Annotated in this window: 49 protein-coding genes (2 of these 49 cut by a window edge); 24 read left to right on the plus strand and 25 right to left on the minus strand. The window is 54.0% G+C overall.

Translation table 11 applies throughout. The annotated features are described in order from the left end of the window. Both ACTUJZ_RS00275 and ACTUJZ_RS00280 read left to right on the plus strand, forming a co-directional pair. Positions 1-7,350, plus strand: the 3' portion of a protein-coding gene (locus ACTUJZ_RS00275) for an Ig-like domain-containing protein (protein ID WP_463634267.1). The gene continues 2,364 nt to the left of window position 1, outside the view; the window shows 7,350 of its 9,714 coding nt (coding positions 2,365-9,714); the start codon falls outside the window, past its left edge; its stop codon occupies positions 7,348-7,350. A 26-nt stretch (positions 7,351-7,376) separates the two neighbouring features. Next, positions 7,377-8,093 (plus strand): outer membrane beta-barrel protein, encoded by a 717-nt coding sequence (locus ACTUJZ_RS00280; RefSeq protein WP_463634268.1) that lies wholly within the window; start codon positions 7,377-7,379, stop codon positions 8,091-8,093. Positions 8,094-8,489: 396 nt separating this feature from the next. Here the strand turns inward: ACTUJZ_RS00280 and ACTUJZ_RS00285 are convergent, their stop codons facing one another. Then, the gene (locus ACTUJZ_RS00285; protein WP_463634269.1) at positions 8,490-9,554 is read right to left on the minus strand and encodes a transporter substrate-binding domain-containing protein; all 1,065 of its coding nucleotides are present in this window, start codon (positions 9,552-9,554) and stop codon (positions 8,490-8,492) included. A 246-nt stretch (positions 9,555-9,800) separates the two neighbouring features. Here ACTUJZ_RS00285 and ACTUJZ_RS00290 point away from each other — a divergent pair, with 246 nt between their 5' ends. The 4 genes from ACTUJZ_RS00290 (at position 9,801) to ACTUJZ_RS00305 (ending at position 14,644) form a co-directional block, all read left to right on the plus strand. Next, on the plus strand, positions 9,801-10,715 hold the full coding sequence (locus tag ACTUJZ_RS00290; protein ID WP_463634270.1) for a M14 family metallopeptidase: 915 nt from the start codon (positions 9,801-9,803) through the stop codon (positions 10,713-10,715). A gap of 158 nt (positions 10,716-10,873) precedes the next feature. Further along, a complete protein-coding gene (gene dusC, locus ACTUJZ_RS00295; protein ID WP_463634271.1) occupies positions 10,874-11,824 on the plus strand; it encodes a tRNA dihydrouridine(16) synthase DusC in 951 nt (316 codons plus the stop codon). A 118-nt stretch (positions 11,825-11,942) separates the two neighbouring features. Then, positions 11,943-13,364: an amidohydrolase gene (locus tag ACTUJZ_RS00300; RefSeq protein ID WP_463634272.1), complete on the plus strand. Its 1,422-nt coding sequence runs from the start codon at positions 11,943-11,945 to the stop codon at positions 13,362-13,364. Further along, positions 13,361-14,644: an amidohydrolase family protein gene (locus tag ACTUJZ_RS00305; protein ID WP_463634273.1), complete on the plus strand. Its 1,284-nt coding sequence runs from the start codon at positions 13,361-13,363 to the stop codon at positions 14,642-14,644. Before ACTUJZ_RS00300 ends, ACTUJZ_RS00305 begins: the two co-directional genes overlap by 4 nt. A 36-nt stretch (positions 14,645-14,680) precedes the next feature. Here ACTUJZ_RS00305 and ACTUJZ_RS00310 read toward each other — a convergent pair whose 3' ends face one another. After that, a complete protein-coding gene (locus tag ACTUJZ_RS00310) occupies positions 14,681-15,319 on the minus strand; it encodes an arylesterase (RefSeq protein WP_463635214.1) in 639 nt (212 codons plus the stop codon). A 45-nt stretch (positions 15,320-15,364) separates the two neighbouring features. Here ACTUJZ_RS00310 and ACTUJZ_RS00315 point away from each other — a divergent pair, with 45 nt between their 5' ends. Further along, complete coding sequence (locus ACTUJZ_RS00315) at positions 15,365-16,072, plus strand: ABC transporter ATP-binding protein (protein ID WP_463634274.1); 708 nt, start codon at positions 15,365-15,367, stop codon at positions 16,070-16,072. After that, the gene (locus ACTUJZ_RS00320) at positions 16,065-18,596 is read left to right on the plus strand and encodes an ABC transporter permease (RefSeq protein WP_463634275.1); all 2,532 of its coding nucleotides are present in this window, start codon (positions 16,065-16,067) and stop codon (positions 18,594-18,596) included. The genes ACTUJZ_RS00315 and ACTUJZ_RS00320 overlap by 8 nt, the downstream gene beginning before the upstream one ends. Before the next feature lie 43 nt (positions 18,597-18,639). On the opposite strand, the gene ACTUJZ_RS00325 is transcribed toward ACTUJZ_RS00320, so the two are convergent. Together ACTUJZ_RS00325 and folX are read right to left on the minus strand one after the other, a co-directional pair. Then, the gene (locus tag ACTUJZ_RS00325; protein ID WP_463634276.1) at positions 18,640-19,533 is read right to left on the minus strand and encodes a TIGR01777 family oxidoreductase; all 894 of its coding nucleotides are present in this window, start codon (positions 19,531-19,533) and stop codon (positions 18,640-18,642) included. Positions 19,534-19,549: 16 nt separating this feature from the next. Further along, positions 19,550-19,915, minus strand: a complete 366-nt coding sequence (gene folX, locus ACTUJZ_RS00330; protein WP_463634277.1) for a dihydroneopterin triphosphate 2'-epimerase — start codon at positions 19,913-19,915, stop codon at positions 19,550-19,552. Between the two features lie 76 nt (positions 19,916-19,991). Between folX and ACTUJZ_RS00335 the strand changes: the two genes are divergently transcribed. After that, positions 19,992-21,044, plus strand: a complete 1,053-nt coding sequence (locus tag ACTUJZ_RS00335; RefSeq protein WP_463634278.1) for an AI-2E family transporter — start codon at positions 19,992-19,994, stop codon at positions 21,042-21,044. Between the two features lie 9 nt (positions 21,045-21,053). Here ACTUJZ_RS00335 and ACTUJZ_RS00340 read toward each other — a convergent pair whose 3' ends face one another. From ACTUJZ_RS00340 to ACTUJZ_RS00350, 3 genes are read right to left on the minus strand one after another with little or no spacing between them, the layout of a single operon-like run. Then, complete coding sequence (locus ACTUJZ_RS00340; RefSeq protein WP_463634279.1) at positions 21,054-22,379, minus strand: ATP-binding protein; 1,326 nt, start codon at positions 22,377-22,379, stop codon at positions 21,054-21,056. After that, positions 22,361-23,050 carry a response regulator transcription factor gene (locus tag ACTUJZ_RS00345; RefSeq protein ID WP_463634280.1) on the minus strand — a complete coding sequence of 230 codons (690 nt, stop codon included), beginning with the start codon at positions 23,048-23,050 and terminating at the stop codon, positions 22,361-22,363. The genes ACTUJZ_RS00340 and ACTUJZ_RS00345 overlap by 19 nt, the downstream gene beginning before the upstream one ends. Next, positions 23,050-23,229: a PepSY domain-containing protein gene (locus ACTUJZ_RS00350; protein WP_463635215.1), complete on the minus strand. Its 180-nt coding sequence runs from the start codon at positions 23,227-23,229 to the stop codon at positions 23,050-23,052. The genes ACTUJZ_RS00345 and ACTUJZ_RS00350 overlap by 1 nt, the downstream gene beginning before the upstream one ends. Before the next feature lie 419 nt (positions 23,230-23,648). On the opposite strand from ACTUJZ_RS00350, the gene ACTUJZ_RS00355 reads away from it, so the two are divergent. Beyond that, positions 23,649-24,113, plus strand: coding sequence for a pyridoxamine 5'-phosphate oxidase family protein (locus ACTUJZ_RS00355; protein WP_463634281.1), 465 nt, complete (start codon positions 23,649-23,651; stop codon positions 24,111-24,113). 59 nt (positions 24,114-24,172) lie between these two features. Here the strand turns inward: ACTUJZ_RS00355 and ACTUJZ_RS00360 are convergent, their stop codons facing one another. The 7 genes from ACTUJZ_RS00360 to ACTUJZ_RS00390 are packed head-to-tail and all read right to left on the minus strand — an operon-like array spanning position 24,173 to position 31,098. Continuing rightward, complete coding sequence (locus ACTUJZ_RS00360; protein WP_463634282.1) at positions 24,173-24,472, minus strand: YciI family protein; 300 nt, start codon at positions 24,470-24,472, stop codon at positions 24,173-24,175. Positions 24,473-24,476: 4 nt separating this feature from the next. Next, complete coding sequence (gene trpA, locus ACTUJZ_RS00365) at positions 24,477-25,286, minus strand: tryptophan synthase subunit alpha (protein WP_463634283.1); 810 nt, start codon at positions 25,284-25,286, stop codon at positions 24,477-24,479. Then, a complete protein-coding gene (gene trpB, locus ACTUJZ_RS00370; RefSeq protein WP_463634284.1) occupies positions 25,279-26,466 on the minus strand; it encodes a tryptophan synthase subunit beta in 1,188 nt (395 codons plus the stop codon). The genes trpA and trpB overlap by 8 nt, the downstream gene beginning before the upstream one ends. A 14-nt stretch (positions 26,467-26,480) precedes the next feature. Further along, positions 26,481-27,878 (minus strand): bifunctional indole-3-glycerol-phosphate synthase TrpC/phosphoribosylanthranilate isomerase TrpF, encoded by a 1,398-nt coding sequence (gene trpCF, locus ACTUJZ_RS00375; protein WP_463634285.1) that lies wholly within the window; start codon positions 27,876-27,878, stop codon positions 26,481-26,483. Then, the gene (gene trpD / locus ACTUJZ_RS00380) at positions 27,871-28,902 is read right to left on the minus strand and encodes an anthranilate phosphoribosyltransferase (protein WP_463634286.1); all 1,032 of its coding nucleotides are present in this window, start codon (positions 28,900-28,902) and stop codon (positions 27,871-27,873) included. Before trpD ends, trpCF begins: the two co-directional genes overlap by 8 nt. Further along, positions 28,895-29,509, minus strand: coding sequence for an aminodeoxychorismate/anthranilate synthase component II (locus ACTUJZ_RS00385; protein WP_463634287.1), 615 nt, complete (start codon positions 29,507-29,509; stop codon positions 28,895-28,897). The genes trpD and ACTUJZ_RS00385 overlap by 8 nt, the downstream gene beginning before the upstream one ends. Continuing rightward, positions 29,506-31,098 (minus strand): anthranilate synthase component 1, encoded by a 1,593-nt coding sequence (locus ACTUJZ_RS00390; protein ID WP_463634288.1) that lies wholly within the window; start codon positions 31,096-31,098, stop codon positions 29,506-29,508. Before ACTUJZ_RS00390 ends, ACTUJZ_RS00385 begins: the two co-directional genes overlap by 4 nt. Positions 31,099-31,369: 271 nt before the next feature. Here ACTUJZ_RS00390 and ACTUJZ_RS00395 point away from each other — a divergent pair, with 271 nt between their 5' ends. The 7 genes from ACTUJZ_RS00395 to ACTUJZ_RS00425 all read left to right on the plus strand — a co-directional run bounded on the left by ACTUJZ_RS00395 (position 31,370) and on the right by ACTUJZ_RS00425 (position 37,568). Continuing rightward, the gene (locus ACTUJZ_RS00395) at positions 31,370-32,239 is read left to right on the plus strand and encodes a PHP domain-containing protein (protein ID WP_463634289.1); all 870 of its coding nucleotides are present in this window, start codon (positions 31,370-31,372) and stop codon (positions 32,237-32,239) included. Then, positions 32,236-32,856 carry an L-threonylcarbamoyladenylate synthase gene (locus ACTUJZ_RS00400; RefSeq protein ID WP_463634290.1) on the plus strand — a complete coding sequence of 207 codons (621 nt, stop codon included), beginning with the start codon at positions 32,236-32,238 and terminating at the stop codon, positions 32,854-32,856. The genes ACTUJZ_RS00395 and ACTUJZ_RS00400 overlap by 4 nt, the downstream gene beginning before the upstream one ends. A 30-nt stretch (positions 32,857-32,886) precedes the next feature. After that, positions 32,887-33,708: a segregation and condensation protein A gene (locus ACTUJZ_RS00405; protein WP_463634291.1), complete on the plus strand. Its 822-nt coding sequence runs from the start codon at positions 32,887-32,889 to the stop codon at positions 33,706-33,708. After that, complete coding sequence (gene scpB / locus ACTUJZ_RS00410; RefSeq protein WP_463634292.1) at positions 33,695-34,327, plus strand: SMC-Scp complex subunit ScpB; 633 nt, start codon at positions 33,695-33,697, stop codon at positions 34,325-34,327. The genes ACTUJZ_RS00405 and scpB overlap by 14 nt, the downstream gene beginning before the upstream one ends. Then, positions 34,320-35,180 (plus strand): 23S rRNA pseudouridine(2605) synthase RluB, encoded by an 861-nt coding sequence (gene rluB, locus ACTUJZ_RS00415; RefSeq protein ID WP_463634293.1) that lies wholly within the window; start codon positions 34,320-34,322, stop codon positions 35,178-35,180. The genes scpB and rluB overlap by 8 nt, the downstream gene beginning before the upstream one ends. A 182-nt stretch (positions 35,181-35,362) precedes the next feature. After that, positions 35,363-36,166, plus strand: coding sequence for a 2,5-didehydrogluconate reductase DkgB (gene dkgB / locus ACTUJZ_RS00420; RefSeq protein WP_463634294.1), 804 nt, complete (start codon positions 35,363-35,365; stop codon positions 36,164-36,166). Between the two features lie 109 nt (positions 36,167-36,275). Beyond that, on the plus strand, positions 36,276-37,568 hold the full coding sequence (locus ACTUJZ_RS00425) for a DUF445 domain-containing protein (RefSeq protein WP_463634295.1): 1,293 nt from the start codon (positions 36,276-36,278) through the stop codon (positions 37,566-37,568). Here the strand turns inward: ACTUJZ_RS00425 and ACTUJZ_RS00430 are convergent. After that, positions 37,565-38,164, minus strand: coding sequence for an acyl carrier protein phosphodiesterase (locus tag ACTUJZ_RS00430; RefSeq protein ID WP_463634296.1), 600 nt, complete (start codon positions 38,162-38,164; stop codon positions 37,565-37,567). The two genes, ACTUJZ_RS00425 and ACTUJZ_RS00430, sit on opposite strands and share 4 nt — an antisense overlap. Before the next feature lie 40 nt (positions 38,165-38,204). Beyond that, positions 38,205-38,918, minus strand: a complete 714-nt coding sequence (locus ACTUJZ_RS00435) for an NINE protein (protein WP_463634297.1) — start codon at positions 38,916-38,918, stop codon at positions 38,205-38,207. Between the two features lie 298 nt (positions 38,919-39,216). Between ACTUJZ_RS00435 and ACTUJZ_RS00440 the strand changes: the two genes are divergently transcribed. Both ACTUJZ_RS00440 and ACTUJZ_RS00445 read left to right on the plus strand, forming a co-directional pair. Then, complete coding sequence (locus ACTUJZ_RS00440) at positions 39,217-40,272, plus strand: porin (RefSeq protein ID WP_463634298.1); 1,056 nt, start codon at positions 39,217-39,219, stop codon at positions 40,270-40,272. A gap of 556 nt (positions 40,273-40,828) precedes the next feature. Next, the gene (locus ACTUJZ_RS00445) at positions 40,829-41,020 is read left to right on the plus strand and encodes a hypothetical protein (RefSeq protein ID WP_463634299.1); all 192 of its coding nucleotides are present in this window, start codon (positions 40,829-40,831) and stop codon (positions 41,018-41,020) included. Positions 41,021-41,199: 179 nt separating this feature from the next. On the opposite strand, the gene ACTUJZ_RS00450 is transcribed toward ACTUJZ_RS00445, so the two are convergent. Continuing rightward, complete coding sequence (locus tag ACTUJZ_RS00450; RefSeq protein ID WP_463634300.1) at positions 41,200-41,829, minus strand: trimeric intracellular cation channel family protein; 630 nt, start codon at positions 41,827-41,829, stop codon at positions 41,200-41,202. Positions 41,830-41,990: 161 nt separating this feature from the next. Between ACTUJZ_RS00450 and recN the strand changes: the two genes are divergently transcribed. From recN to ACTUJZ_RS00465, 3 genes are all read left to right on the plus strand, one after another. Next, positions 41,991-43,676: a DNA repair protein RecN gene (gene recN / locus ACTUJZ_RS00455; protein ID WP_463634301.1), complete on the plus strand. Its 1,686-nt coding sequence runs from the start codon at positions 41,991-41,993 to the stop codon at positions 43,674-43,676. A gap of 123 nt (positions 43,677-43,799) precedes the next feature. Continuing rightward, the gene (locus tag ACTUJZ_RS00460) at positions 43,800-44,156 is read left to right on the plus strand and encodes an outer membrane protein assembly factor BamE (RefSeq protein WP_463634302.1); all 357 of its coding nucleotides are present in this window, start codon (positions 43,800-43,802) and stop codon (positions 44,154-44,156) included. A gap of 347 nt (positions 44,157-44,503) precedes the next feature. After that, positions 44,504-45,829, plus strand: coding sequence for a DEAD/DEAH box helicase (locus ACTUJZ_RS00465; RefSeq protein WP_463634303.1), 1,326 nt, complete (start codon positions 44,504-44,506; stop codon positions 45,827-45,829). Between the two features lie 47 nt (positions 45,830-45,876). Here ACTUJZ_RS00465 and ACTUJZ_RS00470 read toward each other — a convergent pair whose 3' ends face one another. From ACTUJZ_RS00470 to ACTUJZ_RS00500, 7 genes are all read right to left on the minus strand, one after another. Beyond that, on the minus strand, positions 45,877-46,488 hold the full coding sequence (locus ACTUJZ_RS00470) for a DUF642 domain-containing protein (protein ID WP_463634304.1): 612 nt from the start codon (positions 46,486-46,488) through the stop codon (positions 45,877-45,879). 853 nt (positions 46,489-47,341) lie between these two features. Then, entirely contained in the window at positions 47,342-48,211 is an 870-nt protein-coding gene (locus tag ACTUJZ_RS00475; RefSeq protein WP_463634305.1) for an alpha/beta hydrolase, read from the minus strand. Between the two features lie 63 nt (positions 48,212-48,274). Continuing rightward, positions 48,275-49,150, minus strand: coding sequence for an NAD(+) kinase (nadK, locus tag ACTUJZ_RS00480; RefSeq protein ID WP_463634306.1), 876 nt, complete (start codon positions 49,148-49,150; stop codon positions 48,275-48,277). Between the two features lie 69 nt (positions 49,151-49,219). Then, a complete protein-coding gene (locus ACTUJZ_RS00485; protein WP_463634307.1) occupies positions 49,220-49,987 on the minus strand; it encodes a 3-hydroxybutyrate dehydrogenase in 768 nt (255 codons plus the stop codon). Next, the gene (locus ACTUJZ_RS00490) at positions 49,984-50,985 is read right to left on the minus strand and encodes an extracellular catalytic domain type 2 short-chain-length polyhydroxyalkanoate depolymerase (RefSeq protein WP_463634308.1); all 1,002 of its coding nucleotides are present in this window, start codon (positions 50,983-50,985) and stop codon (positions 49,984-49,986) included. The genes ACTUJZ_RS00485 and ACTUJZ_RS00490 overlap by 4 nt, the downstream gene beginning before the upstream one ends. Next, positions 50,982-52,148 (minus strand): E22 family MetX-like putative esterase, encoded by a 1,167-nt coding sequence (locus tag ACTUJZ_RS00495; protein WP_463635216.1) that lies wholly within the window; start codon positions 52,146-52,148, stop codon positions 50,982-50,984. The genes ACTUJZ_RS00490 and ACTUJZ_RS00495 overlap by 4 nt, the downstream gene beginning before the upstream one ends. A 39-nt stretch (positions 52,149-52,187) precedes the next feature. Beyond that, a complete protein-coding gene (locus ACTUJZ_RS00500) occupies positions 52,188-53,483 on the minus strand; it encodes a GntP family permease (RefSeq protein WP_463634309.1) in 1,296 nt (431 codons plus the stop codon). A gap of 208 nt (positions 53,484-53,691) precedes the next feature. Between ACTUJZ_RS00500 and ACTUJZ_RS00505 the strand changes: the two genes are divergently transcribed. Beyond that, on the plus strand, positions 53,692-56,019 hold the full coding sequence (locus ACTUJZ_RS00505; RefSeq protein WP_463634310.1) for a TonB-dependent receptor: 2,328 nt from the start codon (positions 53,692-53,694) through the stop codon (positions 56,017-56,019). A 102-nt stretch (positions 56,020-56,121) separates the two neighbouring features. Further along, the gene (locus ACTUJZ_RS00510; protein WP_463634311.1) at positions 56,122-56,763 is read left to right on the plus strand and encodes a response regulator; all 642 of its coding nucleotides are present in this window, start codon (positions 56,122-56,124) and stop codon (positions 56,761-56,763) included. Here the strand turns inward: ACTUJZ_RS00510 and ACTUJZ_RS00515 are convergent. Further along, a protein-coding gene (locus tag ACTUJZ_RS00515; protein WP_463634312.1) for a hybrid sensor histidine kinase/response regulator crosses the window boundary here: on the minus strand, positions 56,757-57,671 show its final stretch. 2,412 nt of this gene lie beyond the right edge of the window; 915 of the gene's 3,327 nt are visible here — the last part of the coding sequence; its start codon lies off the right edge, out of view; it ends in the stop codon at positions 56,757-56,759. The genes ACTUJZ_RS00510 and ACTUJZ_RS00515 overlap by 7 nt on opposite strands.

A 57,671-nucleotide genomic window follows, 5' to 3' on the forward strand; every position in this document is an offset into this window, starting at 1 on the left:
CCCACCGGCACCACGGATAATTTTACCTACACCCTGGATCTTCCCGCAGGCCTAAGCTATTCCGGTGAGCCAATTATCATCACCCAGCCGGACAGCCAGTTTTCCTACACCGGGTCGCCAGACACCAGCCCGGTGGCAGGCACAAATCCGGTAGAACTGAATTTGGGGTCAATCACCAACTCTGCGTCGGTTAGCCAACAGTTAACCATTGAGGTACCAGTGAGTGTGGATAACAGCCTGGCGAACCAGGAAGGCGAAGTGCGTACCGCCACTGCCACCCTGAACTACCAGGGCGCCACGCAACCACTGCCTGGCGATACCAGTCAGGTCACCCTGCGAGAGCCTGATCTTGAGCTGACTCAGCAGTTTATTGGCGGCGCTGCCGACAAAGATGCCGGCGATACGGTGCGTTATCAAACCACGCTGACCAACCAGGCCCTGCATGCCACTGCCTATCAGGTGGATGTGCGCGATGTGATGCCAACCGAACTGTTGGGCGCGCCAGACGGTAGCGGGACAGGTTTAACCTTCAGCAATATCAGCGTAGTCATTGATAGCGGCGATGTTTGGTTAAACGGCTCCTATACTGTGGTAAGCAGCACCGATGCCATTATCAGCCAGACCAATCAGGCTAACGATACCATCAGCCTGCCAGCTCTCTCGCTGGGGCCCAATGCCAGCGTGACGTTAGCCTACGATGTGGTACTGGCCAACAGTGCCCAGGCCGGCCAGACCTTGACCAGTACCGCGCAGGTGGACTACACCAGTCTGGTGGATGGTGGCGGCCGCACCAGTGCTGATGGCGGCAATGATGATAATGATGCCACGCTGAATAATTATCTGGAATCAGTAAGCTCGACCATGACCGTGAACAGTGCACTGGCGCTGCAGACCCGGCTCAACGCCCGTCATACGGATACCAACTTCACGCTGGGTGATACTGTGACCCTGGATAATCAGGTGGATTTGGTCGAAGGCGACATTACCAATGTGGTGTTTACGCTGGATTTACCCGATGGTACGCGACTGGGTAACAGTACAGTGTCGGTGGAAGAAAATGTCAGTTACACCGGTACTGCCACTGCTGCAGTTAGTGGGAACCGGGTTACTGTTGACTTGGGCAATGTGAGTAACACCGCTGATGCCAGCAACCTGAATGACTTTTTAACCATTGCGCTGGATGTGATCATCGAAGATTCTGTGCAGGTCAATGCTGGTGATAGCCTGACATTTACAGGCAATCTGAGCAGCGATGCTGCCGCAGTCGGGCCGGTTTCCCAGGCTATTGCGATTATTGAGCCGGCCCTCACCACTCAGCTTCAGGCCAGTAAAAATGTGGTGTCCTTAGGTGATACCGTGACCTATACCTTTACCGCCACGCCAGGTGCAAACAGCGCCACCGCCCACGACAGCCAGGTGGCCTTACAGCTACCCGATGGTCTTAAGTTGGTGACCGGCAGCTTTGCCGGGCAGGGCAGTAGCGACACATCGGTGCCCGGCCAGCTGGCGGTGGATTTAGGTGCAATTACGGTGGCCGATGGCGCCAAAACCTTCACCTTCAAAGCTCAGGTTGCCAACGACGCGGTGGTGAATAGTGCGCTGAATATCACCACTGTGGCCGGGACTTATACCAGTGCTGCAGGCAGCAACCCGGATGAGCGCAGCTATAGTTTTACGGTTTCCGAGTCTGTGAGTGTGGGCAACGCGGCCTTTTTAGCCGCCGCGCAATCTGTTGCCTTAAGCTATGATGCCAACGGCAATGGTGTGGCTGACGCTGGTGATGAGTTAACAGTGACAGCGCTGATGACCAATAATGGTGCCGATGTCAGCAATGTCGTCTTCAGCCACCCCGTGCCTACCTACACCACTCTGGTCGTGGGCAGCGTGATAGCAGCCGGTGCCACCATTGATACCAGCAACGGCGTATCAGTGAGCCAGGCCAACCTGGCCGGGGCTGACAGCCTTTCTGTAGAGTTTGTATTGCGTGTTGATGACGCAGTGCAGCCAGGAGCCTTGATTACACTGCAGGGACAGGTGGACTCTGACGATACTGTGGGCGAGCCCACCGATGCTGATAATAACGACCAAAATGGTGACCAGCCCAACCTGGTGCGGGTAGGCAGCCCGGCAGAAGCCACGGCTGCTGTAGCTACAGCCTTTTCATTTTCCCTAACCGGTGATGCTGATAGTAATCAGGCGGTAAGTGCCGGCGATACGTTGGAGTTGAATCTTCAGGTGACCAACAGTGGCAGCGAAGCCATCACCAATTTGGCCCTGCAGCAAACACTGCCTGCCGGCCTGACCTTTGTCAGCGGCACAGTTGCCGGTGGCAGCGTGTCTGCCAGCGGGCAAACGGTTGATGCCGTATTGGCGTCATTGCCAGCCAATGCAATTGCCACGGTAACGCTGACCGTGCAAGTCGATGCTCCGCTGGTCAACACCAACAGCAATCCTGACAGTGAACTGTTTAGCCTGAATGGTAGCCTGAATGCCGATCAGCTACCCAGCCAGGCACTGGATGCCAACGGTATCGCAGTAGACGGTGCTCAGCCGCTCCAGTTTACCGCTATCGGGCCTAATGGCACCGCCGCGCCAGCTGTTCAGATCAGCGAAAGCTGGTGGTTGTCCAAAGATATCGACGGTGATGGTCTGGTTGATAATGCCGATGAAATCAGCTACCGGGTGCGTGCTTACAACACCGGTAGTCAGGCGGCGCAGGATGTGCGCATTGTTCATCCGCTGCCGGATGATAGCCAGTATGTGACCGGCTCAGCCTCAGTCAGCCAGGGTGTGATTGTGGCTGAGGCCCCGGTCACTGCCAACCTGGGTAATCTGGCCGCGGGCGGCTCGGCGACCCTGACCTATGTGGTTAAAGCCAACGGCAGCCAACCTGACTTTGTGCTGCAGTCGCAGGGCACCGTCAGTGGTGCGAATTTCACCGATGTACTGTCTGATGCCAACAGTGATAGCAGCGATGGTGTGCAAGCGGGGTTGGTCAGCGTGACCGATGCTGCTGCGCCAGCGTTTGCTATGCAGGCACAGTTGGTAAGCACCAGCAACCCGGCCACTGATGGGGCAACCTTTATTCAGGGTGAAACCCTGACCCTGGACTACACGCTGACCATTCCGGCGGGGGCGTACGAGCAGGGCGAACTGTATCTTGAATTGCCTGGTACCATGCAGGTACAGGCGCAAGCCGGCGCAGCTCGTGCTTTTGATAATGCGTTAAGTTTTGCCGCCAACCCCGGCCAGCTCAACCAGGCCGCGGCGCAAACGCCGGTGGCCGTGACCCTGGTGCAAACCGCGCAGGCTGCTCAACTGTCTTTGGGTGGCGTGATCAATGCCGACAATGATGCCAATGCCGAAGAGTTGGTGGTCACCATCACAGTGGATACGGCCTCTTTGGTGCCGCAGGCCAGTCTGACACCGTTAGACATCGTGCCGGCCTTTAGTTATGTCGATAGTCGTGGCGTACCGGTCTATTTGCAGGGCGCACCCCTACAGGTTGAACTGCAAAACCAATTGCCGGCAGCCGTCGCTGACAGCTTCACGCTGAATGAAGACAGTGCCGCTACCACGTTGGCTGTATTGGCTAATGACAGCGATGCCGACAATGGCCAGTTCCTGCTGATTGATAGCATAGATAGCACAAGCACCCGGGGCGCTGTCACCCTTAATGAAACCGCGACTGCGCTGGTGTACACCCCGGCGACAGATGATAATGGCCAGGACAGTGTGAGTTACACCGTCACCGATCAGGCCGGCGGATTTGCCACTGCCACCGCACAGCTAACCATTAATGCCTTACCGGACGCACCGGTGGCTATCGCTGATAGCCTGACCGTCGCCGAGGACAACAGTGGCCAGCTGCAGGTCACCGCTAATGACATTGATGTGGACGGCGAGACCATTACCCTGGTGTCCGCCAGCGCCGATGTGGGCAGTGTTACTGTGGTAGACAGCCAAACAGTGCGCTATACCCCGGCAGCAGATTTTTATGGTGACGCTGTGGTGACTTACCAAATCACCGATCCTACCGCGCTTACCAGCCAGGGCAGCCTGACTGTGACAGTCACACCGGTCAACGATACCCCGGTCATCGCCGGTCAGGTGGACGCTCAAAATGCGGCCATTATGGTCATGGCCGGCATGGACATGGACGAGGACAGCCAGTTGACTGTGCCGCTGGCTAGCATTGCCAGCGATATTGATGGCGATGTGCTGAGCTTGTCTGGCCTGGCCTCGGATCAGGGCACAGTGTCGGTCGATACCGCCGGTGGATTGCTGTTTGTACCATCAGCCGATTTTAACGGCCCGGCCCAAATCAGCTTTGTGGTCAGCGACACCGCGGGTGGTAGCGCTACAGGCCGTTTACCGGTGACTGTCTTGCCTATCAATGATGCATCGGTGCTAAGCGCCAGCCCACAAACCACCTTTATCGATGCGCCGTTGACCATCGGGGTGCTGGCTGCTGCGCGCGATGTAGACGAAGACGACCTGACTATCAGCTCCATGCGGGCGGTGAATGGTTCGGTAAGCCTGGGTGGTGCAGGGGACGTGATCTTTACCCCCGTACCTGGCTTTGAAGGCGAGGCTGAAGTGGAAGTGTGTATTACCGACGGCATTGCACCTGTGTGCGCCACCTGGCCGGTGGCGGTAATTAGCCCCAACGCGCCACCGGTGCTTGAAGACATGGTGATTGAGATTGGCGAAGACCAAAGCATTGCCCTGGCCTTAGAGGGAATCGATCCGGATGGCGATAATCTGACCTATGAGTTGCTCAGCGCACCAGCCGGTAAACTGGCCGGTACCCTGCCGCGGGTCACCTATACGCCCACAGATGATTTTAATGGCGAAGACAGCTTTACCTATGTGGCCAGCGACGGCATCGAACAATCCAACATTGCCACTGTCACAGTGCGCATCGGAGAGCAAAACGACAAACCACTGGCGCTGGATGATACCGCCACCGCCGGACAGGCGGGTGCCATTCTTATCCCGGTGCTGGATAATGACCGTGATCCGGAAGGCGATGCGCTGACCGTGATTGGCGTGAAAACCCGCCTGGGCCAGGTAAGCATTGAAAACAATGCGGTGCGGTACCAGCCGGCCTCTGGCTTTAGCGGCTTTGCCCTGATGCATTACACCATTCGCGACATCGTCGGCCAGACCGCTTCGGCCAACGTGCTGGTTACGGTAGACGGAGAGGTGGACCCCTTAGCACCGGTGATCACGGTGCCAGCGGATATCTTAGAAGATGCCAATGCCTTGTTTACCAAAATTGACCTGGGCGTGGCCTCGGCGGTGGACCGCTTAGGCAACCCGCTGCCGGTATCACTGGTAGATGGCGTGACTTTCTATAAACCAGGCACCAATATTGCCTATTGGAGTGCCACCGATGCGGCCGGTCGTCAGTCGATTGCCAGCCAGTTGGTCCGGGTGCGCCCGCTGGTGTCGCTGGACAAGGATCAGTTTGTGCTGGAAGGCCAAAGTGCCAGTGTGGGTGTCCACCTAAACGGTGCCTCACCCGACTATCCCCTGGTGATCCCGTTTGAGGTCAGCGGTACGGCCGACGCCCAGGATCATGATCTCATAGCTGGACAGATTGTGCTGCAGGCTGGCACCACGGCCCGCATTCGCTTTGATACATTCAGTGATGCACTGACCGAAGGTGATGAAACTATCGAGGTAAGCCTTTCTGCAGCGTTGAACCGCGGTAACAAGGCCACCCACACCATGACCATTGCCGAGCAAAATGTGGATCCGCGTTTGACCCTCAATGCAGTGCAGAGCACGGATCAGCGGGTGGTGATTGCCCGTAATGGTGGTGATGTGGTGGTCAGCTCCGAAATTGCCCACCCCGATGCCACCAATGTGTATCAGTTTAGCTGGCAGGTGCGGAATGACGCCTTAACCGACACTGATAGCGAGCCAGCCACCTTTACCTTTGACCCGTCTGCATTGCGCCCGGGCATATATATGCTAACCGCGCAAATCACCGACGCTGACGATACTGCCTATGGCGACACCAACTCGCTGTTTTTACAGGTGGTGGACTCACTTGCAACCCTGACTGGCCAGGACAGTGACGGAGACGGCATCCCGGATGATGTGGAAGGGTACAAAGACACCGATCGTGACGGCATTCCTGATTGGCAGGATCCCATAAACGAATGCAATGTATTGCCCGAAGAGCGTGAATTTGTGAACGGCTATCTGGTAGAAGGCGACCCGGGTGTGTGCCTGCGCATCGGTGACGGTGCTATTCGCGGCCAAACCGGCGGTGCGCAGATTATCGAAGATGATCTGTCCCGCCTGGCCGGGTTGGCACCTGATGAACAGGCGCAAAATGTGGGTGGTATCTTTGACTTTATCGCCTACGGCCTGCCGCGCCGCGGTGACACCTATAGCATCGTAATGCCACAGCGTAATCCGGTGCCTGAACAGGCGGTGTACCGTAAATATACCGAGGCCACCGGCTGGGTAACCTTTGATGAAAGTGGCGCTAACCAATTGCGCTCAACAGCCGGTGAACCAGGCTACTGCCCACCGCCGGGCGGCGATGTGTGGACGCCGGGATTAACTGCCGGGCACTGGTGTGTGCAGGTCAGTATCACCGATGGTGGCCCCAACGATGCTGACGGCATTGCCAACAGCACTGTTGTTGACCCGGGTGGTGTGGGCGTATTGCAAAGCCAGCAGGCCAACCAGGCGCCGGTAGCAGCCGATGATGAGTACGAAATGATCTTCAACGCAGCGCAAACCTTTGCCCCGCTGGGCAATGACAGCGATGCCGATGGAGACACCTTGCGCATCACATCAGTGGCTGCCCCGCTGGGCACCGCCACCTTTAGCGACACCGAAGTCACCTACACCCCACCGGCCAACTTTGTCGGCCAGGTCACGCTGGTTTACGGCATCACCGATAATCGTGGGGGGACCGCTTCTGCCGACATGGTCATTGAGGTGGTGGATAACCGCGCGCCCATCGTGGTGGGCGAGCAAATCACTGTGGTGGCTGACAGCATCACGCAAATTGATGTACTGGCAAACGACAGTGACCCGGATGCCGACACCCTGAGCGTAGTAGAAGCCCAGGCCGAGCATGGCAGTGTCTTCATTCTGCCCAACCAGGAACTGGAGTATGTGGCAGCCAAAGGATTTGAAGGTACTGACCGTATTACCTATACCGTTGCCGATGACAACTTTGCCGAGCAAAGCGGCATCGTTCAGGTTGAGGTTGAGCCAAAACCAGTGCGCATCGAAAATAAATCTGGCGGCGCGCTGTACTGGCTGCTTCTGCTGGGGGCGGCGGCTGCCTGGCAGCGCCGTTACCTGCGCCGCCATTAATAATTAAGAATTAAAAGAATACAACTATGAAAGCATTACTACTTTTGGGATTAGTCGCCAGCGCAGGCGCCTCCGCGCAGCAAGCCACAGATACCGATAGCGCGTTTCCGCTTTGTCCTGACGAAGAGCAACGTTGCTTTGCCTCACACTGGTCGCTCAGCGCCGGGCTGGGGCTGGCCGATTCAGACTATGCAGCCAGTGATGTCGAGCAGGCGGCTGCGAAGGCCGGTTACGCAGTCTACGATATCGAAGTGGATACGCGCCGCCTCGGCTACCGGCTGGCGCTGGCCACACCGCTTAGCGAGCGCTGGCAGCTGGAGTTGGGGTATACAGACTTGGGCGAGGTCAGCACCGCCTTTAGTGCCGATACCACCACCCCGGCAGAGTTTTTTGCGCAGGCCAATGCTATCCATCCATCTTCAGTAAGCGGGGCGCACTTAAGCGTCGCCTACCGAGTGTGGCAGCATCACAGTGGTGAAATCCAACTGCATGGCGGGCTGTTTGCCTGGCAGGCTGACTATGCTTCACACGATGTATTCGAAAACAGCTCGGTGGATGCGTCTCAAAATGAAGATGGCGTAGATGGCATCTTCGGGGCACGCTATGTGTATCACTTCAGCTCGCGCTGGCAGGTGGGCATTGATGCCGAACGCTATTATTTTGCCGACGACCATGGCGATTTGTTTTCTTTGAACATTCGTTATGTGATGGGGCGGGAGGAGCACGCGCAAAAACTAAACTAAAGTTGACTGGTGAAAAGTTAGTGACGATTTACACTTTCTACTGCGGTATGCAGGAGGGTAAATCGTATGAATTCGAATTGCGAATACGGAAATACTATCCAAGGTGGAAGTGTAATCGATGCGCTGTCATCGTTTTGCCAGGAACGGATGCTAGAAATTAAGGAATTTACCAGTAATCAATTTGAAGGGTCAGTATTTGCTACTTTAAAATGTGGATCTGTATTGATATGCCATACTACTGAACTAGGACATATACTGATAGAGCATGTAGAGGAACGCACCCGGTATCGTTATCGCTTATGCTGGAATGCTTTTCAATGGCATATCCAAGCCTTTGACTAATCAAATTTAAAGGGAAAGCTAGTAGCTTTCCCTTCTTTTTTGTTCCAAATCTGCTTATTCGTCGGTGCCCAGATACTCTTTTACCTGCTCGCGCCATTCCGGCTTATCAATAATTTTCAGCAAACCAGTATTAAACTGCTCACGCAGCGGGCTGTTTTCCGGCAGACCGATGGCATAATCCTGGCGGTCGATTTCATCCGGTAATACCGTGATCTCATCGGCAAAGCCATTATTAATGCGATACTGCAAGATAGGTTTGTCGTACACCAGTGCATCGGTTTCGCCATTTTGCATTTTGGTCAGGCCAGCCTGTACAGTGTCTACAGTTTTATAGCTGATATCGCGGCTATCCAAAAACGCAGCACTGGCTGAGCCGGCCAGGGTGGTAACCCGTACATCCGGTAAATCACTGACGCCCTGTACCTTGGTTTCCAGCTGGCTGACGGTGAGGCTGGTGGCAATGGCGGCGGTAAAGCTACTGATAAGGATAATCGCAGCAAACATCCAGATAAAGCCTACAATGCGTCCGGCCAACGTGCGTGGCGATTTATCACCATAGCCTACGGTAGTCATGGTGACCGCTGCCCACCAAAAGCCTGAGCCGATGCCCTGAGCATTACTACCGCCAAATTCTTCCTTGTTACCATGACGTTCAGCCAGCCAGATGACCAAGCCCACAGCCAGCAGCAATAAGCATAAGCCGCCTAAGGCAACCAGAAACTTCCAGGAAAAAAAACCGGACACAGCCGACATCAGGCGGCTTTCATCTTTGGGTACGGCGATAGCCAGGCCGGTGGTGTAAAAAGGATGGGTAAAATCGATGCTGGCTTCACGCTCAGCGGTGACGGTCATTGCTGCGATGGAGGCATCGTAGCGGCCCTCGGCCAGGCCATCCACCAGGCCGGCCAAATCGGTTTCTTCAAACCTGTAGGCAAGATTTTGTTGCTCGGCCATGCGCTCGAACAGCCGAATGCTGATCCCTTCAAATTCGCCCTGGTCATTTTTCATTACAAACGGCGGCGCCTGTTTGGTGGCAATTACCAGCTCCTCAGTTTGAGCCAGCGCTGCGCCGGGCCACCACGTGACCAGCAAAGCGGCCACCATCAATAGTTGTTTCATAATCGTCCTGTTTTTTTTTATTACCTGATGTATAAGGTTATTCTTGGTTAGATTCTATTCAGATCGCTTCTGCCAGCAATCCGCTTAGAGGCTTTGCCTGTCAGCGTGGGTTTACTGACCAGTTAGTTACTAAAACAGCAGGCGAATACATCTGCCTGGCGAGTTGCTGCGTAAACCAGTGGCAAGCCAGGCGCTTTAGCTGCCTGATATGTTAAAATAGAATTTTTTACGACCTGGAAGAAAACTATGCAAGATTACCCCATCGGCACCCCGGGCCAGGCCTGGAACGATGAGCACAAAGCGCAGTGGAAAGAACAGCAGCAAATCAAACGTAGCTATGCTGAAGAAGTATTAAGCCAGATCCCTGAACAGATGGACGGCTTCAACATCGTACAATACGGCGCTCTGCCGTATGATGAAGCGCGTTATCCGCTGTATGCACTGGTCAGCGAGCCGATGCTGCAGACCAAACCCACGGTGCTGGTCACCGGTGGTGTACACGGCTATGAAACCAGTGGGGTACAGGGTGCACTGCGGTTTATTAAGCACGATGTGGCGCGTTACACCAGCCGCTTTAATTTTGTCATCGTGCCGTGCATCAGCCCCTGGGGCTATGAAACCATCAATCGCTGGAACCCGATGGCGATGGATCCCAACCGGTCTTTTTATGCTGACAGCCCAGCGCCGGAATCGGCTCAGATCATGGCATTTTTGGATTCGCTGGATACTGAGTTTCTAATGCACATCGACTTGCATGAAACCACTGATACTGATAACAGTGAATTTCGCCCGGCGCTGGCGGCGCGTAACGGCACCACCAACATCAACTGGAACATCCCGGACGGCTTTTATACCGTGGCCAACACCCAGGCGCCGCAGCTGGATTTTCAAAAAGCCATCATTGAGTCGGTGCGCAAAGTCACTCATATTGCGCCAGCCGATGACGAAGGCCGCTTAATCGGCGAGCCGGTGCAAAGTGACGGGGTTATCTGTTACGACAAGAAAAAGCTGCACCTGTGCGGCGGCATGACCAATGCCTCGTTTGTATCGACCACAGAAGTCTACCCGGACAGCGACCAGGCGACGCCGGAGTTGTGTAACAAAGCCCAGGTGGCCGCCATTACCGGTGCGCTGGATTACTTGATGGCAGCAAATCTGTAATTATTTATTTTTTTTAAGCCTACTAAGCCCCTGCCAGCACAGGGGCTTTTTTGTGTCCCCCAACTAAACCGTGCGCATTAAGTGGCGCAGTGATTGCCTGTGACGTCGACTTTGGTAAAATCGCCGCCCTTGAGGCCTGGCAGTAAGTGGTAATCGATATGAAAGTGGTATTAGCCCCGATGGAAGGGGTGGTGGATCATCTGATGCGCGAAATGCTCACTCAGGTAGGCGGGTTTGATTTATGCGTGACCGAATTTATCCGCGTGGTGGACCAAAAATTACCGCCGAAATTGTTTTACCGGTTATGCCCGGAACTGCACAACGACGGTAAAACCGCCTCGGGCACCCCGGTCCGGGTGCAACTGTTGGGCCAGCACCCCGAGTGGCTGGCAGAAAATGCCCAAACTGCGGTGGAGCTAGGCTCGCCCGGCGTCGATCTGAATTTTGGCTGCCCGGCTAAGACCGTCAATAAAAGCCGGGGCGGCGCGGTGCTACTCAAACAAACCGAAGCCTTATATGAAATTGTCAGCGCGGTGCGCCAGGCGGTGCCAGCACATCTGCCAGTCACAGCAAAAATTCGCCTAGGGTTTGAAGACAAATCCAAAGCCATCGACAATGCGCTGGCCATCACTGAGGCCGGTGCCAGTGAGCTAACGGTGCATGCGCGCACTAAAACCGAAGGCTATAAGCCGCCAGCCTACTGGGACTGGATCGCCAAAATCCGTCGTCACACCGATATTCCGGTGATTGCCAATGGCGAAATCTGGAATGCCGAGGATGCCAGGCGCTGTCAGCAACAGTCAGCCTGCGCCAATATCATGCTGGGCCGCGGCGCGCTGGCCTTACCCAATCTGGCTTTGTGTATCAAGCAAGGCCAGGCGCCTATGTCTTGGCCACAACTGGCGGACTTACTGATCCAGTACTCGGGCTATGAAATCTACGGTGATAAAGGCCGCTATTATCCTAACCGTATCAAACAATGGTGTGGGTATCTTAAACGCCAGTACCCTCAAGCCGAGCAATTGTTTAACGATATCCGCCGCTTACAGAACTCTGATGAGATCGTGGCGGTACTGCGACGCCAGTCTTCGCACGAGTACGTCAGTTAGTCTCAAATAGCTGACTTTCCCTCTGGCCTAAAGTAGCGTTAATGTTGTATAGATGTGTGGGTGTTAACATCCACACAAAAATAACGATTCAAACAACATACAACAAGATGGAAACTCAATGGCACACATACGTTCCCGCCTGGCGCTAGCTATGGCGTTTTTGGTGCCCGCGCTTCTGACCGGATGTCAGACTACTGCGTCAGGCAACGACGCAGCGCAGGCCACTAAAGTCTCAATTGATACCGACCCGTACCCCAGCACCTACCAGCCTGTAGCCAGCCAGCCCACTGTGATCACTAACGTGACCATTTTGGACGGCGCTGGCAACAAGATTGACAACGGCATGGTGTATTTTGCTGAAGGCAAAATCCAGGCAGTGGGCGCTAACGTGGATTACCCGCAAAGCGCCCGCGTGATCGATGGCCAGGGCAAGTGGGTTACGCCCGGCATCATCGACAACCACAGCCACTTGGGTGTGTATCCGTCGCCCGGGATTGGTTCGCTATCCGATGGTAACGAGATGACTGCACCAGTGACTCCAGGTGTGTGGGCGGAACATTCGGTATGGCCGCAGGATGCCGGCTTTGCCCGCGCCCTGGCTGGCGGGGTAACCACGCTGCAAATTTTACCAGGCTCTGCCAACCTGTTTGGTGGCCGCTCGGTGGTGCTAAAAAATGTTCCCAACCGCACCATGCAGGATATGAAATTTCCTGACGCCCCGTATGGCATGAAGATGGCCTGTGGTGAAAACCCTAAGCGGGTGTATGGCGAAAAAGGTGGCCCCATGACCCGTATGGGTAATGTGCGTGGCTATCGTCAGGCCTGGTCGGATGCCCAGGATTACATGCGTAAGTGGGAAAAATATGAAGCAGATTTCGAAGCGGGCACCAACCCAACGGCACCCAAGCGCGACCTGGATTTAGAAACCATGGCCGGCGTGCTGAAGGGCGACATTCTGGTGCATATGCACTGCTACCGCGCCGATGAAATGGTCACTATGATGGACATGATGGAAGAATTTGATTATCAGATCAGTGCCTTCCACCATGCGGTGGAGTCTTACAAGATCGCCGACCGCTTAAAAGAACAAAATGTCTGCTCAGCCATGTGGGCCGACTGGTGGGGCTTTAAGATGGAAGCTTATGACGGCATCCGTGAAAATATCCCCATGGTAGACGCTGCCGGTGCCTGTGCCATTGTTCATTCAGACAGTGAAATCGGCATCCAGCGCTTAAACCAGGAAGCCGCCAAGGCCTGGTCTGATGGCCAGCGTGCGGGTATCGACATCTCTATGGCCGATGCCTGGTCGTGGTTGTCTGCCAACCCGGCCAAATCCCTAGGGATTTACGATAAAACCGGCTCGCTGGAAAGCGGTAAAAATGCCGATGTGGTGTTGTGGAGCGGCAACCCGTTTTCAACCTACACCAAAGCCGAGCAGGTGTATGTGGATGGCGGCCTGGTGTTTGACCTGAACCAGCCATCGGCGCAGCCTATCAGTGACTTTGAAGTGGGTCAGGCCGTTCAGGGAGAAGCACAATGAAAAAAATAGTCTTAGCAGCAGCGCTTGCCGCAGCCGGTATGTCAGCCTCTGCGCTGGCCGAAAATATCGCCATTACCGGCGCCAAAATTTACACCCAGACCGAGCAGGGTGTGATTGAGTCAGGCACGGTTCTGATCCGCGATGGCAACATCGAACAGATCAGCGCCGGTCAGCAAATTCCTGATGGCTACCGCCGCATTGATGCCAGTGGCAAAATTGTTACCCCGGGCCTGGTGGGCGCCATGACTTCACTGGGGCTGGTGGAAGTGTCATCCTGGGCCGGGGTGGTAGATTCGTCTGTAGAAAACAACAAGGTATCCAATAATGGCGCTGCCTTTGATGTGAGCTATGCGGTGAATCCGGATTCCACCGTCATTGATGTGTCGCGCATTGAGGGTGTGACCTCAGCGGCCACCACTATCTCTTACACTGACTATTTATTTCATGGGCAGGGCAGCGTGATTTCACTGGGTGAAAATGCCCCGGTTATAAAGCCGCGTGCCTTTTCGGTGCTGGATGTTAGTGGCGACGGCGCAGAGCGCTCTGGCGGCTCACGCGCCGCACTTTGGGTCACCCTGGAGCAGTTGTTCAACGAAGCTGGCAGTGTCAGTGAGATCCCAGCAGCCGGCAGTGTTTGGCAGGGCCTCAATACCCGGGCCGATTTGGACGCGCTACAACGCATCCTAAGCGGTGAGATGCCACTGGTGATGGAAGCTGATCGCAAAGCCGACATCCTGCAAATTCTGGCCTTTAAAGAACGCTATCCTGAGGCCAATATAATTCTGATGGATGCCGCCGAAGCCTGGCGGGTCGCCGATGAACTGGCCGAAGCCGGCATTCCGGTGATTTTAAACCCGGAAATGAACCTGCCGGACAGTTTTGAAGCCATTGGTGCTAGCATCGAAAATGCCGCGCGCCTGGCCAAGGCCGGCGTGAAAGTGGCGGTCGGTATGGAAACGCACAATATCCGCCTGGCCACACAACATGCCGGAAACGCGGTGGCCAATGGTCTGCCGTACGAGCAGGGCATTGCCAGTCTGACCAGCCATCCGGCCAGTATCCTGGGCGTATCCGACCGGGTCGGTTCACTGGCCCCGGGTAAGCAGGCTGATGTGGTGATTTGGAGTGGTGACCCGTTTGAGGTCACCGAATATGCCGAGCAGGTATTTATCAATGGGGAAGCCATTGATATGACCAGCCGCCAGACCTTACTGCGCGACCGCTACCAAAAGCTGTACCAGCAGGGCGATAATACGCCGTCTCACTACGTAAAACCGTAAAACAAAAAAGGGCTTGCCGAGGCAAGCCCTTTTTATTTACTGCAGCAATGGCCGCAATTTGGTGTCCATAAACTCGGCTATCATCGGCTGCGCCTGCTTATTGGGGTGAATGCCGTCGCGCTGCATCAGTGACTGGTCCAGCGCAATGGAATCTAAGAAAAACGGGATGAGCGGAATATCCTGTTTGTCCGCCACCTTATCAAATGCCGTCTCAAACAACTGCGTATAGCGCTGGCCATAATTAGGCGGGATCTGCATATCCTGTAAAAACACTGTGGCGCCGGCGTCCTGCGCCATATCCACCATTGCATGCAGGTTGGCTTTCATCTTATTGATAGGATGGCCCTGCAGGCCGTCATTGCCGCCCAGCTCAATCAACACATGGGTGGGCTGATGCTGTTCGAGCAGCTGTGGCAACCGGGCCCGCGCGCCATCGGTGGTTTCTCCGCTTATCGCAGCATTTATTACCTCAATCTTAAGCGACTCGTCTGCCCAGCGGTTTTGTAACAAACTGACCCAGCTCTCATTTTGTTGCAGACCATAGCCGGCACTTAAGCTGTCACCTAATACTAACAGGCGCGTCTGGCTGCTCTGCGCGTGTGACGAAGTTGCAGCAATTGATTGATCTGCAAGCAGGATTAAGGGTAAAAATAATACAATCAACAACGATTGCATAAAGCGACGATTGTGAACCTTCAACACGACAGCGGTGACTCCTCTATGATTAAAACCAGCCAGCTTACTAAAATTGTTAATACGAATGAGGGGGAGCTGGAGATTCTTAAACCCATTTCATTTGAAGTCAAGCAAGGCCAGACAGTTGCCATCGTGGGTGCGTCGGGTTCAGGCAAATCCACCTTGCTGGGCTTACTGGCAGGTCTGGATCAGGTCACCAGTGGTGAGATTTATCTGGATGGCGAGCCGCTGCATGCCATGGATGAAGAGGCCCGGGCGCAGTTACGAGGCGCTAAGGTTGGGTTTATCTTTCAAAGCTTTATGCTGGTTCAAAGCCTTACCGCGCTGGAAAATGTGATGTTGCCGGCGGAGATTGCCGGGCTCAAAGATGCCAAAAAACAAGCCCGCGCTATTTTAGAACAGGTGGGGCTGGGTCATCGCGCCAGCCATTATCCCAACCAGCTATCCGGTGGCGAACAGCAGCGGGTAGCCATTGCGCGGGCATTTATTGGCCGGCCCAAGATTTTGTTTGCCGATGAGCCCACCGGCAACCTGGATGCTGCCAACAGTGAAAAAATTGAAAAACTACTGTTTGCGTTAAACAAAGAACAGGGCACCACACTGGTGCTGGTGACCCACGATGAACATCTGGCCCAGCGCTGCGCCCGTCAGTTAACCATGCAGGGTGGCGCACTGACCGAACAGGCCGCCCCAGAGACTGCTCCGGTCACCACAGGAGCCGCCAATGGGTAACGCGACACAGCTAGCCTGGCGGCTGTTTAAACATGAGGCGCGGCGCGGTGAGTTAACTATAATTCTGGCGGCGATTGTGTTGTCAGTGGCAGCCGTGTTGTCATTATCTTTATTCAGCGAACGGCTACAGGGCGCACTGACCGAACGCTCGGCCAGCTTTTTAGCCGCCGACACCCAGCTGCGTTCACGTCAGCCCATCGACCCGGACTGGCTCAGCGCCGCGCAATCTGAATCGCTACAAACCGCCCGGCAGGTGGAAACCCGTTCCATGGTATTTGCCCAGGACAATATGGCACTGGCCGATTTACGCGCGGTTAATGAAAGCTATCCGTTGAAAGGCGAGATCACTGTGGCCGATGCCCCCTTTGGCCAGGAGCAAACCACCACTCAGGTACCAGAGACGGGTCAGGCCTGGATTGATTCGCGCCTGTTTCAGTTATTGTCCATCGAGGTGGGCGATAGCATCGATATTGGTGAAACCAGCTTTACCGTAAGCCGGGTGCTGTCAGAAATTCCCGATGCCGGCTTTAGCGTGTTTAATACCGACCCGCTGGTGCTGATCCGCATCGCCGATTTGCCGGCAGCCAATATCACCGGGCCAGGCAGCCGGGTGACCTACAAAGCCTATTTTAGTGGCGAAAGCGCAGCGTTAAAAACCTATTACGACTGGCTGCGCCCGCAACTCAACGATGAGCTGCACCGCTGGCAGTCGGTCGAGGACGATGAGTCGCCCATTGGCCGTTCGGTGGCCCGCGCCGGGCAGTACTTTTTGCTGGCCAGCCTGCTGGCCATCGTACTGGCAGCTGTCTCTATTGCGGTAGCCGCACAGCGTTATAGCCAGCGCCACTATGATCCGGTGGCCATCATGAAAACCTTAGGCGCCAGTAAGCGCATGATCCGCAAAGTGTATATTTTGCAGGTATTGTTTATTGCCTTGCTGGGTATTGTCATCGGCATTACTGCCGGGGTCGCCATTCAACAGGCGGTGGTCAGCGCCCTGGCCGACCGGGTGGAGGTCAGTTTGTCAGTCTGGCACTGGCGGCCGGTGTTAATCGCGGTGTTTACCGGCGTGATTTGTGCGGTGCTGTTTTCCATGTACCCATTATTGCGTCTGTTTTCAGTGCCGCCGCTGCGGGTACTGCGCCGCGATATGGACTCCGGGCTACGCTCGCGCACCTTGCAATTTGCGGTGTCGGGCCTGGCGGTATTTTTACTGATGTGGGCGTATAGCCAGAATATTCAGATCAGCGCCATCTTGTTTGCCTCCGGCGTGGTGCTGGTAGCAGCGCTTATTTGTGTGACCTATGGCCTGATCCGGGTGGGCCGTCAGCTGGGCAGTCGCAAGATGGGCGCCTGGCAACTGGCCTGGGCGCGTATTTCGCGCCGAGCCATGGACAACAGTGTTCAGCTCATCAGCTTTTCCATCACCATCATGCTGCTGCTGGTGGTACTGGTGATGCGCAATGACATGATTGCCCAGTGGCAGGCGCAGCTGCCGGCCGGAACCCCCAACTACTTCTTAATCAATATCACCGCCCAGGACCGGCCCCGCTTAGAAGAGCACTTTGCCGATAAACAAGTGGAAATTGACCGCTTCTATCCGGTGGTGCGTGGCCGCTTTATGGCGGTCAACGGCGATGAAGTAAATACCCGGGTGAGTAAAGAAGATAATCCCGAGGTTGAGGCTGAGGAAGAAGGCCGTGAGGGGTTAGGGCGTGAAGCCAACCTGACCTGGGGTGATGAGCTGCAAAAAGAAAATAAAATTGTCGCCGGCACCTGGCATGGTGAGTCTGACCGCAATGCGGGGGCACCGTTTGAAGTCTCGGTGGAAGAAGATGTGGCCGACCGGCTCGATATCGAGATGGGCGACACACTGACCTTTAATATTGGCTCACAAAAGGTGCAGGCCACGGTCACTAGTCTGCGCCAGGTCAATTGGCAAACCATGCAGCCAAACTTTTTCTTTGTGCTGTCGCCGTCTGCCATGACGGACTTTTCGCCCACCTACATCACCAGCTTTTACTTACCAACCGAACGTAAAGCGCAGCTTACGTCGCTGCTGCAACCCTTCCCGGCGGTAACCCTGTTTGATGTGGATGCACGAATCAACCAATTGCGTGGCATTGTGGATCAGGTCTCGCTGGCCGTGGAGTTTATCCTGATCCTGGTGTTGGTGGCCGGATCCCTGGTGCTTATCGCCCAGGTACAAGCCAGCATGGATGAGCGCCAGCAAGAACTGGCCATCTTGCGTACCCTAGGTGCCAAAGGTCGCCTTATCCGCTCCAGCGTGATCTTTGAGTTCATTATCATCGGTGTGGTGGCCGGATTTATGGCGGCGCTGGCCAACGAGTTTAGTTTGTACTTGTTGCAAACCCAGCTGTTCAGCATGGAGCCGTCATTGCACTTTAGCTACTGGGCCATCGCCCCGGTGACCGGTGCGGCCGTAGTGGGTGCGTTAGGTGCGGTGGGCTGCTGGCGGTTGCTCACATTAAACACCAGCGATTTGCTGCGTAAGATTATGTAAAAAATATTCCGGCGCAATGCGCCGGCGTTGCCAATGGCTCAGATTAAAACTCCTGGCGCAGCGCATCTTCTAACAGTGGGTAGGAAAATTCGTAACCGGCATCCTGTAATCTTTTAGGGATAACCTTCTGGCCGGTCAGCAGCAATTCAGCGGCTTCACCCATGGCCAGCTTTAAGGCAAAGCCCGGTACGGTAAACAGAGCAGGGCGGTGCAATACCTTGGCCAGGGTATGGGTAAATGTACGGTTAGTGACCGGATGCGGCGCGGTAAGATTATACGGGCCGCGGCACTTTTCGTGGATAAGTAAAAAGCGAATGCCTTCCACCATGTCTTCGATGTGGATCCATGACATAAACTGCTCGCCATTACCCATTTTTCCACCCAGCCCCAGTTTAAAGGGCAATACCATGCGATCCAGTGCACCCTCACCTTTAGCCAGTACGATGCCGGTGCGCAGCAAACACACCCGGGTTTGCTCGGACGCGGCCTGCTCGGCGATTGCTTCCCACCTGGCACACAGTTCATGGGTAAATTCTTCGTGCACCTGCGGATTGTCTTCTGTGACCGGGGTGTCGCCCTGGCGCCCGTAATACCCGATGGCTGAGCCGGAAATAAACACTGCCGGGGGCGAAACAGCTTGTTTGATGCGGGTGACCAGTTCCTCGGTGATATCCCAGCGGCTGTGACAAATGCGCTGTTTTTGCTTGTCTGTCCAGCGGCTATCGGCAATTGGCTCACCGGCCAGGTTAATCACCGCATCCAGGCTACTAAAGTCGCCCATGGCATCCAGTTTGGTGATAATACTGACATTGTCCGGCAAGATGCGGCGTGCGTTTTGCTGGTCGCGGGTGAGCACTGTGATGTCATGTTCATAGTGCAGTTTGGAGATCAAATGCCGGCCAATAAAGCCGGTACCGCCAGTTATCAGTATATTCACGCCAGATCCTTTTTTGTTAGGGTTTGTCACACGATAATGATAACGACACAGAATCAGCAAAGCGCAATGCGTGAGGTTTATCCACTTCAACCTGGGCAGATGTCACCCAATGATGCTCGGCGGCCACGGCCAGGATGTCGGCTGTCAGTTTTTCCAGTAGTGAGAAGCGGTTATCTTCTACCAGCCGGATAATGGCCTTGGTCACCGTTTTGTAATTTAATGCATCGTTCATATTGTCGGAGTCAGTTGCGCGTTCTGCATCGTAATGAATCATTACGTTGACCACCACATCTTGTTTATTTCTGACTTCTTCTTCATTTATGCCAATGTAGGTGCGGAGGCGTAAATTTTTAATTTTTATCGTAGCCTGATTCAAATTCATGAAATCACTCGTGTTATTGGGTTAGTCTGTACAATAATAGCGAATTTGCACCCACAACCAAGATGATTTACTAATTATGGAACTGAAATCGCCAACTGCCAAAGCCCTAATTGTGCTGGCCTGCCTGGTGGTGGTGCTGGCCGGGATCAAAGCCGCCTCCGCCATCATGGTACCGTTTTTTTTGTCAGCTTTTATTGCCATTGCCTGCAGCCCGCTGATTAACTGGGCATCACGCCATCATATCCCGCGTTGGCTATCCATCTCGCTGGTGATTGTAGCCATTGTGGTGCTGGGATTTTTACTGGCCGGGCTGGTAGGCCAGTCTCTGGCAGAATTTCGCGAAAATATGCCGCAGTACCGCATGCAACTGGACAATGAATTTAACTGGATCATCGATCAGCTGGCCAGAGTTAACATTCATCTTAATCGTGACTTGATCACCAGTCAGTTGGATCCGGGTATGGCGATGTCGCTGGCCACCAATTTTATCAGCGGCATGGGTGGGGTGCTGTCCAATCTGTTTTTGATTTTGCTTACGGTGGTGTTCATGCTGTTTGAAGCCCGTGGAATGCCAGAACGTTTGCATATTGCGTTGGCTGACCCGGACATGAAAATGCAGCATATCGACCGTTTTGTGCGCTCGGTTAACAGCTATCTGGCCATCAAAACCGTGGTGAGTCTGGCCACCGGGGTCATCATTGGCGTGTGGCTGTATGTGATGCAAGTCGACCACTTTTTACTGTGGGCGGTGCTGTCCTTCATGCTTAACTATATTCCCAATATCGGCTCGATTATCGCAGCGCTACCGGCAGTATTGATCGCCTTTGTGCAATATGGCTTTGCCTCAGCCGGGCTGGCTGCGCTGGGGTTTGTGCTGGTGAACACCATTATGGGCAACATGGTGGAGCCGCGCTTGATGGGCCGGGGTATGGGCTTGTCCACGCTGGTGGTGTTTTTATCATTAATCTTCTGGGGCTGGCTACTGGGCACGGTGGGTATGCTGTTGTCGGTACCGCTGACCATGGTGGTCAAGATAGCCCTGGAGTCTCGAGAAGAAAGCCGCTGGCTGGCGGTGTTATTGTCCAGCAGTGATGAACAGTCACGCGCTGCCACGCCGGCTACCCGGTAAAACTGCCGGCTAATCGCTGAAGGTCAACGTGACTCGCGTGCCGCCGGCCGGGCTGGTTAACAGCGCCAGCCGGCCACCGTACACTGCCACCAGGTCACTGACCACCGCCAGGCCAATACCCTGGCCTTCCTCATAGGTATCTAACCGCTGGCCGCGCTGGAGCAAACGCTCGCGGGTGGCCGGCGCAATGCCCGGGCCATCATCATCAACGGTGAATACCAGTTGCTCAGCATCGCGCTGAATATGCACGCTGACCTGCTGCCGGGCGGCTTTACAGGCATTATCGAGCACATTGCCGAGCATTTCGTAGAGGTCGGTCTCATCGCCTTTAAACCAGGCCGGCGCCGCCTGGTTTAGTGCAATGGCCAATTCTTTTCCGCGATAAATCTTTTGCATTGAACCCACCAACCGTTCGGCCACCGGCGCCACCGCAACCGGGTGTTGCCAACCACGTTGACCTGCCACAGCCCGCTTGAGTTGACGTTGGATCAGGCTATCAATATTGCGCAATGCGTCGCGGGCATCGGCCGGTAAGCCAGGCGTGCCCAGCGCCACTGCCAGTGGGGTTTTGAGGCTGTGAGCCAAGTCGCCCAGGCTGTTTTTGTAGCGCGTGCGCTGTTGATGTTCGGTTTCAATTAACTGGTTAATACTGTGTTGAAGGTGGCTAAATTCTGTCGGATAGCGGGCGTACAGCGCTGGCTGATGGCCCTGGCTGGTCTGGCGGATCTCGGCAATCAGGGTGCGTACCGGCGCCAGCATCAAGGCATTGCCCAGCATCAGCACCACCAGCAGCACCGCACCTAGCACCATCAGCCCCTGCCAAACAGTGTGCATAAATTCCTGCTGGCGGGCAGCCAGTGCATCGGTGTGATTCAGAACAAAAAATTGCACCGGCACAAAGCGATCGCCAATGGCAAACTCGGCGGCATAGCCGTATAAAAAATAGCGCTCAGACTGCTCGGTAAAGGGCGTGAAATCGGCGTAAACCAATTCTTTGCCCACTGGCACATCAGGGAGGGTGGCGGGCACTGACAAATTAATCGCTGAGGTGGATTGCCAAATCACTCGGTTGTCATATTTCACCAGCCCCAGATAGCCGGAGTCGGGCAGGTTGAGCTGGTCTTCATACAGCAACTCGGGCATTTCCGGGCCGTCAGCGGTGAGTTCAAACGCAGAGATCAGCGCCAGGTTCATGAGTTTCAACTCATTAAATTTAGCGATGCGCAGGCTGTCCATATGCGCCTTATCCAGCACCCAGGCGGTCAGCGGGATAAACAACGCTAGCGCAAGCAGCGCAATCAGGGTACTGCGCAGTCTTAATGAGAGCCGGTGCATAGAGCCGGGTTTAATCGGTAGCCGCGGCCGCGTACCGTTTCGATGGGCTTTAGCTGGTTGTCCGGGTCGAGCTTTTTGCGCAGGCGGCCCACAAACACTTCAATCACATTGGAGTCCAAATCAAAATCCTGATCATAAATATGCTCGGTTAGCTCGGTCTTGGAGACCACCTTGGTGGGGTTGAGCATCAAATACTCCAGCACCCGGTATTCATACGCTGTCAGGCTCAATGCCTGCTGATCCAGGCGCATTTCCTTGGCGTTGAGGTCCAGCATCAGTGGCCCAAAGATCACATGCGGGCTGGGCTGGCCGGCTGCCCGCCGGATCAGCGCTTTGACCCGGGCCAACAGTTCTTCATGATGAAAGGGCTTGGTTAGATAGTCATCGGCACCAGCATCCAGGCCATTGACCTTATCCTGCCAGCGGTCGCGAGCGGTCAGGATCAGAATCGGCGTGGTGATGCCCCTAGCCCTGGCCTGGTCAATAACGCTCAGCCCATCAAGTTGTGGCAGCCCTAGGTCAATAATGGCAGTGTCATAGGGATGCTCGCACAACAGGTACAGTGCCTGTTCACCCTCATCAGCCAGATCCACACTGTAGCCCTGGGCCTGCAGTTGCTGATCAAGCTGTGTCAGTAAGCGGCTGTCATCTTCGGCAATAAGCACACGCATCAGGGCTGTTCTTCCTGTTGGTTGGTAATAGTGCCGGTACGTTTGTCGATTTCTACTGTGATCACCCGCCCGGATTTTTGCAGCAATTTGACCCGGTAGGTGTCCCCGGCATCGGCAATTTTCAGCACGCGTCCAGGCACCTGTTGCTGAACCTGCACCACCGCCTGCTTTTTAGTCATCACATCAGGCTGCTGACCGTGTGCGGGGGCCAATAGGCTTAGCACTACCAGGATGCAACACGTCAGTAAGAACACCTTTTTTCCCGCCACCATTTCACTTATCTACCTACTTTGCCTCATTGCCAGTGTAGCTGCAATCACTGAACCCCACCTGAACTGCACATAATATTTGCACTGTACAAGGCAGATGTTACCCGCTTGGGGCGGCTTGCAGCCTGGGTAAACATTTATTGCACTGCTAACTTGTTGATAAATAATGATATGGCAAGTTGTTGGGGAGCCAAAATAGCTGGCACATGGCGTGCATTTGTTGTCTGGACACCAGATGTACGCATTCGCACGCGACACTTCAATACTTTGAGCCAACTTGCCAGCGCCCCTGCAGCCGGCGGCTGGCCAAGACAAACAAGGAGACGAGTATGTCCACTGACATCCGAACCAAAATGTGGAAAGCCATGGCCGATAGCCCGAATGTACTGCTTAGCCTGACCGATAACGAAGAGCCGGCCGAACCTATGCGCGCCCAGCTGGACAAAGAGGCCGACAGTGAATTTTGGTTTTACACCACCAAGTCCAACCGTGCTGCCTCGGGTGGCAAGGCCATGGTGCATTTTTCCAGTAAGGGGCACGATATTTTTGCCTGTATCCGCGGTACCATCGTGGAAGAAACCCGCCAGGAAATCATTGATAAATACTGGTCGAATGCTGTAGAAGCCTGGTATGAAGAAGGCAAAGACGATCCGTCGTTAAAAATGCTGCGCTTTGAGCTGGACGATGCCGAAATCTGGGAAGCTGATCCAGGGCTAAAAGGCATATTTAAACTGATGACCGGCAAAGATATCAACGAAAAAGAGATGGGCGAGCACGACCGCGTTAACTTGTAATGCACGCTGGCTTGTCTAAATCACAAAAAAGGGCGCTTGATTAAGCGCCCTCTTGCGTTTCAGGGTAACACCTGCTTGAACGGCTTGACGCTGACTGACTCGTACACACCCGCGGCGATATAAGGGTCGGCATCAGCCCAGTCTTGAGCTTGAGCCAGGCTGTCAAACTCCGCCACTATTAATGAGCCGGTGAACCCGGCCGGGCCAGGATCCAGCCCATCAATAGCCGGAAACGGGCCAGCCAGCACCAGCCGGCCTTCACACTTAAGCTGTTCTAAGCGTGCCACATGATCAGGGCGAGCCTGCAAGCGGGCGGCCAGCGAGCCAGCTTTATCGGTGGCGCAAATCATATAATGCATCAGCTTAGTCCCTGGCGGTGGCCTGTTTCATACCACGCACAAATTCGCCCAGCTGTTCCAGCATCCGTGGCTCATCATCTAGATGTTCGGCAATGATATTTACCGTGGCTGAGCCACTGATAGCCCCGGCAGCACCGGCTTTGATGGCATCTGCGACTTGCTGCGGCTTGGAAATACCAAAGCCCAGTAAGGGCGGGGCGCACTCAAACTGGCGCAGGCGCGCCACCAGTGACGCTGCCGGAATTTGCGCAGCAGTTTCGGCTCCGGTGACCCCGGCGCGACCCAGCAGGTAGGTATAACCTGATGAATGTTTGCCAATCTGCTCAAGGGTTTCATCCGACGCGTTGGGCGGGGCAATCAAAATTTGCTTAATGCCATGTGTGTTGGCTGCCTCGATAAATGGCTGAGCTTCTCGCAGGGGCACATCAGCAATCAGAATTGAATCCACGCCGGCCGCTGCGGCTTTTTGATAAAAACCCTCAATGCCCGAGGCCATCACCAGGTTGCTGTATAACAACAAGCCAATGGGCGTATCGGTGTAACGCTGGCGAATGCGCTCCAGCAAATCAAAACAATCAGCGGTGGTAACTTTGCTATTACGGGCACGAATGCTGGCCGCCTGAATGGTCGGCCCATCGGCGATAGGATCTGAATAAGGCAGGCCCAGCTCAAGGGCATCAGCACCATTGTCCACCAGCGTACTGATAATCTTTTCCGAGGTGACTAAATCAGGATCGCCTAAGGTCACAAAAGGCACAAACGCACCGGCATTTTGTTGTTCCAGCCGGTCGAACATCGCCGCATATCTATCCATTAATTTCATCTCCCAGAATTTTTGTAACCACACCGATATCTTTATCACCGCGGCCGGACAAGTTAACCACAATGATGGTATCGTCTTCGGCTTCATCCGCCATGTTCAAGGCATGTGCCAGCGCGTGGGCGGTTTCCAGCGCACAAATGATGCCTTCTTTGCGGGCAAGCAGTTTAAACGCATTGAGTGCTTCATCATCGGTCACCGACACATACTGGGCCCGGCCAATATCTGATAAATGCGCATGCTGCGGTCCAACAGCCGGGTAATCCAGGCCGGCTGATACCGAATAACTTTCTTCGATCTGGCCTTCTTTATCCTGCATGATATAGGTGCGTGAACCATGCAAAATGCCTTTTGAACCGGTACAAATAGTGGCACCGTGTTCTTTGGTGTGCAGACCTTTACCGGCCGGCTCCACGCCCACCAGCTGCACGTCCGGCTCGTCAATAAAATCAGCAAACATGCCAATAGCATTGGAGCCACCGCCCACACAGGCCACTACTGCATCCGGCAGACGGCCTTCTTTTTCCTGAATTTGCGCACGGGTTTCTTCACCGATCATTTTGTGGAATTCACGAACAATGGTGGGGAAGGGGTGGGGGCCGGCCGCGGTACCCAGCAAATAGTGGGCTTTGTCGTAATTAGCGGACCAGTCACGCATGGCTTCATTTACCGCATCTTTCAGGGTGCCCGAGCCCGCGTTGACCGGGATCACCTCAGCGCCCATCAACCGCATCCGAAACACATTGGGCGCCTGGCGCTCAACATCTTTGGCACCCATGTAGATGCGGGCTTTTAAGCCTAACAGGGCACAGGCCAAAGCTGTGGCGGTGCCGTGCTGGCCGGCGCCGGTTTCTGCGATCACCTCGGTTTTGCCCATGCGCTTGGTCAGCAGCGCCTGGCCTAACACCTGATTGGTTTTGTGCGCGCCGCCATGCAGCAAGTCTTCACGCTTTAAATACAATTTTACTTTAGGGTTAGTGACCAGATTACGGGTCAGCGTCATCGCGGTGGGGCGACCGGCATAATCTTTCAGAAGCGCCTGAAACTCGTCGTGAAAAGACGGGTCATCCAGTGCATCCACAAATGCCTGCTCCAGTTGGTCTAACGCAGGGATGAGCAGTTCGGGCACATAAGTACCGCCGTACTCACCAAATTTACTGTCTAATTGATTCATGGTTTGTCCTGTATCTAATACTGTCTGGCCCGTGCCAGTAACTGTTGAAATTTGGCCATCGATTTTTGACCCGGTGCGGTTTCTACGCCTGAGTTCACATCCACCAGCGCCACGCCGGTAGCCTGGGCATCATTGATATTGTCGGGGTTGATGCCCCCGGCCAGCACCAGTTTGTGTTTGTCCTGCACCTCATCCAATAGCTGCCAGTTAAACTGCTGGCCGGTGCCCCCGGACTGGTTACCTACCTTGGTGTCCACCACCACCTTGTCGAGATGGCTGTCTTGCAGCAGTTCGCTCAGCGCTGCGGGCAGGCTGTCAGTCACGCCTACGGCCTGCCAGATTTGCACCGTCTCGGGCAATTGCTGGCGCAGTTGGGCCCGGTAGTCCGCATCTTCATCGCCGTGAAGCTGCACCGCGCTTAAGCCGGCTTCGGTGGCCGTGTTCACCACCTCATCCACCGGCGCATTCACAAACACCCCTACATACTTGCCTGGCACCTGGCTGGTGATGGCACAAGCCTGTTGCAGGGTTACCGCACGGGGTGAGCGCGGAGCAAAAATCAGCCCGCCGTAGCTGGCACCAGCGTCAAACAATTGCCTGGCCATGTGGGCGTCGGTCAGGCCGCATACTTTAATTGTGCCCAGAACCAATTGCTTGACCGCAGCGGGCAGGTCGGCTTGTGCCATCAGTGCACTGCCCACCAAAAAGCCATCACAATGCGGCGCCAGGCGCAATACATCCTGATGGGTATAGATGCCTGATTCTGAGATCACTACAAAATCATGGCTGGCATCACCTAACATGGGCACCAATTCTTCCGTGGTGGCCAGGTCGGTGCTCAAATCACGCAAATTGCGGTTGTTGATGCCAATGATGTTGGCCTCAAGCGCGATTGCCCGGGTCATTTCCTCAGCATTGCTGACCTCGGTAAGAATATCCAGGCCCAGCTCCACCGCAATGGCGGCCAACTCTTGATATTCGTCATCGCTTAACACGCTAAGCATCAACAAAATAGCGTCCGCGTTATAATAGCGTGCCAGATAAACCTGATAGGGCGAAATGAAAAAATCTTTATTCAGCACTGGCTGGACCACGCGCTCGGTGACGTAGGCCAGATAATCGTAGCTGCCCTGAAAGTACTTTTCGTCAGTGAGCACTGACAAGGCGGCGGCATACGGGGTGTAAGCGGCCAGGATCTCATCCAAATCGAACGGCTCCCGGATCAGTCCTTTGGACGGCGAGGCTTTTTTACACTCAAAAATAAAGCCGGCATTAGGCGCTGCCAAGGCAGCAAATAAACTTTTGTCAGACCGGGTCAGGCTGTCTTTGAACTGGGCAAGCGGTAGCGCTTGTTCGCGGCTGACCAGCTCTGTGCGTTTATCGTTAACAATTTTTTCCAGCACATTAGCCATTGAGGGTCTCCTGTTGCGTCAGAGTGGCGACCTGCGCCAGTAATTCCAGCGGGGCGCCGCGGCTCATGGTGTCCATGGCCAGCTCTGCCCCTTGGGAATAAGTGGTTACTACCCCGGTCACTTTCAACAGGGCAGCGCAATTCATGGCAATCGCCGCACGGTGCGCTTCCTCACCTTCTCCGGCCAGGGCGGCTTCCACCATGCCTTTGTTGGTATCCGGATCGCCGCCGGCAATGGCGCTTAGCGGATAGCCAGGCAAACCAAAATCAGCCGGCGTGACGATGTGTTGGCGGGTTTGGCCATGATCCAGCTCAATAATAGTGGATGTACCATGCAAGGCCAGTTCATCGAGCCCGTCGCCATGCACGATCAACGCATTGGTGTGCCCCAGTAAGCGCAAAGTGCGGGCATAAGAATTGAGTAAATCGGGAGAATACACACCATACACGCCGTGAGTGGGGCCAGCCGGGTTGGCCAGCGGGCCTAAGATATTAAATAGCGTACGGGTTTTAAGCGCGGCGCGGATGGGCGCGGCGTGGCGCATGCCGGCGTGATACACCGGCGCGAACAAAAAGCAAAACCCGGTTTCATCCAGGCAGTGTCGGGCGGCTTGTGGGCTCAATTCCAGATTCAAGCCGAACTGACGAAACAGATCGGCCGAGCCCGAGCGTGATGACACCGAGCGATTGCCGTGTTTGGCCACTTTGACCCCACAGGCTGCAGCTACCACCCCAGCAGCACTGGAGATATTGATAGTGTTATGGCCATCGCCGCCGGTGCCGACGATATCAGCAAAAGGATAATCGGGGCTGGGAAAAGGCAGTGCATTGGCCACCATAGCACTGGCCGCGCCGGCGATTTCTTCCGGGGTTTCGGTTTTTAATTTCAGCGCGGTAAGCGCTGCAGCCAGCACCGCGTCGCTTTGTTCACCGTGCATCACACTGTTAAAAAATGAGTAGGCCTGGGCCTGCGATAATGACTCACCGCTTAATAACGTTTGTAATACCGTACTGGCATCAAACATGGTGGGCTCCTTGTTCGGTCAGATAGGCAATGCTCTGGCGCAGCAGCTGGCTGCCCTGCGCACTTAAAATAGATTCGGGGTGAAACTGAAAGCCCAGCATCCGATCGCCGGGGTGGTGAACCGCCATGGTGATCTCACCGGTGCGCGCCAGTACTTCCAGGCAATCAGGCAGGTGGGTGGCAATCAGTGAATGATAGCGGGCCACCTGTAACGGCTGGGGCAACTGGGCAAACATGGCAGTACCCGTATGGCTGATATCTGATGCTTTACCATGCATGACCGCTTCGGCGCGATCCACCGTGCCGCCATAATGATGCACAATGGCCTGATGACCCAGGCAAATGCCTAAAACCGGGTATTTGCCCTGCACCTGTTTAAGTACCTCCGGCATGCAACCGGCTTCATGGGGGGCGCCAGGGCCGGGGGATAACAGCAGCAAGACCGCGCTGTGCCGGGCGTGTTCCTCCATGCGCGCCACCAGTGTGGCGGCATCGACCGTGTTGCGGTACACAATGATATTCAGATCCTGGGTACGCAGCTCATCCACCAGGTTATAAGTGAAAGAGTCAATATTATCGAGTAAAAATACGGTTGTCGGCTGGTTCATGCCTGCGTCTCCTGATACTGCCTGGCGTTGACCACAGCGTTGATAACCGCCTGGGCTTTACCACGGGTTTCGTTGGCTTCGCTTAATGGGTCAGAGTCATACACCACGCCGGCGCCAGCCTGGATGTAAGCGGTATTATTTTTAACAAAGGCTGAGCGGATCACAATACAGGTATCCATGTCGCCCTGGCCGTTGATATAGCCGACCGCACCGCCATAACTGCCGCGCCGTTGTTGTTCAACTTTACGGATCAGGCTGGCCGCGCTGACTTTCGGGGCGCCCACCAGGGTGCCCATGTTCATACAGGCCTGATAGGCATGCAGCGCATCTAAGTCAGTGCGCAGCTGACCTACCACCCGGGATACCAGATGCATCACGTGAGAATAGCGGTCTACTTTAAGTAAGTCTTTGACAAACCGGGTGCCCGGCTGGCTGACCTTGGCCACATCGTTGCGCGCCAGGTCCACCAGCATGATATGCTCGGATTTTTCTTTACTATCTTCGCGCAGATTCAGCTCAATCCGGCTGTCCAGATCAGCATCAATGCTGCCATCGGCGCGTTTGCCGCGGGGACGGGTGCCGGCGATGGGGTAAATCTCAACCTGGTTGGAGGCGGTGTCATATTTAAGCGCTGACTCCGGCGACGCACCAAATATCGTGAAGTCCGCATCCTGCATATAAAACATATACGGGCTGGGATTTTGTTTTTTCAGCTCCGCATAGGCGGCCACCGGTGACGGGCAGGGCAGTGAAAAGGTGCGCGATGGCACCACCTGAAAAATATCACCGGCCAGAATATGGGTTTTCAGATAATTGACATCCTGCATAAAAGCATCGTCGGATTTATCCACCGCAACATCAGAAGGCTGTGCCCGCGCGTCGCCTAACGGCAGCGCCGGCACCTGTTCTAGCTGTTGTTGTAATTGCTCCAGGCGCTGGGCGATGGCAAAATAGTTGGCTGCTACATTGGCGCCGGAAAACACACTGCCAATTAACTCGGTGGTGCCGGCCTGATGATCAATGGCCAGCAGGGTTTCTGCCAGATAAAAAACAAAATCCGGACAGTCATTTTGACCTTCGGCCACCTCAGGCAGTTGTTCAAAGCAGCCCAGCAAATCATAGGCAAAAGCCCCCCCTAAAAACACTGCATGCGGATGGCCGCGTAGCGCGGAGATGTTTTTCACCAGTAAGCGCAAGCTGTCGAATACGCTGGCGGCTTTTAAGCGGGCATCTTCATCCATCATGGCTGACGGCAGGCTAAAGGTCATGATAGCCTGGCGCCCAGATAGCTGGCAGTCAGCATTAGTCGGGCAGTGGCTGTCAAACAGCGGTAATACCGCCTGGCCATTGTCGCTTAGTGCTGTGATGGTTACCGTCTGGCCACGGCATTCTAAGCGCAGCGCCGCATCGGCCATCAGCAGGCTTTGTAAATCATCTTTGCTGTCGATTTCCGCCGATTCCAGCAACAGGGTGTGAGGCGCTTTACCACAAATATGGTCAAAGGTAGCCAGCGGATCGGGCAAATAATTCGCCTTTTGCACAATGGTTTCGACTTTACCGGGGCATTCGCCCAGTTCGGCTAGACTCATGTTGTATTTTCTCCAGCTCAAAAAAAAGGCCCGTTGAAAAACGGGCCTTTTGTTGTGTTTTATACGCGCACCAACACGCACACCGCCCGCTAAGTCAGGAAGTGCCACCACCAGATTGCGCGACAAGGCGCTGTTGTGATCAGAGTTGATTGCATAGGAAATAATAATATTGCAGTAAACTTCGTTAGCCAACGAAGCAGAAAAAACGATATAGTATGCCCCATAGAAGAAAACAAATCGTTGTGCGTGTCAACCTTAAACAGGAAATTTTGTGAAAATCGACCTCCACAGTCACACTTACTATTCTGATGGACAACTCTCGCCAGCCGAACTGGTGACGCGTGCCCAGCAAATGCAGGTGGATGTGCTGGCTATCACAGATCACGACACCCTCAACGGGCTCGCCGAGGCCCATCAAACCTGTGCGCAGCTGAATCATCCTTTATCGATCATCGATGGGGTGGAGATTTCCACTGGCTGGCACAATTTTGATATTCATATCGTGGGCCTCAATGTCGCTACAGATAGCCCGTCCTTGCAGGCCTTTTTGGCCGAGCAGGAAGCCCGCCGCGCCGATCGCGCCGGGCTTATCGCTGCCAAACTTGAACAATGTGGGTTTGCCGGTGTGCTGGACAAAGCGCGATCACTGGCCGGCCCCGGCCAACTGACCCGCGCGCATTTTGCCCGGGTGTTGGTGAACGATTTTGGCGTGGCCAGCATGGACACCGCTTTTAAAAAATATCTGGGTAAAGGCAAGCGCGCTGCGGTAAAAGCCCAATGGCCGACTATGGCAGAGGCCATCGACGCGATTCAGGCTGCCCATGGTCAGGCCGTGTTGGCCCATCCAGCCCATTACGATATGACCGCCAAGTGGCTGCGCCGGCTGGTGGACGAGTTTACCCAGGCCGGCGGGGATGGGATCGAAATCGCCGCCCCCGCAGCCGGCCAGCAAAAAAGCGCCCTGATTAACGAGCTTGCCGCAGAGCATCAGTTAAAGGCCTCCAGTGGTTCGGATTTTCATTTTCCATCACGCTGGCGGGAACTGGGAAAAAATCCTACCCCCGCTGCCGCGCTGACCCCCATCTGGCAGGGATGGCCGCAAGCCGACAACAACACTAATAATGAGAACGCTGAACTATGAGCCAATTTTTTGAAATCCACCCGGATAACCCGCAGCCGCGCTTGCTCAAACAAGCCTGCGAGCTGATCCGTCAAGGGGAGGTGATTGTCTACCCCACCGATTCCGGTTATGCCATTGGCTGTCAGATGGATGACAAAAAGGCCCTGGATAAATTATGTCAAATTCGCGATTTGGATAAAGACCACAATTTTACGCTGATGTGCCGGGATATGTCGGAATTGTCCATTTATGCCAAGGTCGACAATGTGGCGTTTCGCCAGATCAAAAATAACACCCCAGGCCCCTATACCTTTATCTTAAAAGCCACCCGCGAAGTGCCGCGCCGCCTGATGAATCCCAAGCGTAAAACCATCGGTATCCGGGTGCCGGCCAATACCATCGCGTTAAAACTGCTTGAAGCTTTGGACGAGCCGCTGATGTCGGCATCCCTCATCCTGCCAGGTGAACGAATGGCTGAGTCAGACCCGGAAGAAATCCGCGCCAAGCTGGAGAAACGAGTGGGCCTCATTATTGATGGTGGCACGCTTGGCGAGCAGCCCACCACGGTGGTGGATGTGTCTGACGGCCCGGCGGTGATCCTGCGTGAAGGCAGTGGCGATTCCGCTGCGTTTATCTAACCTGTCACCTGCTGCCGGGCGGAGGCACGCATGAGTGAATTTGGCCCCCAGGCGCCGGTGCAGCAAACCCTGCCTCTGGCGTTTATTCATGGCGAAGCCTTACTCGAAAAACCCCAGGATTTGTACATCCCGCCCGAGGCGCTGGAAGTTATACTGGAAAGTTTTGAAGGTCCGCTGGATTTATTACTGTATCTGATTCGGCGGCAAAAATTTGATATCACCACCTTGCCGGTGGCGCAAATCACTCGCCAGTATATGCAGTATGTGGATGCCATGGCCAGCCTGAAACTGGAGCTGGCAGCCGAATACCTGGTGATGGCGGCTGTGCTGGCAGAAATCAAATCCCGCTTGCTGTTGCCCAAGCCGCCGCAGGCGGACGATGAAGACGATGACCCGCGGGCTGAACTCATCCGCCGGCTGCAAGAATACGAGGTGGTAAAGAAAAGCGCCCGGGAGTTGGACCAGCAGCCGCGCCTGGAACGCGATATCTACCAAGCCAGCGCGGCGCCTGCTGCCACCGCCGGGCCGGTACAGGTGCCGCCGAATGTGGCATTAGACGATATTGTGCAAGCCTTCCGCCAGGCCATAAAACGGGCTGCGGCGTTTGAGCATCATACCATCGCCAAAGAAGCCCTGAGCACCCGCGAGCGCATGTCGCAGATCCTGGCCAGCTTGTCAGCCGCCGAGTTTACCCCGTTGGAAGGCTTGTTTAGCCATAGCGAAGGCCGCGCTGGTTGTGTGGTGTCATTTCTGGCAATCTTAGAGCTGGTCAAAGAACAGTTGATAATCTACGCACAAGCAGGACCTTTTGCCCGAATTTATGTAAAATTGGGCAATCATGAAAAAGATTAAGCGCGAACAGCTCAAACAACTGGTAGAAGCCACTATCTTTGTGGCGGAAAAACCGATTAGCAAAGCCCGCCTGCAAGACACCACGCTGGCGGAATTTGCGGTCTCGGATGCCCAGTTGAGCGCTGTACTGGCCGAACTGGTCAGCGATTATGCGCCGCGCGGCGTGCAGCTGGTGGAAGTGGCCAGCGGCTATCGCTTTCAGTCGATGGACAGCCTTGGGCCCTGGCTGAGTAAGTTATGGCAGGAAGCTGCGCCGCGTTACTCGCGGGCGATGCTGGAAACCCTAGCGCTGATTGCCTACCGGCAGCCCATCACCCGGGGCGAGATTGAACAGGTGCGCGGGGTGGCGGTAAGCAGTAGTATTATCAAAACCCTGACCGAGCGTGAATGGATAAAAGTGGTGGGCCACAAAGAAGTGGCGGGACGGCCGGCACTGTATGCCACCACCCGCGCTTTTTTAGACTATTTTTCGTTAAAATCATTGTCGGAATTACCCGGCTGCGCAGACTTTGCGGCCTTAGGTGATTTGCCTGACGATGATCCCAAAGAGGTACCGTCTGTGCTAACAGACCGTACGAACGATAACCTCGAACCGCAGAGTTTACCTTCAAATGAGTGAAAAGTTACAAAAAGTGCTGGCCAACCAGGGCCTGGGATCACGCCGTGAAATGGAGCGCTGGATAGAGCAGGGCCGGGTTTCCGTCAATGGCGCTGTGGCTACCCTGGGTGACCGGGTAGAGCCTGATGCACAAATTCGCGTGGACGGACATCTGTTGTCCCGTCAGACCGAAAAGCCGGTATGTCGGGTGCTGATGTACAACAAGCCGGAAGGCGAACTGTGCAGCCGCCAGGATCCGGAAGGCCGGCCCACCGTGTTTGAACGCTTACCAGCCATTCGGCTGGGCCGCTGGATTGCGGTGGGGCGGCTGGACATTAACACCAGTGGCCTGTTGCTGTTCACCAATGACGGTGAATTGGCAAACCGTCTGATGCACCCTAAGTGCGAAGTAGAGCGTGAATACGCAGTACGGGTGTTTGGTGAAGTGTCATCCAAAACGCTGACACGCTTACAAAAAGGTGTGGAGCTGGAAGATGGCACGGCACGCTTTACCTCGATAAAAGCCCGTCCCAGCGATGAAGACAGTATGAACCAGTGGTTCAATGTGACCTTATCGGAAGGAAAAAACCGCGAAGTACGCCGTTTGTGGGAATCGCAGGAAGCTCAGGTCAGTCGTCTGATCCGGGTGCGCTACGGGCCGATAGAGCTGCAAAAACGCTTGCCGCAGGGGGCCTGGGTCGAGCTTGAACTGGAGGAGGTTAATCAACTGCGCCGCCTGGTGCAGCTTGACGAAGAAACCCAGAGCCTGGTAGATGTGCGCCAAACCAAACTGGATCATGCCCGTTTGAGTCGCATGCGCCGCTCGGTGAAAAAGCACCGCGCCCGCAAAAATGGCCCGAGTCAAAAGCGTTAACAGCTTTTTACCCACCTTACTACCTATTCAGGGCGCTTCTTAGGCGCCCTTTTGTTTGCCCCCGCCATAGCCCTGATTACGATCCGTAGCGCTCAGCCTGCCGTAGCAGAACCTAGTCATTTTAGTTCACCGGTAGATTTTGACAGCCGGTAAATTTGTTTGAGCCACAAGAGGAGTCAATCATGCAAGAGATGCCACAGCTAGGCATTGGAACATTCCGTTTAGAAGGCGACGACGCACATAAATCTGTGGTCGACTCATTGAAAGTGGGCTTTCGCCATGTAGATACCGCACAAATCTATGGCAACGAGGACCAGGTAGGCGATGCGTTGCGTACCCAAAATATTGATCGGGAAGACTTATTTATCACCACCAAGGTGTGGTTTGATCGCTTTGGCAATGACAGTTTTATCGAAAGCGTGCATGAAAGTCTGGCCAAACTGAAAGTTGAGTATGTTGACCTGCTCCTGATTCATTGGCCGTCGCCAGACGATAAGGTGCCGATGAAAGAATATCTGTCCAGCTTGAAGCAGGCTAAAGAGGAAGGATTGACCCGCCATATCGGGGTGTCGAACTTCACCATCGATCAGATGGAACAGGCGGTGGAAATTCTTGGCGAAGGCGAGCTGTATACCAACCAGATTGAGTTACATCCGTATTTTCAAAACCGTAAGGTCGCAGAACGGGCTGAAGAGCTGGGCATGAAAGTCACCGCTTATATGCCATTTGCGGTGGGCAAGGTGATGAAAAGTGAAACCCTGAAAGACATTGCACAGCGTTTTGATGCATCCCCAGCACAAGTGACACTGGCCTGGATAAAGCATAAGGGTTACTACACCATCCCGTCATCTACCAACCCGGACCATATCAAAGACAACTATGAATTTGAAAAGGTTAAACTCACCGATGACGATGTCCGCCGCATCGATGAGCTGGACAATGGCGAGCGAATTGTCGACCCGGACTTTGCCCCAGACTGGGACTAGTTCCCATCACTGCCATTAAAGGTTGTCCCGCCCGGGGCAGCCTTGCCGGGCAGCGAACCCGGCGTTATGCCACCGTTTATTGGAACAGCAGTAACATGAGGATGTCTGGGTGAAGGCGCAACAGCTGGCCCGCTCAAAACGCATTGCCTTAAGTTGGCTGCTTGGCGCTGCGGCTGTATTTATCGCTGCGAGTGCCGCACAGCACAGCCAATTATTCGCGCATTGGCCGCTCATTCTCGGGTTGGTCAAAATGGTCAGTGAAGCTGCATTAATTGGCGGCCTGGCAGACTGGTTTGCCGTATCGGCGCTGTTTAAACCAATCCCGTCTCAGCGCTACAGTATTCCGCACACCAACATTGTGGCAGCCAACAAACCGGTGATTGCGCGAAACCTGGCGGCATTTGTCCAAGAAAAGTTTTTCAACAAGATTGCGCTCACACGTCTTATTCGCCACAGTCAGCCAACCCAGGCCTTCACCACCTGGCTGAACAATCCGGCTCATGCCCGTCAACTGGCCAATTTTTTAGGTGACAGTGCGCGTGGCGCAACCTCCTTATTTCATGATAAACGGGTGAATAGCCTGCTGGCAGGCAGTCTGCGGACAATTTTGCTGCGCATTGATTTGACCTCTGTTGCCAGCGGCACATTACAGTCGCTCACCCGTGCTGGTCGCCATCAGCAATTGTTGGATCAGCTAATCAAACAGTTTGCCCATTTATTACAGCGCCCGGGTACTCAGCAATACATTGCCTACAAGTTATATTGGTGGTTAAAAACCGAGCATCGCACACTGGAAAAAATTCTGCCGTCGCAGTGGCTCAGCGAGCAGGGAGCACTCGCCGCGACCCAGGCCCTGAGCAGTACCATTGATGATATTGCGGCCGATCCGGACCATCCGGTGCGCAAGCGCTTCGATGACTATGTGAATGAGCTGGTCGAGCGCATTGATGAAGACCCGGCATTGCAGGCCAAGCTGGACGACATGCGCCAGGGCTTATTGAAAAACCAGACGCTACATCAGTATGTAGGCCAGCTGGTGGAAGATATGCAGCGCTTTGTGATTGACGACCTGGCGCAACCGGACAGCCGCATCCGCGGCCACTTGCTGGTGATGGTGCAGGACATGGCCGGTGTATTACAGCAGCGCCCCGAACTACAGCGTGCCATGAATATCTACATCACCCAGGCGGCGCGGTACCTGGCGCCTCAGCTCAGTGACTTTCTCACCCGCCATATTCGGACCACCATTGAGCAGTGGGACGATCGCGAAATGGCTGAACAGATTGAACTGAATATTGGCAAGGATCTGCAAAAGGTGAGGATTAATGGCACCCTGGTAGGCGGCCTGATTGGGGGAGTATTATTTTTTGTTGAATACGGCATAGACCGCGTCTTTGGCTAATGGCCGGGTGCCGGGTGCTCTAGCGCGATGTTCTCAACGTGCGCCTGTAACTGCGGGTAAAATTCTAAAAACGTCGCCTCAAGGGCTGGGTAATGCTGTTCAACCTCTTCAATACTGCCATGAAACTGGTGAGTAAAGCGGATCCTCCCGGCGGTATTATCCAGCGCCCTCGCCACATGGGAAAGATGCCGATACTGACCCAGCCACTGGTGATGGAGCATGCTGCCTACCATCTGTTGCATGGCTACGGGCATATGCGGAAGCTGGCCGGGCAACTGTAGGTAAACCTCGGCGACAAAAGCATCAAAAGACTGTTGATAGAACTGCTGCCAGTGGCGCTGCAAAAAATGGTCAAAGGTGACATCAATGATGATGCCTCCGAACCGGCGCCGTGCCGGGCTGAATTTGCGCCGGGCCTGTTTGATAAGCGGATGGTTGTCGGTAAATTTATCCACCAGGCGGTGATTGGCCAGTCCGCGTTGCACGTCATCAGCAAAATCGCAGGCATTCGTCCCGCGCATAAAATCGCCTAATAAATTGCCAAACCGGGATGTCGCGTTTGGCTGCGCCAACGCCAGATGCGCCAGATAATTCATCGGCGTTGCCCCCAAATAGCTGTTGGCAATAAACGAAGCATCAGCGGCACACTGCCGGCCAGTACCGAGCGGCTAATGTTGAGGCGGAACAATCCCAGAGCACACTGCCATTAACCAGTACCGGTTCCATAATCAACGAGCCCTGGCCATTACCGGCTTCTATAGTGATCTGTCCGCGATTGAGCCGCACCTGCCCGGCCAGTTGCGCCCGGGTTGGCTCGGATAAGTCCAGCTCCTCCAGCCGGGAAGGGCGGCGTCCGCTGGTTTCTACATACCGGGTAACGGCCAGTGCTGCTTGCTGACCCAGTTGTGGGGCCACCAATGGCCGCGCCGGCGCCATCGACTGCAACAGGCTGGCTGACTTCATCAGCAAGGATGCTGCGGCGCCTATCAGCAAGATGCCCGCCGCGGTTATAAACAAGGCGACCACTTTACCGCTTTCGCGCCCGGCATTCATTCCGGCGTTGTATTTTTGGTTCCAGCGCGGCTGGTCGGTGGCCAAAAACACAACGCATTCTATCCAGCCCACCAGAATGGGCAACGGTGTCCAGCACAACAGCAGGTAAACCAGCCCGCGCCACTGGCCTAAATAAAACCGATGCAAACCAAATATGCCGCCAAATAGCGCCAGCACAGCCGCGGCTACCCGGCTTTTATACACAAACCGGGCAGTAGGCTGGCCACAGTGTCCACAGCGGGTGGCATCCTTAGGCAGTTCTGTGTCGCAGGCCGAGCAATGCAAAGAAGAGCTCATGGTCGGGGCAATGTCCTGAAAATTTAAAACCCCAGTGTGCCATAGAACAGTGTGATTTGCTGCTGTCCCTGACAGCCGCCGCCCTAACGAATTTGATTGACTGACTGGCAAAGCACACTAGACTGGCGCGCACGCTCGATAAACAGATATGGCCAGCAGGACAGGCCTGGAGTTCTATGTGAAAGTTGCATTTTTTGGGGTAGCCGCATGGTTGCTAGCGGGGGGAGGTAATGCCGCAACGGCCGCCTCTCAAGAAAAACCATTGGGCCTGAATGGAAATGGAATACAAGTTGGCAGCGTGGAAACCTGGGGATCCATGCAGATTAATGGCCGTTTGCAAAGCCGTTATTCGTCAGAATTTCCCGACCGGCCACGCACCATCAATGACTTTTTATTTCCTGAAGCCGACAAATTTTACTTTCCCCGTAGCCGGCTCAAGCTCAAGGGTCATGTGGGTGCATCGTGGCTGACCTATGCGGTGGATTACGAACTGGATAACGGCTACGTGCTGGACTACGTGGTTACCCTGACCACGCAAAGCGGGTGGTCGGTAAAAGCTGGCCAATGGAAAATTGAGTATTCACGGGAACGGGCCACTGGCACCTCGGTGCAGCAAATGCTCGATCGCTCGGTGCTGGACGCTGCTTTTTCGCTGGATCGTCAGCAGGCTGTGAGTGTGCAGGGCCGCATCAATAAGGGCAAATCATCAGATCTACAATACTGGCTGGGTATCGGCAGCGGCACAGGCCGGGGCGGGCAGTTTGGCGATGCCGGTGGCCCACTGTGGTTTGCACGAACTCAATGGAACCCTACCGGTCAGCCGGTGGGATTTGTGTATGGCGACCTTAAGCGTCACGCCAGCCCGGCCTTGTCGGTGGCGGTTGCAGCCACAACCGTCTCTACGCCCTTTAGCCGGTTTTCTTCCGCCGGGGGGCGGCAACTGCCTGATTGGCCCGCTGGGTTGACCGGCCATAACCGCATTGACCAGTATTCCGCGGATATTGCCTACATGTTCCAGGGTCTGAATGTCACCGCCGAGTGGCATCGCAAAACTGTGACACAGCCGCAGCTAACAGCAATAAGTTTAGAAGGCGCTTACATACAGGCCGGCTATTTTGTGCATGAATGGTTACCTGCCTGGCCACAGCAGTTAGAACTGGCCGGCCGTGTCGCCGGTATGGTGACCACCGCAGGTCACAAAACCCGGTTGGCAGAGCAGGGCATTGCATTGAACTATTATTTTAACGGATATGCCAACAAACTGACTTTGGATGTGACCCGATACGACCATGAGAATGGCGAGGTGGATGTTGATACCTTGCGCAGTAGCCTGCAGTGGGAAATCACCTTTTAAATGCATAGCGGCTCGGGTAAAACAAAAAAGGCTTCCGCGTGGAAGCCTTTTCGGCTGTTTTTGAGCAAGCTATTGATGATATAGCCGGTTAGCTTTGAAAAATTACACCTGAAAAAAGGTGGCCGGTGGGTGCGGGCAACTAACCGTTATCAGAAAAAATTATTTCCCTGCTAGCAGTTCAGATTTTTTCTTAATTTTGCAATCAAAAATCTTCTGGGTCTTTTTTCTTCCAATATAAAAAGCCACTGTGTATGGGTGTTTACGCTGAAAGAACTTCGTAAAAGACTTAAACATAAATCCTCCTGTTCTTTTTATACAATTTAATCCTAGCCTAAATTTAAAAGTAGATCTACTGGATTTTCACAAATGTGTAACACCAGTGAAATATATACATGGTAGCGCGTCGCGGATGGTTGAACCACAGTGCTTACCCAGGCGTAAAAATCAGCATCGGATAAGCTAAACTACGAAGATATATTGCGTTTGACGGACACTTTCTAACTTAGGTCCTAACAGTTCATGCAATTTTTTTACCAACTTAGGCAGCGGAGGCACTATGACGAAAAAAGATGACAAATCTGCAGCGTCTGATCACGATAAGTCTTTAAACGATGAAGCCGCAGAGGCAGTGGAAACTGACGAAGATACTGAAAATGAAAGCATCGCGGGTGAAGAAGATCCGGGCTCTGCGCTGGAAGACTGGGTACGTGAAGAGCAAAAGCACAAAGACGACGTCAGAAAAAAATAACAGAGCATCAAGTCAGTTAAACGATAACAACGACAGCCATATGGTTGTCGTTTTTTAGTGCAGAAAACGAGCGATAATGGTGCATTTTTACAACGTAACAATTTCTGAGTATGCACAATTTACCGACTCGACGGGCAATCTTGCAGGCCTAGTGTACTGCCGAGAGACAGCACAACCGATTAATCCTGCTTAGGAATGTCTTTTTCAAAGATGGGGATCCGCCATCCCCACCGAATGGCGCCCAGCCGCAATGATAAGGTAGTCAGCAGAGACCCTATGATACACCATAAATAAGGCAGGTCGCTGTAAAACAGCCCGGCATAGACCAGTCCCCCGGCAATACAGGCAGTGGCGTACAGTTCGCAACGCATGGCCATAGGTATTTCACGGGCCAGCACATCACGCAAAATCCCTCCAAAGATGGCGGTCACAGTACCCAGGGTGATCGCGATCGTCATCCCCGTCTCTGCGATCAGGGCTTTTTCGATACCGATAATATTGAATAGGCCCAGTCCTACGCCATCCATAAACATCAACAAACGTCCGGAAATACTTGATTTAATCCGGATAAGAATGACTGTGATGCTGATCGCAGCCAAGGTGGAGTACAGATAGTCTGGTGCCGCAATCCAAAAGATGGGCTCATCGAGCAATACATCGCGTAAGGTGCCCCCACCAATTGCCGTGATACTAGCCAGAACAATGACCCCGAAGCTATCAACATTTTTTTCATACGCGACCAGCGTGCCGGATACGGCAAAAAACGCCACGCCTATAACATTTAGCCAGTGGAACCAGTCATCGGACATTCGCTTGCTCTTGAGATGATTAACATACCGTTTGTTGCCACCTGCGCCATACCAGGATCACTTTGTTGCGCTTATGCGCCAAACTGATGTTGCCAGTTTGGTTTTTGTACTGTATAAATAGCCATATACTGTATATTTATAGAGTGCCTGGAGTACTTTTTATGCTTGTGCAATTGTCTGTCAAAAATTTTGCCGTGGTTCGTGAACTGTCAGTGAATTTCAGTCAAGGGCTCACGGCGATCACCGGTGAAACAGGGGCGGGTAAATCTATCGCCATTGATGCGCTGAGTTTGTGTTTGGGCGAACGCGCAGATGCCAGTGCGGTGCGAAAAGAAGCTGCGAAAGCTGAAATCGTCGCGCATTTTGCGGTGGCCGAGAATCGTGGCGCCGTGCAATGGCTCAATGAACATGAGCTGGCCTGTGATGACGAGCCAGGCACCTGCTTTATCCGGCGGGTCATTTCCAAAGAAGGGCGTTCAAAAGCCTTTATCAATGGCAGCCCGGTGTCGCTGCAGCAATTAAAAAGGTTGGGGCAGTGGTTACTGGCCATCCATGGTCAGAATACGCACTTACAATTGCTTAAAGAAGATGTGCAGCGCAAGCATATCGACAGTTTTGCTCAGCATCCGGAGTTATTGGCGCAGGTCAAAACAGCTTACACTCAGTGGCGTGAAAAACAGGCCGAATTGACGCGGCTGGAACAACAGGCCCAGGTGCGTACTGATCGTCGCCAGTTGCTCACCTATCAGGTTGAAGAACTGGATGATTTTGCTCTGGGCGAAGATGAATTTACCGAGCTGGAAACCGAACATAAGCGGTTGAGCAATGGCCAGGCGCTGCTGGAGCAGGCTCAAACAAGCTTTTACCATTTGTATGAAAGTGATGAAGGTAATGCCTTATCGGTGATTCAAAACAGTATCGAACGCTTGTCTGCCTTACAGGATCACGATGCCACACTAGCCCCCATAGTGACCATGCTCAATGATGCCTCCATTCAGGTGGAAGAAGCCTCGTCTGAGTTACGGGCTTATTGTGATGCGCTGGAAATTGACCCGCTGCGATTGCAGCAGGTGGAGTCGCGTTACAGCAAAGCGATGGAGTTAGCACGCAAACACACCGTGGAGCCCGAAGCCCTGTATGCCTTGCATCAGCAGTTGGCACAAGAGTTTAAGCAGTTAGAAGATGAAGATAGCCGGTTAGACGGCCTGCATCAGGAAGTCGGCAAGGCAAAAGCTGCCTATTTGGGGGCGGCGGAGCAATTGTCTGCATCACGCAAGCAAGCAGCGACCACTTTTGCGGCCGCAGTAGAGGCACAAATTCAGCATATGAATATGACGCATGCCAAAATGCTGGTGGATGTGGTGTACAACGCCGACAAAACCCCCGGCAGCCTGGGTCAGGATGATGTTGTTATCAAAGTCTCCACCAACCCGGGCCAGGATCCGGATCGGTTAGATAAAGTGGTCTCAGGCGGAGAGTTATCGCGTATTGGCCTGGCGGTTCAGGTACTGGCCAGCGATCAGCATGCTGTGCCCACCATGATTTTTGATGAGGTCGACACCGGGATCAGCGGGCCAACCGCCTCCATTGTCGGGTCGTTACTGCGCCGGTTGGGTCGTCAAAGTCAGGTAATGTGTGTCACTCACTTGCCACAGGTTGCTGCTCAGGCGCACAACCAGCTGTTTGTCACCAAGATGACTGATGGCCAAAGCACGCAAACCATGATGTTGGCCCTGGCAGGCCAGGACCGCGTGGACGAACTGGCTCGTTTGTTGGCTGGAGATAAAGTTACTGAATCGGCGCTGGCGAATGCCCGGGAGCTACTTAAAAGTGCCGAATCGAACTAATAAGCGGTTGATTGGTCCTAGTTGAGTGGGGTAGCATGCTCCGCGCCTATAAATTCGGTTGCGCTTGGGCTGGCGCAGACAAGACGCAACCAAAACAAAAAAGTGACTGGACCTAACACTCGCATGAAGTTGTATCAAATTTTTTTACTGGTGGCGGTAACTGTATCGGCCACTGCCTGTACTAACTGGATTTACCGAATTGATGTGCCTCAGGGCAATTTCCTGGACGAACGGGATGTAAAAGAACTGCGTAAAGGCATGACCAAAGAGCAGGTGGTTTACGTACTGGGCCACCCGGTTGTAGAAGACTCGTTCAATAACGATACCTGGTATTATGTGTATGACATGAAACGGGGCATGCGCAAACGCGGTGAGGATTTTCAAAAGCGTCTTATCCTGCAATTTGAAGACGACAAGGTGGTGGAAGCAACCGGCGATTTTGATTTAGCCGAAGACTTCGACACCCCTCTGGATCAGTAAGTCCTATTCACTTTTTAATTCCCTTGGCTGGCCCATGCCAGCCAGCCCATAGATTTAATCTGGTCAGGCGACCAATCTGCTGGCTTTCGTGCGGGCATACTGATAGTATCGCCGCCAGTTTCGGTCTGTCGGAGTTTACCGGCTGACTTTCTCCTTATCACCTGCAGTGTTTTTTGCGATGTGGGCTGTACCTTGACTCACTGTGTGAGTCCGCAGTGTCACCCATCCTGCTAAACAACAAAACTGCATCTTCAGACACATGCATCGCCAGATAAAGCGACAGCGAACACATTGTGAAGCCGGCATGTTTCTGACCCATTCACTTAGTATTTATTTTTTGAGGTTCTATGTCCTTTTCTTCTCTGGGCCTGTCATCGGCTCTGATGCAAGCTATCGAAAAACAGGGGTTTGATACTGCATCCCCAATTCAGGCCAAAGCCATTCCTCCGGTGCTTGAAGGCCACGATGTTTTAGCCGCCGCACAAACGGGAACCGGCAAAACTGCAGCGTTTTCATTACCTGTGCTGCACCGGTTAGCCGAAGGCAAACCGGTGGGCAGTAATCAGGTGCGCGCGCTGGTCTTAACCCCCACCCGAGAGCTGGCCGCTCAGGTCGCTGAAAATGTTGAGCAGATGGCTGAGTTTACCGGTTTGTCATCGGCTGTGGTATTTGGTGGCGTCGGTATTAACCCACAAATGAAACGCTTACGCCGGGGTGTGGACGTACTGATTGCTACACCGGGTAGGTTGTTGGATTTATACCAGCAAAATGCCGTGAAGTTTTCTCAACTGGAAACCCTGGTGTTGGATGAAGCCGACCGCATGCTAGACATGGGTTTTATTCATGACATCAAACGCATTTTGAAGTTATTGCCACCGGAGCGACAGTCTTTGCTGTTTTCAGCCACTTTTTCTCCGGAAGTGACTCGTCTGGCTGAGTCCATCACGCGTAATCCGGTTAAGGTGTCGGTAGCACCGGCCAATACCACGGTTGAAAAAATTGAACAGCAACTGGTGGCTGTCGATCGCAATCGCAAACCGGCTGCACTTATTTCGTTGATAAAGCAGAATAAATGGCAACAGGTGCTGGCGTTTACACGCACTAAGCACGGAGCTAATCGTTTGTCGAAAAAGCTGGATGCTGCCGGTATTCCCAGTGCAGCAATCCATGGCAATAAAAGTCAGGGCGCGCGCACCAAAGCGCTGGCTGAGTTTAAAGATGGCGGCATCAAAGTGCTGGTGGCCACCGATATTGCTGCTCGTGGTATCGACATTGCAAAATTACCGGTAGTCATCAATGTTGATTTGCCCAACACCGCTGCGGATTATGTTCACCGCATTGGCCGTACCGGCCGGGCTGGCGAACAAGGCCAGGCCTGGTCGCTGGTAAGCGCAGATGAACTACAGCAATTAAAAGATATCGAAACTCTTATTCAGATGCTGATCCCGCGGCAACCACTGTCTGGTTTTGAGCCCGAGCTGTCTCTGGCGCCAACCACCTTGTCGGCACCCAAAAAGCCGAACAAACCAAAGAAGCCAAAAGCTTCTCAGGCAAGTTCAGCAGGTGGCAATAATGGTGGGAACAATAACCAGCGCCGTCGTGCACGGCCTGGCCAGCAAAACCGCAAGCCTGAACATGCGCGTCAGCGCAATCGGGCCGCCACTACGGCATAACAAAAAACCGGGCATCTGCCCGGTTTCTTATTGCCTGGTTATTACTATCAGGCTTTTTTAAAGCGCCGTGCTGCCAGCCCGGCCAGGGCCAGTGAAAACACACCCAGTGTGCCTGGTTCTGGCACTGCCACCCGAACGTCGTCAATTAGATTGCCCAATGTGGTTGTGGGAGTCACCGAGGTAAAAGTCACTGTAGTGCTTGCTGATGCCGCTGCAAACATGGTGTTGTAAGTGCGCCATACGCGACGTGTGTGATCATCAAATAGCCGGGTGAACAAAACTGCGTCGGTGTCATCATCAGTGATATCTACCCGGAAACTTTCACGGTCATTTTCGCGGGCCGCATAAGCAAAGTCAAAAGAGTACGCTTGACCAGCTTCGGTAGAAAATGACTGGAATAAGGTATAAGGCCCTGTGCCGGTGGAATTCAGTTCGGCATGCTGGTCGCCTTCATAGGATTCAAAACCAAATAAATCATCCCAAATCTCAACTCGCGTGGCTGCCCCCCAACCTGGAACAGCGGCGGGAGCGAATGAAGACCAGCCCGGAGACGCTACATCTGGTGTTTCAAAGCTACCATTCACTATCAGATTAGCGTGGGTGGCAAATGGAGTGGTGAGTAACATAGTGCTGAAAACTGCTGCGGTTAATTTTTTCATCGTCCTACTTCCTAACTTGATGACGGCTACTGCTGTTGGCTAATACTTTCTTGCTATGCACTTTCTCTGTAAGCCATTTGTATGCCAATATTGATTAAATATTAAACAACAAGCGCTTAGGTAATATTCTGAAAAAAGATCAATCGGCTTTGTTAAAAAATCAGACAGAGTTTTAAACCCTAACTGATCTTTTTGTTGAAAAGTTATAGCGAAAATGATGTTGGTATGGGTCGAAAGCTATTGTCGTAGGGCACTGCGCCGCTGTTTTACCCGTCATCCCGCGGATTTTTTCACCGTCATTCCGACGGAAGTCGGGATCTCCCTGGTTTGCTAACAACGCCGGCTACTGCCTTTTTCGTTGCACGCACCAGAGTTGTCCAAGGAGATTGCAGCCTGCGTCGCAATGAGCGGAACTTTAGTCATCCCGACGGAAGTCGGGATCTCCCTGGCTTACTGACAATGCCTGTTACATCCTTTTTCGATTCATCCACCAGAGATGTCCAAGGAGATTGCGGCCTGCGCCGCAATGACCGGAACTTTAGTCATCCCGACAAAAGTCGGGAGCTCCCTGGCTTGCAGACAAAGCTGGCTACTTTTTTTCAGTTCACCTTCAGATGTCCAGGGAGATTGCGGCCTGCGCCGCAATGACCGGAATTTTAGTCGTCCCGCAAAAGTCGGGATCTCCCTGGTTTGCTAACAACGCCGGCTACTGCCTTTTTCTTTTCACGCACCAGCGATCTCCCAGGAAATTACGGCTTGCGCCGCAATGTTGGTGTTTGTAGTGGGAGAGTATGACTTGCGCCACAGTGACTGGGATAATGTCGGAAATAAAGCGGGGGCCGACCAAATTTGGTTAGTCTTCAGCAGGCGTCTGACGACGATGTCGCTCAATAAATTTCTGCATATCCTCCGCCACCGGCAATTCATCGGGGTTGGCCCAGCTGAGCGCCGCCACCGTTCCGGCGTGGCCGCCGTCTTTATACAAATATGTTTCGACATCACCGCCTTTTTCCATAATCCGGGCTTTGAGTCGTTTTAAGTTTCTGAGGTGCACTTTATCATCATTAAGCGCGTACATCAGCGCGAAGGGCGGCTCATCGCCATCGATATAGTGTGAAACCACCATTTCAGGAAACTGGTCTTCCGGGCCGAATATCTCAACCAGGTCGTCGGCCTTAGGGGTAAAATCATAGGGGCCGGACATGCCAATAAAGCCGCTGATTTTATCAGGGTTGCCGCCGGCATCTTGCAGGTACTTTCTATTCGCTACAACCAACGCCCCGATGTGCGCGCCGGAGGAATGGCCGCTGATAAATACTTCCTGATTGCCACCATATTGGTCAATATTGGCTTGCACCCAGGCAACAGCCTGTGCGGCGTCTTCAATAAAAGTCGGGAATTTTACATCTGGATACAAGCGGGTATTGGGTAATACCGCCACATAGCCCATAGAGGCCAGTTTGGTGCCGACAAATTGGTACTGGCCTTTGGAGCCGAAGGTCCAGCGCCCGCCATGGAAAAAAATCACAACCGGCGCAGGTGAAGTGTTTGCTGACTCTGGAACATACATATCCAGCGACTGACGTTTAAGCGGGCCGTAAGCCTGGTCCTCAATGATCTGACCGTCAAAGGTGAGCGTGGTGGTATTGGCGGTAGCAAATTTTAAACGCGTGCAGCCAGACACGAGCAGCGCACACACCAAAAGCAGAATCATTTTTTTCATATCAATGATTACTGGCTGCTGTGAGGAATAGTTCAAGCCGGCTGGCGATGCCGGCCGGCCAGATTAATACAGTTTACTGCCCCAGCTCAGCTTATTGCGCAATACATTAAAATAGTTGTACCCCTTCGGATGCACCAGGGAAAGTTTGTCCTTGCTTTTTTGCACGCGGATTTCATCACCCGGCAACACTGGTAGCACAATGTGGCTGTCGCAGCTCACCTGCAAACTATCACTGTTGGCCCGGGATACTCGCATAGACACGGTGCTATTGGCATCCACCACAATAGGGCGGCTACTCAGGGTATGCGGGAACATCGGCACCAGAGCCACGGCATCCAGGCGTGGCATAAGAATGGGACCGCCGGCGGAGAGTGAATAGGCGGTGGAACCGGTGGGAGTGGCGACAATCAAGCCATCCGAGCGCTGGCTGAACACAAACTGATCATCGATGTAGATTTCAAACTCCATCATGTGAGCCACTTTGCCATGATGCAACACCACTTCATTCACCGCTGTGTTACTGCTTTTAAGCTTTTCATGACGATACACACCCACTTCCAACAAAAAGCGCTGTTCCACCAAGGCTTTACCGGCAAAAATCAGGTCCAGCTGGGCGTGGATGTCATCAGGATGGATGTCGGTCAAAAAGCCCAGATTACCCCGGTTGACCCCAACCACATGCACATCAAAGCGCGATAGCACCCGGGCGGCGCCCAGCATACTGCCGTCGCCGCCTACTACTACCGCTAAGTCAGCACGTTTGCCGATGGTCACCAAATTGTGCGCTTCTAAGTCCGGATCATCGAGCTCATCGCGTACCGTTTCTTCCACCAGGATCTCACAGCCGCGCTGCCGCAAATATGCCACCAGATGAGTCAGGCTGGTTTGGGTTTCGCTGTGACCGGGTTTTCCGATGAGGCCGACAGTGTGATAAGGCATGAGGCTAATGTCTCTGGCAACAATGAGTGACTTTTGACATTAGCATAAATTTGCCGGCAAATGAAAGCGTTAGCGGGCTGTCCAGCCACCATCCAGCACCAGCGTCTGGGCGGTGATATTGCGCGCGGCCGGGCTCAGTAAAAACAAAGCCGTGTCAGCCAGCTCGCTAATGCTGATAAAGGCTTTTTTGGGCATCGGCTTGAGCATAATTTCATTGATCACCTGCTCCTCACTGATGTTATTGGCCTTTGCCTGGTCAGCAATCTGTTTTTCCACCAAAGGTGTTTTCACATATGCCGGGCACAGGGTATTGATGGTGATATCCGCTTCGGCCATCTCCAGCGCCACCGTTTTTGCCAGGCCTAGCAGACCATGCTTGGCTGCCACATAGGCGGATTTGTACGGCGAGGCCACCAGGGAGTGAATCGAGCCGATATTGATGACCCGGCCAAAATTTTGCTGCTGCATATGTGGCAAAAATGCCTGGGTCAGCAGAGCCGGGCCCACCAGCATGATATTGATAAGCTGTTGCCATTTGTGTGCTGGGAACGTAGCGAGCGCTTCCACATGCTGTACTCCGGCGTTGTTTATCAGCACATCCACTGGGGTATCGCTAAGCTGTTCAGGCAAGGCTGCCACCTGCTCGGCATTGGTTACATCTACTGCGACTGCCAGCGCTTGTAGCCCCTGATCACGCAGCTGTTGCGCTGCTTGCTCAGCAGCATCCTGGTTGATATCGGCCAGAATCACCTGATGCTGCTGGCGGGCCAGCTGTTCAGCAATACCATAGCCGATACCACTGGCACCGCCGGTGATAAAAATGGTGTAGGGTTTCATGCATCATCCTTAACGTTGTTGGAGTTAGTAAAAGCGTCAATGATGGCTTTGACCGCACGCAACTGTTCACCATCACGAGTTGCATAATCATCCCCGGTATAGCCCCACCAGTCCCAACAGCCCTGGGGGTTTAAAGGCATAAACAGCGACTTGCGCGTTTGCGGGTAAAATACCACCAATTGATTGTCGTCGGCCCAGCGGTTCAGGCCGGTACGCTCCACGTAGGCCATATCGACCGCGTCAGCGTACTGGTTGCAGCCATGAAAACTCACATGCACCTGACAGGGTTGTCCATCAGCACAGGATTTAGGTACATAGGCATAGCCGGTCTGGGCCAGCGTATCGGCCGCGGCGCCGGCAATGTCGTGCTGGTTGTAGCTGATCACTTCGCCTTCCTGCGTGTCATCTGGCGCGTTAAGCTCGCCAAGCAAAAAGCCCAGTGCTTCCCCGGCTGCATCATAATTGCAGTCGCCAATGAACGGAGTATCGCTGGCGCTACAGGCCCCGCCATCCTGTAGGGTAGGAAAATGATGACCAAAGGGCTTATCAACAATATAGCGCACAGCCCCGGCGCTTAACCAGGTTTGATACTGTTGATGCAGTAAATCAGTTACTTCCTGCGCTACCCGTTGGTCGCGGGTGCCATGTAACAGCCACACCCGATCATCCTGGAGGTTTTCCAGCGGAGCAATTTTGCCCGCCTTGGCCCATTTTTCGGCCTGGGAGAGCAGGCTGGCCGGTGCCAGGCTGCCATCCAGAGCATCCACACAGGTATCCAGTGCCACAGTGATATCATTTTGCGCACAATAATAAGGTCCGGCACTGATGATCGCCGCGCCACTCACCCAGTCGCTGTACGCAACATGAAACTGATTGGCCATGTAGCCGCCCGCTGATAAGCCCGACACGGTGATCTGTCGGGTATCCAGATTAAGCGTGGGTTGGGCCTGGGCGACCCCGGCGGTCAGCAGGGCAAGGCAGACGAGATGTTTTTTCATTGTGAGTCCTCTGAGGCTAAAAATGCACGCAACTGCTGCGCTGCTTCCTGAATATGCACCAGGCCTTCCAGGTGGCCATACTGGCCGGTCAGCTCATGGTAGGTACTGGGCTTGTCGAGCTCGGCCAGCGTGCTGTGCGCTTCTTTGGCCAGATAGGGAAGCAATAATAAATCGGTGGAGGCCGGCAAAAATAAGGTTTTGGCTTGCACCCGCGAAAGTCCCTGGCGCAGGTTGTCACCATGGCCAGCCACAAACAGCTGGCAGGCCCGTACCAGATAAAGTAAATGATTGGCATCCATGGTTTTGGTTCGCTCCTGAGCCCGCGACTGTAACCAGTTGACAATACTGTGGGATTGCCGGATATCAGATAACGGCGCCTGTTCCAGCGGTTGATAGCCCAGTGTCCGGCCTTGCTGGTTAAACACCGAAGGATGTAATGCATACTGGGTGATCAGCATCAAGGCGGCAGTGAGGCCCTGGTGCGGGCCGTTATCGCGTTCATAGGCACCGTCCTGCCAGGCCGGGTCCAGCCGGATTGGCGCAGCCCAGTGGGCCAGCGACGCAGTAGTCCAGGCATCACTGGCACCGGTACCAATTACCGATACCACACGTTCAACCTGGTCTGGGTAAGCACTGGCCCATTCCAGCGCCTGCATCGAGCCCATTGATGGGCCGGCCACGGCATGCAACGAACGGATCCCTAAACTTTCCAGCACCTGTTTTTGCACATTGACAAAATCGCGGATAGTCACCACCGGAAAATCCAGCCCGTAAGGCTTGCCCGTGGCCGGGTTTACTGAGGACGGCCCGGTGGTAACTACATGCTCATCATAGGCAGCCAAATTTGCCAGAGTGTCGACGCTGATCACAAAATATTTGTCGGTATCAATGGCTTTACCCGGGCCAATCAGAGCATCCCAATAACCAGGCTGGGCATCATCGGGGTGGTAGCGACCGGCGGCATGGGAGGAACCGGAAAAATGATGGGTGATCAAAATGACATTGTCTTTGTCGGCATTGAGCTGCCCGTAGCTTTCCCAGCCCACTTGCACTTCTGCCAGGGTCTGGCCGGAAAACAGTATAAAGTCGGTGGTTCTAAACACCTGTTTTTCAACAATTGGCAAAGCCAGGCAGGGGAGACTTAGCCAGCAAGCGGTGAACATGGCTAGTAAAGAGTTGTATTTTTTCACCGGGATTCTCCTTCAAAACCAGCTAAACAGCGCGATGGCCACAATCAGACCCATGACCGGGGTAACCACAGTCAAAGCCGCGACCGGTCCATACGCGGCCTGATGGGTTTCATGGCAAATGGCCCGGATGGTGGTGACCACATAGCCATTATGGGGCAACGAGTCCAACGCGCCGGAGGATATCGAAACAATCCGATGCAACTGCTCCGGCTCTACGCCCTGGTCCAGATAATGTGGGCCTACCAGCGGTAATACGATAGCCTGGCCCCCCGACGCAGAACCGGTTAAGCCGGCAGTCACACTCACTGCAATGGCTGCGCCAATGAGCTGGTTGCCGGGAATTTGCGTCATCATATCCACCGTGGCCATAAAAGCCTCGGTGTTTTTGGCAATACTGCCAAACCCCACAACCGCGGCAGTGTTGCCGATGGCCACCAAAGCACCGGTGGTGCCCAGGTTGATGGCTTTGGGCAGATCATGAAAGTGGCGAAAATTGATCAGCATCAGGGTAAGAACGCCGCCGGCCAGTGCCACAATCAATGCGTACTGAGCAATGGCTTCATGCAAAAAGAACGACAATAACAGCACCACAATCAGCGGAATGATACCGGTAATGGGGTGGGGGTAATCGCGTTCAGGGATCACCGGGTCTATATCACGGCTTTCAAAATGTTCGCCGTTGGCCACGGCTTTGGTGATCATGCGCTTAAGCCACCAATAGCCAAAGCAGGCCATCAGGACCGCCACGACCAGGCTGACCTCCCAGGCAGCAAAGGGAGAGGTGCCCAGATACTTGATGGGGATCCAGTTTTGAATTTCCGGTGAGCCGGCAGAGGTCATGGTAAAAGTCACCGAGCCAAAGGCCAGGGTGCCGGGAATAAAGCGCCGTGGCAGGTTGGCATCCTTAAACAGGCTGAGCGCCATGGGGTAGACCGAAAACGCCACCACAAATACGCTAACCCCGCCATAAGTAAGGATGGCGCAGGCCATGACCACCGCCAACACTGCCTGCTTGTAGCCTAAGCGGGTTACAATCCAGCGTGCTACCGCATCTGCCGCCCCTGTGTCTTCCATGAACTTGCCGAATAAGGCACCGAGCAAAAACATAAAAAACCAGGCGGCGACAAAATCAGCAAAGCCGCCCATGTACAGGGTGACAAAATTGTCGGCCCCGTCAAACAGGGTGATGTCATTAGTCAGGGCAACCAATAACGCACACAAAGGCGCGGCGATAAACAGGTTCATGCCCCGGATGGTGAGTACAATCAGCAAAATCAGGCCCAACAACAGGCCGGCCATACTTAGCATAATGGATTCCTTTTATTGTTCTGTTACCGCAGACCCGCCAAGGAATAACCTCAGTGTGCCCTAAAGCAGTACTGTGCGCCCATAGTACGATGGTGCTACGTACTAAGGTACTAGATACGCGTGGTTTTTTTGTCGATAAATTAATCATCAGACCGCTAGCTCGTCAGGAACATGATTTCCACCAAAAGCGACAATAAAAGGATTACGCATGACTTACCATACCCCTATTTTTTGCCGTCGGCGCCAAACCCTGTGCGCGCTGGCAGTGACCGCCGCACTAACTGCCAGCCCGCTGGCCTTGGCGCAGCAAGCCGGGCAGCCAGAAGACGAAGAAGCACGCTTAGAGCGCATTGAAGTGACCGCCCGGCGCACGGTGGAAACCCTGCAGGAAGTGCCGGTCGCCATCACCTCCATCGGCGCGGCTGAACTGACTGAAAAAGGCATCAGTGTACTTACCGAGGTGCAGCAGTTCTCTCCTAATACCACGTTGCAAACCAGCCGTGGCACTAACTCCACCCTGACTGCGTTTATCCGTGGTCTGGGCCAGCAGGATCCGCTGTGGGGCTATGAGCCGGGTGTGGGCATTTACATTGATGATGTGTATATCGCGCGGCCGCAGGGTGCGGTGATGGATTTATTGGATGTACAGCGCATTGAGGTGTTGCGCGGGCCCCAGGGCACCCTGTATGGCAAAAATACCATTGGAGGGGCGGTCAAATATGTCACCAAAGAAATGACCGGCGACCCGCAGCTCAATGTGCAGGGTACCATTGGCAGCTACAATCAGCGGGATGTCAAAATCACCGGCCAGTACCCGCTGATTCAGGACAAGGTCTTCTTAGGCTTTGGTTATGCCAATCTTAATCGCGACGGCTTTGGCGAGTTCTTGATCCTGGCTCAGCCAGGCCAGGATACCGAAAACTACAACAAAGATTTGTGGGCGGCGCGGCTGACGCTGGAAGTGCACCCCACCGACGATTTATTTTTCCGCCTGGGCTGGGATAAAACCGAAGATGACTCCAACGCCAAAGGTGGCTACCGCCTATTACCCAGTCTGCGCACGGATGCCCCGCAACCGGACTCGGTGTTTGATTCTTATTCGAGTTTGCCCACCACTAACAAGGTGGAGCTGGACGGCTTAAGCTGGCTGGCCCGGTATAATGTCAATGCTATGACCGAGCTTAAATACATTGGCTCCAAACGGGAAAGTTACTCGCCCACCAATATCGATTTTGACAATACCCAGCTGGATATCTTCGATGTGCCAGCGATATACGAAGATGAAAACCAGACCCACGAGCTGCAACTGAACATCACCGGCAATGATATGACGCTGGTCAGCGGCCTGTATTATTACGATGGCGAATCCTGTGGGATGTTTGATGCCATCCTGGGCGTATTGGGGCGCGATTTTGCAGCGCTGGAGATTTTCCCGGAAGGCACCCCGGGCTTTACCCGGGAAGTGTCCGGGTGCAATAACAGCGAAAGCTGGGCGGGGTACGCGCAGCTTAATTACGATATCACCGACAAGGTATCGGTATCACTGGGCGCGCGCTATACCGATGAGGAAAAACAAGCCTCGGTCTTTAACGGCACGGTGCTGTATAACCTGTACCCGCAAACTGGCTGGATAGACGGCTTTGAGCGCCCTGACAATGTGCCTATTCCGCAGGTTCTGGGCACCGACACGGACAATGACGGCGTACCGGATGCGCCGGCCGTGCAAAGTTGGTCGCGGTTTACGCCGCGAGTGGGGGTGGAATATCAGTATTCACGCGATACGTTGTTTTTTGCCAGCTATGCCCAGGGCTTTAAGTCGGGCACCTTTAATCCGCGTGCTACCATTAATGAGCCGGGGGTCGACCCGGAAATCGTAGACTCATTTGAGCTGGGCATGAAAAGCGACCTCACCGATCGTTTTCGTCTGAACGCCACCGCGTTTACCTACGATCACCAGGACCGCCAGTATATCGGCATCGAGGGCAATTCTGACGATCCCACCGCATTGCAGCAACGTTTGCGTAATGCGGCGGAAACCGCAGCCAGCGGCGTGGAAGTAGAGATGACCTATGTGGCCACCAATAATCTGTCGTTTGATGTGGCCTATGGCTTTATTGATTTTGAGATCAAAGAAAACAATGCCATTCCGCCACTCATCGGGCTGGCCAGTACGCCCGAACATACGCTAAATCTGGCGGCCAACTACACCATGGACACCGCCTACGGATTTTTTACAGTTAATGCCAACTATTATTACCGTGATGAGTATCTGATTTTTGAAACCAGCGATTTGATTCAGCAGGATGCCTACGGACTGGCAAATTTGAGTGTCAACTGGGAAAGTGTGGAAGGCCAGTGGTATGGCGGCTTGCACTTTAAAAACCTGACCGATGAAGAATACATCGTCGGTGGCTACGATTTTGTTACCCGACTGGAAGATGGCAGCTTTGGCCCCGGATTGGGCAACGATACCACCCTGATCAGCTACTACGGCGATCCGCGTACTGTTCACCTCACCCTGGGCTATCGTTTCTAGACTAGCCATGCTTGCGCAGGCCACCCCCTGGCCTGCGTAAAACGCTTTTACCCACGATAATATATGCTACAGTGGCTAACAAATAATTAACATTGTTAGGTTATGACTACTTCGGTATTGATTGCTGATGATCATCCCTTGTTTCGTGCAGCCCTAAAACATGCTTTGCAGGGCGTTGTTGGCGATTCCGTGTATGAAGCGGCATCGCTGGATGAGGCACAGGCGGCTCTGGCGCAGCATGAGGCCATCGAACTGGTGTTTTTAGATCTAACCATGCCGGGTGCCAGTGGATTGAGTGGCTTAGCAGAACTACTTAGCCAGTGGCCTGATGTGGTGGTCGTGGTGGTCTCTGCTCAGGAAGACAGTGCGCTGATCCGACGGGTAATGCAACTTGGGGCCGGTGGCTTTATTCCAAAATCCACGCCGTTACCGCAAATTATTGCTGCGGTTGACCACATTCTGGATGGCCTGCCCTGGGTCCCGGACTATGTAGAACAGCCGCTGGCGACATCGGAGGCCTCACCGGATGCGTTGTTTGTACAAAATCTGGCGCAACTGACCCCCCACCAGTACAAGGTGCTGGCACTGCTGGCCGATGGCTTGCTCAACAAGCAAATCGCCTACACACTTCAAATTTCCGAGTCCACCGTGAAACAACATGTCTCTGCAGTGCTGCGAAAATTACACGTAGTCAATCGAACCCAGGCCGGGGTGTTATACAACCAGGTGGTGGCCGGTCACTGAGCCAGTACCTCGCGTAGCAGCTTTTTCAGCGCCAGCAACTTAACTGGTTTGGGTAAATAATGTAGCTGATGGTGTGCGGCCTCGGCTTTCACGCCCGCATCCCGTTTAGCGGTATTTAGAATTCCGGGCACAGATTTCTGCCAAAATGCGCGCAGCGCACTGGCCACTTCGGTGCCGGTTTGCCGCCGGTTCAAATGATAATCTACGATCATCAAATCCGGCGGAGTCGGGCAGCGTGTCTGGCCGGTGTCAAAATCGGCTGCCACCAACACCTGGGCGCCCCAGCCGGTCAGTGTCAGCGCCAGCGCTTCAGCCACTTCAGTATCATTTTCAATTAACAACACCTGGCTGCGAGGTAAAAAGGCCCCGGCAAGCGGCTCAGCGTGAACTGGTGCGGGGGCGCTAGCCGGTGTTGCCCGGCGCGGTACAGTCACTGTAAACCGGGTTCCAAACCCGGGGCGTGATTGCAGATTTACCGGGTGGCCCAATAGTTGGCTCATTCGCTCAACAATGGTCAGGCCCAACCCCAGTCCGGCGTTGGCCTCATTGCCTTCTAGCTGATGAAACTCTGCGAAAATCGCCTGTTGATGATGCGCGGCAATCCCGGGGCCGGTATCGCAGACCCATATGGCCACCTGCTTAGTGCCAACCCGGCGTGCACCTAGCAATACGGTGCCCTGGCGGGTGTAGCGAATGGCATTGGCCACCAGATTTTGCACAATTCTGCGTAACAGGCGCGGGTCGCTGTGCACCCACAAAGCGTTGGGTACTGTTCGAAACGACAAGCCTTTTTGGCTGGCAATTACCGCGAATTCCTGGCTCAACGGGCCCAACACCTCCTGCAACGCAAAGTCGGTGCAGTCAGGCTGCATCACACCGGAATCCAACCGCGACATATCCAGCAACGT

This window comes from Alteromonas sp. WD8-37 (assembly GCF_055326825.1).

Coding starts and splice junctions, on each gene's coding strand:
- ACTUJZ_RS00285 (WP_463634269.1), bottom strand. CDS start 9,554: ATGAAACAACTATTGATGGTGGCCGCTTTGCTGGTCACGTGGTGGCCC.
- ACTUJZ_RS00290 (WP_463634270.1), top strand. CDS start 9,801: ATGCAAGATTACCCCATCGGCACCCCGGGCCAGGCCTGGAACGATGAG.
- ACTUJZ_RS00280 (WP_463634268.1), top strand. CDS start 7,377: ATGAAAGCATTACTACTTTTGGGATTAGTCGCCAGCGCAGGCGCCTCC.
- trpCF (WP_463634285.1), bottom strand. CDS start 27,878: ATGGCTAATGTGCTGGAAAAAATTGTTAACGATAAACGCACAGAGCTG.
- ACTUJZ_RS00385 (WP_463634287.1), bottom strand. CDS start 29,509: ATGAACCAGCCGACAACCGTATTTTTACTCGATAATATTGACTCTTTC.
- nadK (WP_463634306.1), bottom strand. CDS start 49,150: ATGCCTTATCACACTGTCGGCCTCATCGGAAAACCCGGTCACAGCGAA.
- ACTUJZ_RS00305 (WP_463634273.1), top strand. CDS start 13,361: ATGAAAAAAATAGTCTTAGCAGCAGCGCTTGCCGCAGCCGGTATGTCA.
- ACTUJZ_RS00430 (WP_463634296.1), bottom strand. CDS start 38,164: ATGAATTATCTGGCGCATCTGGCGTTGGCGCAGCCAAACGCGACATCC.
- ACTUJZ_RS00500 (WP_463634309.1), bottom strand. CDS start 53,483: ATGCTAAGTATGGCCGGCCTGTTGTTGGGCCTGATTTTGCTGATTGTA.
- ACTUJZ_RS00405 (WP_463634291.1), top strand. CDS start 32,887: ATGAGTGAATTTGGCCCCCAGGCGCCGGTGCAGCAAACCCTGCCTCTG.
- ACTUJZ_RS00340 (WP_463634279.1), bottom strand. CDS start 22,379: ATGCACCGGCTCTCATTAAGACTGCGCAGTACCCTGATTGCGCTGCTT.
- ACTUJZ_RS00435 (WP_463634297.1), bottom strand. CDS start 38,918: ATGAGCTCTTCTTTGCATTGCTCGGCCTGCGACACAGAACTGCCTAAG.
- ACTUJZ_RS00485 (WP_463634307.1), bottom strand. CDS start 49,987: ATGAAACCCTACACCATTTTTATCACCGGCGGTGCCAGTGGTATCGGC.
- ACTUJZ_RS00465 (WP_463634303.1), top strand. CDS start 44,504: ATGTCCTTTTCTTCTCTGGGCCTGTCATCGGCTCTGATGCAAGCTATC.
- ACTUJZ_RS00360 (WP_463634282.1), bottom strand. CDS start 24,472: ATGCATTATATGATTTGCGCCACCGATAAAGCTGGCTCGCTGGCCGCC.
- trpA (WP_463634283.1), bottom strand. CDS start 25,286: ATGGATAGATATGCGGCGATGTTCGACCGGCTGGAACAACAAAATGCC.
- ACTUJZ_RS00495 (WP_463635216.1), bottom strand. CDS start 52,148: ATGTTCACCGCTTGCTGGCTAAGTCTCCCCTGCCTGGCTTTGCCAATT.
- ACTUJZ_RS00310 (WP_463635214.1), bottom strand. CDS start 15,319: ATGCAATCGTTGTTGATTGTATTATTTTTACCCTTAATCCTGCTTGCA.
- ACTUJZ_RS00450 (WP_463634300.1), bottom strand. CDS start 41,829: ATGTCCGATGACTGGTTCCACTGGCTAAATGTTATAGGCGTGGCGTTT.
- rluB (WP_463634293.1), top strand. CDS start 34,320: ATGAGTGAAAAGTTACAAAAAGTGCTGGCCAACCAGGGCCTGGGATCA.
- ACTUJZ_RS00335 (WP_463634278.1), top strand. CDS start 19,992: ATGGAACTGAAATCGCCAACTGCCAAAGCCCTAATTGTGCTGGCCTGC.
- folX (WP_463634277.1), bottom strand. CDS start 19,915: ATGAATTTGAATCAGGCTACGATAAAAATTAAAAATTTACGCCTCCGC.
- recN (WP_463634301.1), top strand. CDS start 41,991: ATGCTTGTGCAATTGTCTGTCAAAAATTTTGCCGTGGTTCGTGAACTG.
- ACTUJZ_RS00300 (WP_463634272.1), top strand. CDS start 11,943: ATGGCACACATACGTTCCCGCCTGGCGCTAGCTATGGCGTTTTTGGTG.
- ACTUJZ_RS00475 (WP_463634305.1), bottom strand. CDS start 48,211: ATGAAAAAAATGATTCTGCTTTTGGTGTGTGCGCTGCTCGTGTCTGGC.
- ACTUJZ_RS00355 (WP_463634281.1), top strand. CDS start 23,649: ATGTCCACTGACATCCGAACCAAAATGTGGAAAGCCATGGCCGATAGC.
- ACTUJZ_RS00460 (WP_463634302.1), top strand. CDS start 43,800: ATGAAGTTGTATCAAATTTTTTTACTGGTGGCGGTAACTGTATCGGCC.
- dkgB (WP_463634294.1), top strand. CDS start 35,363: ATGCAAGAGATGCCACAGCTAGGCATTGGAACATTCCGTTTAGAAGGC.
- ACTUJZ_RS00510 (WP_463634311.1), top strand. CDS start 56,122: ATGACTACTTCGGTATTGATTGCTGATGATCATCCCTTGTTTCGTGCA.
- ACTUJZ_RS00320 (WP_463634275.1), top strand. CDS start 16,065: ATGGGTAACGCGACACAGCTAGCCTGGCGGCTGTTTAAACATGAGGCG.
- ACTUJZ_RS00345 (WP_463634280.1), bottom strand. CDS start 23,050: ATGCGTGTGCTTATTGCCGAAGATGACAGCCGCTTACTGACACAGCTT.
- trpD (WP_463634286.1), bottom strand. CDS start 28,902: ATGTTTGATGCCAGTACGGTATTACAAACGTTATTAAGCGGTGAGTCA.
- ACTUJZ_RS00470 (WP_463634304.1), bottom strand. CDS start 46,488: ATGAAAAAATTAACCGCAGCAGTTTTCAGCACTATGTTACTCACCACT.
- ACTUJZ_RS00505 (WP_463634310.1), top strand. CDS start 53,692: ATGACTTACCATACCCCTATTTTTTGCCGTCGGCGCCAAACCCTGTGC.
- ACTUJZ_RS00445 (WP_463634299.1), top strand. CDS start 40,829: ATGACGAAAAAAGATGACAAATCTGCAGCGTCTGATCACGATAAGTCT.
- ACTUJZ_RS00400 (WP_463634290.1), top strand. CDS start 32,236: ATGAGCCAATTTTTTGAAATCCACCCGGATAACCCGCAGCCGCGCTTG.
- ACTUJZ_RS00490 (WP_463634308.1), bottom strand. CDS start 50,985: ATGAAAAAACATCTCGTCTGCCTTGCCCTGCTGACCGCCGGGGTCGCC.
- ACTUJZ_RS00390 (WP_463634288.1), bottom strand. CDS start 31,098: ATGAGTCTAGCCGAACTGGGCGAATGCCCCGGTAAAGTCGAAACCATT.
- dusC (WP_463634271.1), top strand. CDS start 10,874: ATGAAAGTGGTATTAGCCCCGATGGAAGGGGTGGTGGATCATCTGATG.
- trpB (WP_463634284.1), bottom strand. CDS start 26,466: ATGAATCAATTAGACAGTAAATTTGGTGAGTACGGCGGTACTTATGTG.
- ACTUJZ_RS00350 (WP_463635215.1), bottom strand. CDS start 23,229: ATGACTAAAAAGCAGGCGGTGGTGCAGGTTCAGCAACAGGTGCCTGGA.
- ACTUJZ_RS00315 (WP_463634274.1), top strand. CDS start 15,365: ATGATTAAAACCAGCCAGCTTACTAAAATTGTTAATACGAATGAGGGG.
- scpB (WP_463634292.1), top strand. CDS start 33,695: ATGAAAAAGATTAAGCGCGAACAGCTCAAACAACTGGTAGAAGCCACT.